Annotated in this window: 57 protein-coding genes and 1 other RNA gene (2 of these 58 only partly in view); 25 read left to right on the top strand and 33 right to left on the bottom strand. The window is 69.2% G+C overall.

The features are described 5' to 3' along the window. Together PK606_RS02780 and PK606_RS02785 are read right to left on the bottom strand one after the other, a co-directional pair. On the bottom strand, window positions 1-1,194 hold the beginning of the coding sequence (locus tag PK606_RS02780) for a glutamate synthase-related protein (protein WP_324560361.1). 3,585 nt of this gene lie to the left of the window's left edge; the window shows 1,194 of its 4,779 coding nt (coding positions 1-1,194); the start codon lies at window positions 1,192-1,194; the stop codon falls past the left edge of the window. Between the two features lie 179 nt (window positions 1,195-1,373). Next, window positions 1,374-2,078, bottom strand: a complete 705-nt coding sequence (locus tag PK606_RS02785; protein ID WP_324560364.1) for a transposase — start codon at window positions 2,076-2,078, stop codon at window positions 1,374-1,376. Between the two features lie 167 nt (window positions 2,079-2,245). Between PK606_RS02785 and PK606_RS02790 the strand changes: the two genes are divergently transcribed. Together PK606_RS02790 and PK606_RS02795 are read left to right on the top strand one after the other, a co-directional pair. Continuing rightward, window positions 2,246-3,064: a mechanosensitive ion channel family protein gene (locus tag PK606_RS02790; protein ID WP_324560366.1), complete on the top strand. Its 819-nt coding sequence runs from the start codon at window positions 2,246-2,248 to the stop codon at window positions 3,062-3,064. Between the two features lie 145 nt (window positions 3,065-3,209). Beyond that, entirely contained in the window at window positions 3,210-4,862 is a 1,653-nt protein-coding gene (locus PK606_RS02795) for an MBL fold metallo-hydrolase (protein ID WP_324560369.1), read from the top strand. Window positions 4,863-4,904: 42 nt separating this feature from the next. On the opposite strand, the gene rnpB is transcribed toward PK606_RS02795, so the two are convergent. Together rnpB and PK606_RS02805 are read right to left on the bottom strand one after the other, a co-directional pair. After that, window positions 4,905-5,241, bottom strand: an RNA gene (gene rnpB, locus PK606_RS02800) — RNase P RNA component class A. 57 nt (window positions 5,242-5,298) lie between these two features. Beyond that, window positions 5,299-5,466 carry a hypothetical protein gene (locus tag PK606_RS02805; RefSeq protein WP_324560372.1) on the bottom strand — a complete coding sequence of 56 codons (168 nt, stop codon included), beginning with the start codon at window positions 5,464-5,466 and terminating at the stop codon, window positions 5,299-5,301. A gap of 171 nt (window positions 5,467-5,637) precedes the next feature. Between PK606_RS02805 and cysK the strand changes: the two genes are divergently transcribed. Continuing rightward, a complete protein-coding gene (cysK, locus tag PK606_RS02810) occupies window positions 5,638-6,552 on the top strand; it encodes a cysteine synthase A (RefSeq protein WP_324560375.1) in 915 nt (304 codons plus the stop codon). A 57-nt stretch (window positions 6,553-6,609) separates the two neighbouring features. Here the strand turns inward: cysK and htpX are convergent, their stop codons facing one another. Continuing rightward, complete coding sequence (htpX, locus tag PK606_RS02815; RefSeq protein ID WP_324560378.1) at window positions 6,610-7,479, bottom strand: protease HtpX; 870 nt, start codon at window positions 7,477-7,479, stop codon at window positions 6,610-6,612. Between the two features lie 162 nt (window positions 7,480-7,641). Here htpX and argE point away from each other — a divergent pair, with 162 nt between their 5' ends. Beyond that, a complete protein-coding gene (gene argE, locus PK606_RS02820; protein ID WP_324560381.1) occupies window positions 7,642-8,793 on the top strand; it encodes an acetylornithine deacetylase in 1,152 nt (383 codons plus the stop codon). Here the strand turns inward: argE and PK606_RS02825 are convergent. From PK606_RS02825 to PK606_RS02835, 3 genes are read right to left on the bottom strand one after another with little or no spacing between them, the layout of a single operon-like run. Then, entirely contained in the window at window positions 8,785-9,546 is a 762-nt protein-coding gene (locus PK606_RS02825; protein WP_324560383.1) for a DUF3025 domain-containing protein, read from the bottom strand. The genes argE and PK606_RS02825 overlap by 9 nt on opposite strands. Next, a complete protein-coding gene (gene alkB, locus PK606_RS02830) occupies window positions 9,543-10,196 on the bottom strand; it encodes a DNA oxidative demethylase AlkB (RefSeq protein ID WP_324560386.1) in 654 nt (217 codons plus the stop codon). Before alkB ends, PK606_RS02825 begins: the two co-directional genes overlap by 4 nt. Beyond that, a complete protein-coding gene (locus tag PK606_RS02835; protein ID WP_324560389.1) occupies window positions 10,193-10,684 on the bottom strand; it encodes a YqaA family protein in 492 nt (163 codons plus the stop codon). The genes alkB and PK606_RS02835 overlap by 4 nt, the downstream gene beginning before the upstream one ends. A 137-nt stretch (window positions 10,685-10,821) precedes the next feature. On the opposite strand from PK606_RS02835, the gene dusB reads away from it, so the two are divergent. The 3 genes from dusB to purH all read left to right on the top strand — a co-directional run bounded on the left by dusB (window position 10,822) and on the right by purH (window position 13,842). Next, window positions 10,822-11,862, top strand: a complete 1,041-nt coding sequence (dusB, locus tag PK606_RS02840) for a tRNA dihydrouridine synthase DusB (RefSeq protein WP_324560392.1) — start codon at window positions 10,822-10,824, stop codon at window positions 11,860-11,862. A gap of 5 nt (window positions 11,863-11,867) precedes the next feature. Continuing rightward, window positions 11,868-12,101, top strand: coding sequence for a Fis family transcriptional regulator (locus tag PK606_RS02845; protein WP_324560395.1), 234 nt, complete (start codon window positions 11,868-11,870; stop codon window positions 12,099-12,101). A gap of 124 nt (window positions 12,102-12,225) precedes the next feature. Beyond that, window positions 12,226-13,842, top strand: coding sequence for a bifunctional phosphoribosylaminoimidazolecarboxamide formyltransferase/IMP cyclohydrolase (gene purH, locus PK606_RS02850; RefSeq protein WP_324560397.1), 1,617 nt, complete (start codon window positions 12,226-12,228; stop codon window positions 13,840-13,842). A 439-nt stretch (window positions 13,843-14,281) separates the two neighbouring features. On the opposite strand, the gene PK606_RS02855 is transcribed toward purH, so the two are convergent. The 5 genes from PK606_RS02855 to PK606_RS02875 form a co-directional block, all read right to left on the bottom strand. After that, window positions 14,282-14,893 (bottom strand): c-type cytochrome, encoded by a 612-nt coding sequence (locus tag PK606_RS02855; RefSeq protein ID WP_324560400.1) that lies wholly within the window; start codon window positions 14,891-14,893, stop codon window positions 14,282-14,284. 92 nt (window positions 14,894-14,985) lie between these two features. Further along, window positions 14,986-16,260 (bottom strand): FCSD flavin-binding domain-containing protein, encoded by a 1,275-nt coding sequence (locus PK606_RS02860; RefSeq protein ID WP_324560403.1) that lies wholly within the window; start codon window positions 16,258-16,260, stop codon window positions 14,986-14,988. 11 nt (window positions 16,261-16,271) lie between these two features. Continuing rightward, complete coding sequence (locus PK606_RS02865; protein WP_324560406.1) at window positions 16,272-16,583, bottom strand: c-type cytochrome; 312 nt, start codon at window positions 16,581-16,583, stop codon at window positions 16,272-16,274. 284 nt (window positions 16,584-16,867) lie between these two features. Next, window positions 16,868-17,215 carry an ArsR/SmtB family transcription factor gene (locus PK606_RS02870; RefSeq protein WP_324560409.1) on the bottom strand — a complete coding sequence of 116 codons (348 nt, stop codon included), beginning with the start codon at window positions 17,213-17,215 and terminating at the stop codon, window positions 16,868-16,870. 69 nt (window positions 17,216-17,284) lie between these two features. Next, on the bottom strand, window positions 17,285-18,919 hold the full coding sequence (locus tag PK606_RS02875) for an ABC transporter permease (protein WP_324560411.1): 1,635 nt from the start codon (window positions 18,917-18,919) through the stop codon (window positions 17,285-17,287). Window positions 18,920-19,038: 119 nt separating this feature from the next. On the opposite strand from PK606_RS02875, the gene PK606_RS02880 reads away from it, so the two are divergent. After that, window positions 19,039-20,151, top strand: coding sequence for an ABC transporter ATP-binding protein (locus PK606_RS02880; protein ID WP_324560414.1), 1,113 nt, complete (start codon window positions 19,039-19,041; stop codon window positions 20,149-20,151). A 4-nt stretch (window positions 20,152-20,155) separates the two neighbouring features. Here the strand turns inward: PK606_RS02880 and PK606_RS02885 are convergent, their stop codons facing one another. From PK606_RS02885 to PK606_RS02915, 7 genes are all read right to left on the bottom strand, one after another. Continuing rightward, entirely contained in the window at window positions 20,156-20,896 is a 741-nt protein-coding gene (locus PK606_RS02885; protein WP_324560417.1) for a lysophospholipid acyltransferase family protein, read from the bottom strand. A gap of 28 nt (window positions 20,897-20,924) precedes the next feature. Then, a complete protein-coding gene (locus tag PK606_RS02890; RefSeq protein WP_324560420.1) occupies window positions 20,925-22,241 on the bottom strand; it encodes a dihydroorotase in 1,317 nt (438 codons plus the stop codon). Between the two features lie 169 nt (window positions 22,242-22,410). Continuing rightward, on the bottom strand, window positions 22,411-23,373 hold the full coding sequence (locus PK606_RS02895; RefSeq protein ID WP_324560423.1) for an aspartate carbamoyltransferase catalytic subunit: 963 nt from the start codon (window positions 23,371-23,373) through the stop codon (window positions 22,411-22,413). 5 nt (window positions 23,374-23,378) lie between these two features. Next, window positions 23,379-23,894 (bottom strand): bifunctional pyr operon transcriptional regulator/uracil phosphoribosyltransferase PyrR, encoded by a 516-nt coding sequence (pyrR, locus tag PK606_RS02900; RefSeq protein WP_324560426.1) that lies wholly within the window; start codon window positions 23,892-23,894, stop codon window positions 23,379-23,381. Beyond that, on the bottom strand, window positions 23,891-24,316 hold the full coding sequence (ruvX, locus tag PK606_RS02905) for a Holliday junction resolvase RuvX (protein WP_324560429.1): 426 nt from the start codon (window positions 24,314-24,316) through the stop codon (window positions 23,891-23,893). The genes pyrR and ruvX overlap by 4 nt, the downstream gene beginning before the upstream one ends. Then, window positions 24,313-24,912: a YqgE/AlgH family protein gene (locus PK606_RS02910; protein WP_324560432.1), complete on the bottom strand. Its 600-nt coding sequence runs from the start codon at window positions 24,910-24,912 to the stop codon at window positions 24,313-24,315. Before PK606_RS02910 ends, ruvX begins: the two co-directional genes overlap by 4 nt. A gap of 22 nt (window positions 24,913-24,934) precedes the next feature. After that, on the bottom strand, window positions 24,935-25,108 hold the full coding sequence (locus tag PK606_RS02915) for a rubredoxin (RefSeq protein WP_324560435.1): 174 nt from the start codon (window positions 25,106-25,108) through the stop codon (window positions 24,935-24,937). 100 nt (window positions 25,109-25,208) lie between these two features. Between PK606_RS02915 and thiD the strand changes: the two genes are divergently transcribed. Further along, window positions 25,209-26,147 (top strand): bifunctional hydroxymethylpyrimidine kinase/phosphomethylpyrimidine kinase, encoded by a 939-nt coding sequence (thiD, locus tag PK606_RS02920; RefSeq protein ID WP_502920776.1) that lies wholly within the window; start codon window positions 25,209-25,211, stop codon window positions 26,145-26,147. Window positions 26,148-26,299: 152 nt separating this feature from the next. Beyond that, complete coding sequence (gene hemL / locus PK606_RS02925) at window positions 26,300-27,604, top strand: glutamate-1-semialdehyde 2,1-aminomutase (protein ID WP_324560441.1); 1,305 nt, start codon at window positions 26,300-26,302, stop codon at window positions 27,602-27,604. 13 nt (window positions 27,605-27,617) lie between these two features. Here hemL and PK606_RS02930 read toward each other — a convergent pair whose 3' ends face one another. Continuing rightward, window positions 27,618-28,727 carry a YeeE/YedE family protein gene (locus PK606_RS02930; RefSeq protein ID WP_324560444.1) on the bottom strand — a complete coding sequence of 370 codons (1,110 nt, stop codon included), beginning with the start codon at window positions 28,725-28,727 and terminating at the stop codon, window positions 27,618-27,620. A gap of 56 nt (window positions 28,728-28,783) precedes the next feature. Between PK606_RS02930 and PK606_RS02935 the strand changes: the two genes are divergently transcribed. The 12 genes from PK606_RS02935 to PK606_RS02990 all read left to right on the top strand — a co-directional run bounded on the left by PK606_RS02935 (window position 28,784) and on the right by PK606_RS02990 (window position 40,451). Further along, on the top strand, window positions 28,784-29,764 hold the full coding sequence (locus tag PK606_RS02935; RefSeq protein WP_502920777.1) for an MBL fold metallo-hydrolase: 981 nt from the start codon (window positions 28,784-28,786) through the stop codon (window positions 29,762-29,764). Next, entirely contained in the window at window positions 29,761-30,264 is a 504-nt protein-coding gene (locus PK606_RS02940; protein ID WP_324560447.1) for a thioredoxin fold domain-containing protein, read from the top strand. The genes PK606_RS02935 and PK606_RS02940 overlap by 4 nt, the downstream gene beginning before the upstream one ends. Before the next feature lie 109 nt (window positions 30,265-30,373). Further along, entirely contained in the window at window positions 30,374-30,709 is a 336-nt protein-coding gene (locus PK606_RS02945; protein WP_324560450.1) for a hypothetical protein, read from the top strand. Window positions 30,710-30,826: 117 nt separating this feature from the next. Then, window positions 30,827-32,206 (top strand): sulfite dehydrogenase, encoded by a 1,380-nt coding sequence (gene soxC / locus PK606_RS02950; RefSeq protein ID WP_324560452.1) that lies wholly within the window; start codon window positions 30,827-30,829, stop codon window positions 32,204-32,206. Continuing rightward, the gene (locus tag PK606_RS02955) at window positions 32,190-33,260 is read left to right on the top strand and encodes a c-type cytochrome (RefSeq protein WP_324560455.1); all 1,071 of its coding nucleotides are present in this window, start codon (window positions 32,190-32,192) and stop codon (window positions 33,258-33,260) included. The genes soxC and PK606_RS02955 overlap by 17 nt, the downstream gene beginning before the upstream one ends. Before the next feature lie 103 nt (window positions 33,261-33,363). Further along, entirely contained in the window at window positions 33,364-33,822 is a 459-nt protein-coding gene (soxY, locus tag PK606_RS02960) for a thiosulfate oxidation carrier protein SoxY (protein WP_324560458.1), read from the top strand. A gap of 147 nt (window positions 33,823-33,969) precedes the next feature. Continuing rightward, window positions 33,970-34,281: a thiosulfate oxidation carrier complex protein SoxZ gene (soxZ, locus tag PK606_RS02965; protein ID WP_324560462.1), complete on the top strand. Its 312-nt coding sequence runs from the start codon at window positions 33,970-33,972 to the stop codon at window positions 34,279-34,281. Between the two features lie 107 nt (window positions 34,282-34,388). Next, window positions 34,389-35,201, top strand: coding sequence for a sulfur oxidation c-type cytochrome SoxA (gene soxA / locus PK606_RS02970; protein WP_324560465.1), 813 nt, complete (start codon window positions 34,389-34,391; stop codon window positions 35,199-35,201). 14 nt (window positions 35,202-35,215) lie between these two features. Next, on the top strand, window positions 35,216-35,899 hold the full coding sequence (gene soxX / locus PK606_RS02975) for a sulfur oxidation c-type cytochrome SoxX (RefSeq protein WP_324560468.1): 684 nt from the start codon (window positions 35,216-35,218) through the stop codon (window positions 35,897-35,899). 61 nt (window positions 35,900-35,960) lie between these two features. Then, window positions 35,961-37,694: a thiosulfohydrolase SoxB gene (soxB, locus tag PK606_RS02980; RefSeq protein ID WP_324560470.1), complete on the top strand. Its 1,734-nt coding sequence runs from the start codon at window positions 35,961-35,963 to the stop codon at window positions 37,692-37,694. A gap of 169 nt (window positions 37,695-37,863) precedes the next feature. Continuing rightward, window positions 37,864-38,352 (top strand): hypothetical protein, encoded by a 489-nt coding sequence (locus PK606_RS02985; RefSeq protein ID WP_324560473.1) that lies wholly within the window; start codon window positions 37,864-37,866, stop codon window positions 38,350-38,352. Between the two features lie 812 nt (window positions 38,353-39,164). Beyond that, window positions 39,165-40,451 carry a cystathionine gamma-synthase family protein gene (locus tag PK606_RS02990; RefSeq protein ID WP_324560476.1) on the top strand — a complete coding sequence of 429 codons (1,287 nt, stop codon included), beginning with the start codon at window positions 39,165-39,167 and terminating at the stop codon, window positions 40,449-40,451. Window positions 40,452-40,464: 13 nt separating this feature from the next. Here PK606_RS02990 and PK606_RS02995 read toward each other — a convergent pair whose 3' ends face one another. The 10 genes from PK606_RS02995 to gspG form a co-directional block, all read right to left on the bottom strand. Beyond that, on the bottom strand, window positions 40,465-41,865 hold the full coding sequence (locus PK606_RS02995; RefSeq protein ID WP_324560479.1) for a GspE/PulE family protein: 1,401 nt from the start codon (window positions 41,863-41,865) through the stop codon (window positions 40,465-40,467). Window positions 41,866-41,881: 16 nt separating this feature from the next. Next, a complete protein-coding gene (gene gspD / locus PK606_RS03000; protein ID WP_324560482.1) occupies window positions 41,882-44,206 on the bottom strand; it encodes a type II secretion system secretin GspD in 2,325 nt (774 codons plus the stop codon). Window positions 44,207-44,377: 171 nt separating this feature from the next. Continuing rightward, on the bottom strand, window positions 44,378-45,208 hold the full coding sequence (gene gspN / locus PK606_RS03005; RefSeq protein WP_324560485.1) for a type II secretion system protein N: 831 nt from the start codon (window positions 45,206-45,208) through the stop codon (window positions 44,378-44,380). Next, window positions 45,205-45,723, bottom strand: coding sequence for a type II secretion system protein M (locus PK606_RS03010; RefSeq protein ID WP_324560488.1), 519 nt, complete (start codon window positions 45,721-45,723; stop codon window positions 45,205-45,207). The genes gspN and PK606_RS03010 overlap by 4 nt, the downstream gene beginning before the upstream one ends. Then, window positions 45,720-46,949, bottom strand: coding sequence for a type II secretion system protein GspL (gene gspL / locus PK606_RS03015; RefSeq protein WP_324560492.1), 1,230 nt, complete (start codon window positions 46,947-46,949; stop codon window positions 45,720-45,722). The genes PK606_RS03010 and gspL overlap by 4 nt, the downstream gene beginning before the upstream one ends. Before the next feature lie 104 nt (window positions 46,950-47,053). Beyond that, window positions 47,054-48,043: a type II secretion system minor pseudopilin GspK gene (gene gspK, locus PK606_RS03020; protein ID WP_324560495.1), complete on the bottom strand. Its 990-nt coding sequence runs from the start codon at window positions 48,041-48,043 to the stop codon at window positions 47,054-47,056. Next, entirely contained in the window at window positions 48,040-48,750 is a 711-nt protein-coding gene (locus PK606_RS03025; RefSeq protein ID WP_324560498.1) for a PulJ/GspJ family protein, read from the bottom strand. The genes gspK and PK606_RS03025 overlap by 4 nt, the downstream gene beginning before the upstream one ends. Beyond that, window positions 48,750-49,109: a type II secretion system minor pseudopilin GspI gene (gspI, locus tag PK606_RS03030; protein ID WP_324560501.1), complete on the bottom strand. Its 360-nt coding sequence runs from the start codon at window positions 49,107-49,109 to the stop codon at window positions 48,750-48,752. Before gspI ends, PK606_RS03025 begins: the two co-directional genes overlap by 1 nt. Beyond that, complete coding sequence (locus PK606_RS03035; RefSeq protein WP_324560504.1) at window positions 49,106-49,603, bottom strand: pilus assembly FimT family protein; 498 nt, start codon at window positions 49,601-49,603, stop codon at window positions 49,106-49,108. Before PK606_RS03035 ends, gspI begins: the two co-directional genes overlap by 4 nt. Before the next feature lie 106 nt (window positions 49,604-49,709). Continuing rightward, the gene (gspG, locus tag PK606_RS03040) at window positions 49,710-50,153 is read right to left on the bottom strand and encodes a type II secretion system major pseudopilin GspG (RefSeq protein ID WP_324560507.1); all 444 of its coding nucleotides are present in this window, start codon (window positions 50,151-50,153) and stop codon (window positions 49,710-49,712) included. Between the two features lie 54 nt (window positions 50,154-50,207). Here gspG and PK606_RS03045 point away from each other — a divergent pair, with 54 nt between their 5' ends. Then, window positions 50,208-50,846, top strand: a complete 639-nt coding sequence (locus tag PK606_RS03045; protein WP_324560509.1) for a hypothetical protein — start codon at window positions 50,208-50,210, stop codon at window positions 50,844-50,846. Between the two features lie 27 nt (window positions 50,847-50,873). Here the strand turns inward: PK606_RS03045 and ilvA are convergent, their stop codons facing one another. Next, window positions 50,874-52,451 carry a threonine ammonia-lyase, biosynthetic gene (ilvA, locus tag PK606_RS03050; RefSeq protein WP_324560512.1) on the bottom strand — a complete coding sequence of 526 codons (1,578 nt, stop codon included), beginning with the start codon at window positions 52,449-52,451 and terminating at the stop codon, window positions 50,874-50,876. Between the two features lie 342 nt (window positions 52,452-52,793). Between ilvA and PK606_RS03055 the strand changes: the two genes are divergently transcribed. After that, window positions 52,794-53,243 carry an OsmC family protein gene (locus PK606_RS03055; RefSeq protein ID WP_324560515.1) on the top strand — a complete coding sequence of 150 codons (450 nt, stop codon included), beginning with the start codon at window positions 52,794-52,796 and terminating at the stop codon, window positions 53,241-53,243. A 125-nt stretch (window positions 53,244-53,368) separates the two neighbouring features. Here PK606_RS03055 and coq7 read toward each other — a convergent pair whose 3' ends face one another. Then, on the bottom strand, window positions 53,369-54,007 hold the full coding sequence (gene coq7, locus PK606_RS03060; RefSeq protein ID WP_324560518.1) for a 2-polyprenyl-3-methyl-6-methoxy-1,4-benzoquinone monooxygenase: 639 nt from the start codon (window positions 54,005-54,007) through the stop codon (window positions 53,369-53,371). A gap of 221 nt (window positions 54,008-54,228) precedes the next feature. Between coq7 and PK606_RS03065 the strand changes: the two genes are divergently transcribed. Continuing rightward, on the top strand, window positions 54,229-55,052 hold the 5' portion of the coding sequence (locus PK606_RS03065) for a porin (protein ID WP_324560521.1). 124 nt of this gene lie beyond the right edge of the window; 824 of the gene's 948 nt are visible here — the first part of the coding sequence; the start codon lies at window positions 54,229-54,231; its stop codon lies off the right edge, out of view.

Genomic DNA, 55,052 nt, shown 5'->3' on the forward strand with positions numbered 1-55,052 from the left:
GGATTCGGAGCCCATCACCACCAGGTCGTCGTCGGTGACGCAGTAGCGCGCCGGACGCAGACCGTTGCGGTCCAGCGTGGCGCCGATCTGGCGGCCGTCGGTGAACACGATCGAGGCCGGGCCATCCCATGGCTCGAGCATGCTGGCGTGGTACTCGTAGAACGCACGCCGACGCTCGTCCATCAGCGTGTGCTGCTCCCACGGCTCGGGGATCATCATCATCACCGCCTGCGCCAGCGGGTAGCCGGCGATCGTCAGCAGCTCCAGACAGTTGTCGAAGGTGGCGGTGTCGGACTGGTCGGGAAAGCTGATCGGATACAGCTTCTTCAGGTCGGCCCCCAGCACCGGCGAACTCATCACGCCCTCGCGCGCGCGCATCCAGTTGTAGTTGCCCTTGACGGTGTTGATCTCGCCGTTGTGGGCGATGTAGCGGTACGGGTGCGCCAGCGGCCACTCGGGGAAGGTGTTGGTGGAGAAGCGCTGGTGCACCAGGCCCAGGGCGGAGACGCAGCGCTCGTCCTGCAGATCCTGGTAGTAGGTGCCCACCTGGTCGGCCAGCAGCAGGCCCTTGTAGATCACGGTGCGCGAGCTCATGCTCGGCACGTAGTACTCCTTGCTGTAGCGCAGCCCCAGCGCCTGGATGTGGGCGCTGGCGGTCTTGCGGATCACGTACAGCTTGCGCTCCAGCGCGTCCTGCACGATCACGTCATGGCCGCGGCCGATGAAGACCTGGCGGATGATCGGCTCCTTGGCGCGTACGGCCGGGCTCATCGGCATCTCGCGGTTGACCGGCACGTCGCGCCAGCCCAGCAGCACCTGGCCTTCCAGCCGGATGGCACGCTCGAGTTCCTCCTCGCAGGCCAGGCGCGAAGCGTGCTCCTTCGGCAGGAAGATCATGCCGACGCCGTATTCGCCCGGCGGCGGCAGCGTGACGCCCTGTTTGGCCATCTCGGCACGGTACAGCGCGTCCGGCATCTGGATCAGGATGCCGGCGCCATCGCCCATCAGCGCGTCGGCGCCGACGGCGCCGCGGTGATCGAGGTTCTCCAGGATCTTGAGCGCGTTGCGGATGATGGCGTGGCTCTTCTCGCCCTTGATGTGCGCCACGAAGCCGACGCCGCACGCATCGTGCTCATGCGCCGGGTCGTACAACCCGTGTTGCTTCAGGTCCTGCTGCTCGGCCGGCATCGTCATCGCGCGCACTCCATCATCCAGATCGAAAGGGAGCGCAAGCATACGGCGCCAGCACATCGACGACAAGCTTTTTATTTAGGGTCAGATCACAATTAATCAGACTTTATATCGAACAATATTAAATTGGGGACATAGCAAAATCAGAGGCATGATGGCCTGCAGATCAGAATGATCAGGCGTCAATCGCAGGCGGCCTGCTCGCGCTTGGGCGGCCGGCCCGCCGCGCCCCTGGCGACGCGCCGCTCGGTTCGCCGTTGCAGTTCAGCAACGAACTCGGCGCTGCCGAGGGCCCAGCCGCTGTGCGCCGCGCGACGCAGCGCGTCCTGCTGCCCAGGGTCCAGACCCGATCGCACCAGGTCCACATAAGCCTGTTCGCGTGCGAACGGCGTGTTGCCCAGCGCCCAATAGAGCGCATGCGGCGTGACCAGCGGATCGCTGCGCAGGCCGGCGTAATGCGAGTGGCTGGACCACCGGTAATCGGCCGGCGCCACCGCGATGCCGGCACGCACCGGATTCAGGTCGATGTAGACCATGCAGGCCAGCAGGTAGCGCTCGCTCTCGATCAGGGTGCTGCGGTAGCGCCCTTCCCACAGCGTGCCGCTGCGACCGTGGCACCGGTTGAACCAGCGCACATAGGCGCGCCCTAGACCCTGCATCATCAGCGGCACGCCCTCGGCGGTCTCCGGCGTGGCAAGCAGGTGCAGGTGGTTGCTCATCAGCACATAGGCGTGCAGCGCCACTTGGTGGCGTTTCGCCTGCTCGTGCAACTCGGCCAGCAGGCGCTCACAGTCCTGCGGGTCGATGAAGATCGGCTGCCGGTTGTTGCCACGCTGGATGATGTGGTGCGGATAACCGGGAACCGTGAGGCGGGGCAGTCGGGCCATCGAAAAATTCTAATCCGACCCCAATAGAAGGCTCCGATGGAAAAGGTGTTCCGCACGTGGCGTGACGAATATCACGAATACGGCGGCCTGCGGCCGCCTGTCATCAGCGGGACGGCTTTCTCATGGCAAAGTCGCTCATCCTGGTCCCAAAAACCATCGACACACCCATGAACACCCAAGACATCTGGAACTTCATCACCACGCAGGGCGTGGACTTCGGCATCAAGCTGCTGACGGCCATCGTCGCCTGGATCATCGGGCGCTGGCTGATCGGCCTGGCCCTGAAGCTGGTCGCCAGGGCCTTCGCGCGCGGCGGCAAGGTCGACGCCACGCTGACCAAGTACCTGACCTCGATCATCAACGTGATCCTGAACATCGTCCTGATCCTGGCGATCCTGGACATCTTCGGCGTGCGCACGACCTCGTTCGCGGCGCTGCTGGCGGGCGCGGGCCTGGCCATCGGCGCCGCCTGGAGCGGCATGCTGGGCAACTTCGCCGCCGGCATGTTCATGCAGGTGCTGCGCCCCTACAAGGTCGGCGACTTCATCCAGGCCGGCGGCGTGATGGGCACGGTGGCCGAGCTGGGCCTGTTCACCACCACCATCGTCACCATGGACAACGTCACCACCATCGTCGGCAACGGCAAGGTGTTCGGTGACAACATCCAGAACTTCAGCGCGCTGCCGGTACGCCGCGTCGATTGCGTGACCAAAGTGGCCAACAGCGTCAACCCGGTGGACGCCATCGCGCACCTCAAGCCGGTGATCGCCGCCATCCCCAACGTGGCGCAGGATCCTGCTCCGGACATCGAGATCCTGGAATTCACGCCCGAGGGACCCAAGCTGTGCGTGCGCCCCTACACCCACACCGACCACTACTGGCAGGTCTATTTCGACACCCACAGGGCGATCGTGGAGACCTTCGCTGCCGCCGGCTACCCGGTGCCCGAGACGCCGGTGGCGCACCGCACCATCGCCGCGGCCTGATCCGCAACCGTTTCCCGGCGCCACGCGGCGCCTGGTGCCATTCGACCGGCACCAGGCGCCGTTTTTCATTCCAGTCTCGACCACCTGCCGGCCCTGGCACCCATCGGACAGCGGCTCCCCGACAGCCGCACTCATAATCCGGAGCATGCCCCGCCCCAGCCAACTCCTGCATCCCCAGCGCGAACCCGCGCCGCTTCGATCCGCCGCCACGGTGCTGCTGTTGCGCGACACGCCGGCCGGCATCGAGGTGCTGATGACGCGCCGCTCGACCACCGCCAGCTTCGCACCCGGCGCCTATGTGTTCCCGGGTGGCGGCATCGATGCCGCCGACGCGGCAGCGCACGCCCAGGCGACGCGGCGACCGACGCAGAGCGATGAACACCTGACCCAGGCCATCGCCGCCATCCGCGAAAGCTTCGAGGAACTCGGCGTGCTGATCGCCCACAGTGCCGACGGCACGCCGGTCGACGCCGCGTCCGTCGCCGCGCTGGACCGCCACGCCCCGCTGCTGCCGCAATGCGCGGCGCGCGGGCTGACGCTGGCGGCGGCCGACGTGTACGTGCTGGCGCACTGGATCACCGACCGCGACCTGCCGCGCCGCTTCGACGTGCCTTTCCTGGTCGCCCGCATGCCCGCAGGCCAGACGCCAGTGGCCGACGAGACCGAGCAGTTCGAGCCGGTCTGGGTACGTCCCGCCGACGCGCTGGCACGCCATGAAGCCGGCGAGTTCTTCATCATCTTCCCGACCATCCGCACGCTGCAGCGCCTCGCCGCCTACACCACGGTCGACGAGGTGCTCGCCGCCTGCGCCGGCGAGCAGCCGCTGTGGGCCAGCTGCCCGCGCGCCGGCCTGCTGGGCGGCAAGGACGCGCGCTACATGGAGCACGAGTCGCCCTTTGGCGAACTCGAACTGGTGACACCCGATGGCCAGCTGCTGCACCCGCTCGACTGGCAGTCGGAGCAGCCGGTGGCGCTGCTGAAGAACCTGCAACGCCTCACGGCGCCCAACCCCGGCTTCATGACCGGCCCCGGCACCAACAGCTACCTGGTGGGCGATCCGCGCACCGGCTACATCGCCATCGACCCCGGTCCGGCCGACCCGATCCACGTCGAGCGCCTGTGGCGCGCCGCCGGCGGGCAGATCCGCTTCATCGTCTGCACCCATTCGCACCCCGACCACTCGCCCGGCGCCCGGCCGCTGCAGGCGCTGTGCGACGAGCGACCGCCGATCCTCGGCCTGCCCTCGCAGCCGACCGCGCGCGCCGCCAGCGAGTTCACGCCCGACCAGCCGCTGCAGGATGGCCAGTTCCTGCGCCTGGCCGCGCCGACACCCGATGGCGGAGAGATCACGCACACGCTGCGCGCCATCCACACGCCCGGCCACGCCGCCAACCACCTGTGCCTGCTGCTGGAGGAGGACGGCCTGCTGTTCTCCGGCGACCACATCCTGAACGGCAGCACCACGGTGGTCGATCCGCCCGATGGCGAGATGACGGCCTACCTGGAATCGCTCGACCGGCTGGACGCCGCCTGCGCGCAGCACGAGGTACGCTTCATCCTGCCGGCGCACGGCTATGTGCTCGGCGATGCGCGCGGCGTGATCGCGCAACTGAAAGCGCACCGCCTGGCGCGCGAGGCCAAGGTGCTGGCGGTGATGCGCGCCGACCCGGACGGCAGCATGGACGACTGGGTCGCCAAGGCCTACGACGATGTGCCACCGCGCGTCTGGCCGGTGGCCAAGCGCTCGCTGCTGGCGCACGTCGAGCGCATCCAGGCCATGCAGCCGGGCAACGACTGACCCTGAAAGCCGCCCCGCCAACCCGGGTGGGCCATGAAAAAAGTGTGAAGTCCGCCGATACGCCGGATTCTGTGCGGCGCGCCGTTCTTGCGAACGCCGCGTCGTGACCGCCATCAATCTGGGCCGGGGGTCGCCCACCCGGCTCGGTGCCACCTACCCGTTGGCTCGGCGGGCCGCCTCGAAGCCAACCTACTTGGTGTTGCTGCGCGCAGAGATTGCCCGTTTCACCCGCGCCGGTTGCCCGGCGCGACTCGTCTCTGTTGCTCTGATCCTCACCTCGCGGTGGAGAGCCGTTAGCTCCTGCGCTGCCCTGTGCAGTCCGGACGTTCCTCCAGTGCGGTGTTTCCACACTTGCACCAGCGGCGGCCTGGCGGGCTTCACGGGCTGGATTATCGGCGCAAACCGCAGTGGGCGCAGGGCGCGGGCAGGCCCTGGCTCAGCCGCCGAGCAGGCTGCGGATGTTGGCGGCGATGACCAGCATCAGGCCGATCAGGCCGGCGATCATCGCCACCCCGCCCCAGCGGCGCTCGCGCGCGCTGAACCCCCCGATCAGCAGGAAGCCACAGACCGACACGACGATCATATTGAAGTACAGCAGGTTCATGGCAAGGGCGTCCGGTCAATGGGTGTTGCGCATCCGGCATGGTAGCGAACGCCACACGGCCTGCCCGCACGCTGCGCGGCTGCGGATGGCGCGCAGCATACCGATATCACGCCACGTCAGAACAACTGCGCCAGAATGGTCGGTTTCGACCCCGACTCCGGAGACCCGCCCATGAAAGCCGACACCATCCTCGCCACCATCGGGCGCACGCCGCACGTGCGCATCAGGCGCCTGTTCGGCGCCGATGCCCAGGTGTGGATCAAGTGCGAGCGCGCCAACCCGGGCGGCTCGATCAAGGACCGCATCGCGCTGGCCATGGTCGAAGCCGCCGAGCAGAGCGGCCAGCTGAAGCCCGGCGGCACCATCATCGAGCCGACCAGCGGCAACACCGGCGTCGGCCTGGCCATGGTGGCTGCCGTCAAGGGCTACCAGCTGATCCTGGTGATGCCCGACAGCATGAGCGTCGAGCGCCGACGCCTGATGCTGGCCTACGGCGCCCGCTTCGACCTGACGCCGCGCGAGCAGGGCATGAAGGGCGCCATCGCGCGCGCCGAGCAACTGGCGGCGCAGACGCCCGGCGCCTGGATTCCACAGCAGTTCGACAACCCGGCCAACGTGAGCGCGCACCTGGTGACGGCGCAGGAGATCCTGGATGATTTCCCCGAGGGTCTGGATGCCCTCATCACCGGCGTCGGCACCGGCGGCCACATCACCGCCTGCGCGCGGCTGTTGAAGCCGAAATGGCCGCAGCTCAAGGTGTTCGCCGTCGAACCTTCGCAGTCGCCGGTGATCAGCGGAGGCCAGCCAGGGCCGCACCCGATCCAGGGCCTGGGCGCCGGCTTCATCCCGGCCAACCTCGACACCAGCCTGCTCGACGGCGTGATCCAGGTCGATGCCGAGGCGGCAGGCGAATACGGCCGCCGCAGCGCGCGCGAGGAAGGCCTGCTGGTCGGCATCAGCTCCGGCGCAACCCTGGCCGCGATCGCGCAGAAGTTGCCCGAACTGCCCACAGGCAGCCGGGTGCTGGGCTTCAACTACGACACCGGCGAGCGCTACCTGTCGGTCGAGGGCTATCTGCCGGCCTGAAAAGGAAAAAACCCGCCTCGCGGCGGGTTTCATGAACCGGGGGCGGACACGCCCGGCTCAGCCCTTCAGCGCCCGCAGCGCCGCGATGCGCTCTTCCATCGGCGGGTGGGTCGAAAACAGCTTGCCGATGTTGCCGGCGATGCCCATAGCAGCCAGGTTCTTCGGCATGTCCGCCCCTTCGGCGTGCATGCCGCCCAGGCGCTGCAGCGCACGCACCATGGATTCGGGTTGCCCCATCAGGCCGGCGGCGCCACGGTCGGCGCGGAACTCGCGCTGGCGCGAGAACCAGGCCACGATGATGCCGGCCAGCACGCCGAACAGGATGTCGAGCACCACGGTGGTCACGTAGTAGCCGATGCCGGGGCCGCTGCTTTCGCTGTCGCGGCGCAGGAAGCCATCGACCAGCGAGCCGATCAGGCGGCTGGCTAACACCACGAAGGTGTTCATCACGCCCTGGATCAGCGCCATGGTCACCATGTCGCCGTTGGCCACGTGCGCCACCTCGTGGCCGATCACGGCCTCGACCTCCTCGCGTGTCATGCCGCGCAGCAGGCCCGTGGACACCGCCACCAGGGCCGAGTTCTTGAACGCGCCGGTGGCGAAGGCATTGGGCTCGCCCTCGTAGATGCCGACCTCGGGCATGCCAATGCCGGACTTGTCGGCGAACTTGCGCACCGTCTCGACGATCCAGGCCTCGTCGGCGTTGCCGGGCTGGTTGATGACCTTCACCCGCATGCTCATCTTGGCCATCGACTTGCTCATCAGCAGCGAGATGATGGCGCCGGAGAAGCCGACCACCAGCGAGAAGATCATCAGCTGGCCGGTGTTGGTGCCGGTCGCTGGGCCCACGCCCAGCAGGCTGGTGACGATGCCGACCACCACCATGACGGCGATGTTGGTCAGGACGAACAGCAGGATTCTTTGCATGGTTTCCTCAAAATAAAGCGCCGGTCGTGAAGGCAGGCGCTGGTTCGGATGGTAGGGCCGATTGGAGCAGATTCAATGCAAAGTGTTCCAAATAATGTCGCGCCGACTGCGATATCGGCGCCGTCCTACACTGCGGGCGATACGCACAAGGATCACCGCACCATGGACACCATCGCCTGGCTCGACCGCCTGGTCGCCTTCGATACCGTCAGCCGCCACAGCAACCTGGGCCTGATCGAGAGCGTGCGCGACGCGCTCAGGAGCCACGGTCTCGAGCCCTGGCTCGACCTCAATGCCGAAGGCAACAAGGCCAACCTGTTCTGCACCCTACCGGCGGCCGATGGCAGCACGCAGGGCGGCATCGCACTGTCGGGCCACACCGACGTGGTGCCGGTAGACGGCCAGGACTGGGCCAGCGACCCGTTCAGGCTGACCGAAAAGGATGGCCGGCTGTACGGCCGCGGCAGCTGCGACATGAAGGGCTTCATCGCCGCCAGCCTGGCGCTGGTGCCCGAGTTCCTGGCCATGCCGCGCCAACAGCCGCTGCACCTGGCGTTCTCGTACGACGAGGAGGTCGCCTGCCTGGGCGCACCCTTGATGCTGGCCGAGCTGCAGCGGCGCGGCATCCGCGTCGACGGCTGCGTGGTCGGCGAGCCGACCTCGATGAAGCCGGTGGTGGCGCACAAGGGGCTCAACGCCTACCGCTGCCGCGTGCACGGCAAGGCCGCGCATTCGTCGCTGACGCCGCAGGGCTGCAACGCCATCGAGCACGCGGCGCGGCTAATCTGCCATATCCGCGAGCTGGCCGAGGCCTGGCGCGCCGAAGGCCCGTTCGACCAGTTCTACGACGTGCCCTACACCACCATCGGCACCAACCTGATCTCGGGCGGCATCGCCATGAACACCATCGCCGATGCCTGCGAGTTCACCTACGAGTTCCGCAACCTGGCCGCCATCACGCCGCAGCAGGTGCAGGCGCGCATCCAGGGCTACGTGCAGGGCGAGCTGCTGCCCCGCATGCGGCGCGAGTTTCCGGGGGCCAGCGTGGAAATCGAGCAACTGGCCGGCGCACCCGGTCTGGAAGCCAGCGAGCAGGCCGCGGTCACGCAGCTGGTGCGCGCGCTGACCCGCGACGACGCCGTGCGCAAGGTCGCCTACGGCACCGAGGCCGGGCTGTTCCAGGGCGCCGGCATCGCCACCGTGGTGTGCGGTCCGGGTTCGATCGTGCAGGCGCACAAGCCGGACGAATACGTGGAGAAGGACCAGCTCGCGCAGTGCGAGCAGTTCCTGCGCCAGCTGGCGCGCTCACTCTGAGCTGCGTGGCCGGCGCGGCGGCCGGAACACCTCGGCGTCGTCATAGAAGCCCGGCGCCTCGTTGCCGGCCCACCAGCCCGGCACGCCCAGCACCGGCAGCGGCGCGAACGGCTTGGCGGCCAGCTTGTCGGGCGTCAGGTCATCCGCCAGCCACACGTCGAGCGCCGACAGCTCGCCCATCGGATCGAAATCCGGCGCCACCCGCCACACGTGCACGGTGATCGACTTGTAGGGCGCAACCAGCTTTTCCAGCGCGGCATGACCGAACAGCAGCAGGCGCGCCTCGCGCCACAGCGGTCGCAGCGGCCCGAACAGCTCGGCCCAGCGCCGCGCCAGCAGTGCCTGCCACAGCGCGTCGGGCACGTGCAGCAGGGCGGCGTTCTCGTCGAACACGGTCAGCGCGTCGCGCAGCGGCCCGCGCTGCCCGTGCACGCCCAGGCGCACGATCTCTGCATGCTGCAGCGCATTCAGGCGCTGCTTGGCCAGCGGCAGCGCGCACCAGATCAGGCCGTTGAAGAAGTCGTGCAGGTTGTCGCGCGTTGGCACCGCGCGCTGCTCGTGGATGAACTGCTCGTAGGCCATGCCCTTGGGCAGCGCATCCTGGCCCACAAAGCGCCGCGGAGCCGCACCGAGCTGCGCCAAGGCCTCGCGCACCGGCGCGCCGGCCTGCCAGGCAGCGGCGGCCGGTTCGCCCCAGCGCCGCAGCGGCGCGCTCCAGGGCTGGGACCAGTCGATGTCCGGCGGTGTGCTCATGCGGCCCGGCGGAAAGTGAAGTTGATGCGCTCATCACTGGTCAGTGCATGCGCGGCGGCGCGCACCGGCGCCACACCATGGAAGCGCAGCCGGTCGACCCCGCCCCACACCAGCACGTCGCCATGAAACAGCGGCACCCGTTCGACGCGGTCTGCGCGGCGCCGGCCGCCCCACAGGAACGTGGCCGGCACGCCGAGCGAGACCGAGACGATCGGCTGCGAGAAGTCGCGCTCGTCGCGGTCCTGATGCAGCGACAACCGTGTGCCCGGCCGGTAGCGGTTGATCAGGCAGGCGTCGGGCACGAAGCCCTCGAAGCCGGCCTCGGCCGCGGCGGTGCGCGCCAGATCGACGAACGCGTGCGGCAGCGCCGGCCAAGCCTGGCCGCTGTCGGGATCGATCGGCGTGTAGCGGTAGCCACGCCCGTCGCTGACCCAGCCGAGTGCGCCGCAGTTGCTGAGCGCCACCGACATGCGCTGCCCGCCGGGCGTCAGCATGTGCCGCGGCGGCGCCTGCGCCAGCACGGCCTGCAGCGCCGGCCACAGGACAGCGACCCGCGGCAGCGCGAAACCGCGCAGCAGCAGGGCCTGCTCGCCCAGCCACGAGCGGGTACCGGCCAGCGGCGTGTCGCCCTCGAACAGACCATGGCTCATGGTCTTGCAGCACCCGCTTGCTCCGGCCACAGCCACAGCAGCGCCGCCGTCATCACCAGGTAGCGCAGGAACTTGCCCAGCGCCATCCAGCCGGCGCAGGGCAGCGGCGGCATGCGCAGCCAGCCCGCGACGGCGCACAACGGATCGCCGATCACCGGCAGGAAGGACAGCGCGCAGGCCTTCGGCCCCAACCGCTGCAGCCACTGCAGCGCCCGCAGGTGGGTGGGTGAATCACGGTACCTGTCGACCACCTTGTGCGCGGCCTGGCCGAGCCACCAGCTGGTTATGCCGCCCAGCGTGTTGCCGACGGTGGCCACCAGGATCGCCGGCCAGAACAAGGACGGATTGAGCTTGACCAGGCCGAACACGACCGGCTCCGAACCCATCGGCAGCAGCGTGGCCGACACGAAGGCCGCCACGAACACCGTGGACAGCCCGTATTCGGGCAAGGCCAGCGCCTGCAGCAGAGATTGAAGCCATCCGTCCATGCAGCGCGAGAGTCTAGGGCGTCTCGCGCAAGTCGTGGTACGCCGTTTCGATTGCTGAAAATTTGAGCAGGTAGAATTTGTTCCTTGCCTCGCGCCCCGCACTCTCAGCGTCGTCCGGCCGAGCCTGTTCGAAGTCCATGCAGATCGGCCCCCACCTGTTGCCCAACCGCCTGTTCGTCGCCCCCATGGCGGGTGTGACCGACCGGCCGTTCCGCCAGTTGTGCCGCGGCTTCGGCGCCGGCTATGCGGTCAGCGAGATGGTGACTTCGCGCCGCGATCTGTGGCACACGCTGAAGACCTCGCGCCGCGCCGACCACCGCGGCGAGCCGGGCCCGATCGCGGTGCAGATCGCCGGCACCGACGCCACCATGATGGCCGAGGCAGCGCGCCACAACATCGACCGCGGCGCGCAGATCATCGACATCAACATGGGCTGCCCGGCCAAGAAGGTCTGCGACAAGTGGGCCGGCAGCGCGCTGATGCAGGACGAGGCACTGGCGCTGCAGATCGTCGAGGCGGTGGTCGCGGCCTGTGCGCCGCGCAGCGTGCCGGTGACGCTGAAAATGCGCAGCGGCTGGTGTGCGCGGGAAAAGAACGCGCTGGCGATCTCCCGCGCCGCCGAGAGCGCCGGCGTGCAGATGGTCACGGTGCACGGCCGCACGCGCGAGCAGGGGTACAAGGGCGCGGCCGAATACGACACCATCGCCGCCGTGAAGGCCGCGCTGAACGTTCCCGTCGTCGCCAACGGGGACATCGATTCACCCGAGAAGGCGCGCGCCGTGCTGCGTGCCACCGGTGCCGACGCGCTGATGATCGGCCGCGCCGCGCAGGGGCGGCCGTGGATCTTCCGCGAGATCGCGCATTTCCTGGCCACCGGCCAGCGGCTGGCGCCACCGCTGGTGCTGGAGGTGCGGCGCGCCCTGCTGGCGCACCTGAACGACCATTACGCCCTGTATGGCGAATACACCGGCGTGCGCTCGGCGCGCAAGCACATCGGCTGGTACGTGCGCGAACTGCCGGGCGGCGAGGCGTTTCGCGCCCGCATGAACCAGGTCGACGCCGCCGCCGTGCAGTGGCAGCTGGTGGCCGACTATTTCGAGGAACTGGCCGAATCGCATGAGCGCCTGCCGCTGGCGCCGGCATTGGCCACGCACGCGGGAATGTTGGAGGCCCGCTGAACACCATGAGCAAAAAGCACATCGAGGACAGCGTCCGTGACAACCTGGAGGCCTACTTCCGCGACCTGCGCGGCACCGAGCCGGATGGCCTGTACGAGATGGTGATCCGCGTGGTCGAGAAGCCGCTGCTCGACGTCGTCATGCAGCACGCCGGCCACAACCAGTCGCGCGCCGCCGAGTGGCTGGGCATGAACCGCAACACGCTGCGCAAGAAGCTCCAGGAGCACAAGCTGCTCTGATGACGGCATGAGTTCGTCGCGCTTCGATGACAGCGGCTGCGCTGTCATGACCGAAGCGCCTTCATTTCGTCATTGACGCCGCACCAGCGGCGAAGTCGTTTCGTCATCTGCCATGAGTCAAGCCATGAATGTTCTGATCTCCGTTTCCGACAAGGCCGGCATCGCCGAATTCGCCGCCGCGCTGGTGGCGCTGGGCTTCAACCTGCTGTCGACCGGCGGCACCGCCAAACTGCTGCAGGACGCCGGCCTGCCGGTGACCGAGGTGGCCGAGCTGACGCAGTTTCCCGAGATGCTCGACGGCCGCGTCAAGACCCTGCACCCCAAGGTGCACGGCGGCCTGCTGGCACGGCGTGATGTGCCGGCGCACATGCAGGCTTTGCAGGAGCACGGCATCGGCACCATCGACATGCTGGTGGTCAACCTGTACCCGTTCGAGGCCACCGTGGCCAAGGCCGGCTGCACGCTCGAGGATGCGATCGAGAACATCGACATCGGCGGCCCGGCCATGGTGCGCAGCGCGGCCAAGAACTGGAAGGACGTTGCCGTGCTGACCGATGCCGCGCAGTACGCGCCGGTGCTAGCCGAGTTGCAGGCCAACCACGGCAAGCATGGCGGCAGGCTGTCGGACAAGACCCGCTTCGGCCTCTCGGTGGCGGCGTTCAACCGCGTCAGCGACTACGACGCGGCCATCAGCGACTACCTGTCGGCCATCGATTTCGATGCCTCGACGGGCGCTGCGGCGCCGGTGCTGACGCAGTTCCCGGCGCACAGCAACGGCCGCTTCATCAAGCTGCAGGACCTGCGCTACGGCGAGAACCCGCACCAGCAGGCGGCCTTCTACCGCGACCTCTACCCTGCCCCGGGTTCGCTGGTCACGGCAGAGCAGTTGCAGGGCAAGGAGCTTTCGTACAACAACATCGCCGACGCCGACGCGGCCTGGGAATGCGCCAAGCAGTGGGATGTACCGGCCTGCGTGATCGTCAAGCACGCCAACCCCTGCGGTGTCGCCGTCGGCGCCAATGCGCTGGAGGCCTACGACAAGGCCTTCAAGACCGACCCCACCAGCGCCTTCGGCGGCATCATCGCCTTCAACGTGCCGGTCGATGGTGCGGCTGCCGAAGCGGTGTCGAAGCAGTTCGTCGAGGTGCTGATGGCGCCCGACTTCACACCCGAGGCGCTGGCCGTGTTCCGGGCCAAGCAGAATGTGCGCGTGCTGCGCATCCCGCTCGACGGCGTGCAGCGCGGCGGCGATACCGACTGGGCTCGTGGCCACAACGCCATGGACATCAAGCGCATCGGTTCGGGCCTGCTGATGCAGAGTTCTGACAACCACGAGCTGAAGCTGTCCGACCTGAAGGTGGTGACGAAAATGGCACCGACCGAGCAGCAATTGCAGGACCTGCTGTTCGCCTGGAAGGTGGCCAAGTTCGTCAAGAGCAACGCCATCGTGTTCTGCGCCGGCGGCATGACCATGGGCGTCGGCGCCGGCCAGATGAGCCGGCTCGACTCGGCGCGCATCGCCAGCATCAAGGCGCAGCACGCCGGCCTGTCGCTGCAAGGATCTGCGGTCGCCAGTGATGCCTTCTTCCCGTTCCGCGACGGCCTCGACGTGGTGATCGACCAGGGCGCCAGCTGCGTGATCCAGCCGGGCGGCTCGATGCGCGACCAGGAAGTGATCGACGCCGCCGACGAACGCGGCGTCGCCATGGTGTTCAGCGGCGTGCGGCATTTCCGTCACTGATCTGGATTGATAGAAACAGCAATCCCCGTCGAAGTCACCCTCACCCCTACCCTCTCCCGCAAGCGGGAGAGGGAGCAAATCCAGGGCCGAGCGCAGCGATGGCCCGTATGGATTTCCACTCCCCCTCTGGCCGTGCCGAGAAGCGCAGGGCGTGGGGCGGGCGCGGCAGCAAAGCATGCCGCGCTTCGTGCTCTGACTCGCTGCGGTTGTCCGAGCGGCGTGAGCGCAGCGAACAAAGCGAGTTCCGCAGCGCCGCCCCATGCTCGAGCATCGCAGGTTGCCCGCAGCGAAGCGGAGGGACACGGCCAGTGGGGCCGCCTTTCTTTTGCCTACTTTTCTTTGGCGGAGCAAAGAAAAGTAGGTGCGCCGCCGGGCGCAATCCCGGCCAGCGACATCACCAACACCATGCGGGGTACCTCCCTACACCGCATGAAGCCGCTCACTTACCGCTCAGATACTCAGACACCGCCGCCATCTCCAGCGCCGTCATCTTCTCCGCAATGCTGAGCATGACGGCGTTGTCGTTGTTGCGCTCGCGCTTGTTGAACTGCTTGAGCTGGTTGTCCAGATAGGCCGCATGCTGCCCGGCCAGGCGCGGCAGCGTGGTGCTGCCGGCGCCCTCGGGCCCGTGGCAGCTGGCGCAGGCGGGCACGCCGCTGAACTTGTTGCCAACGTGGTAGATGTACTGGCCCACCGCCGCCAGCTGCGCGTCCTTGGATGGCTCCTTGTGCGGCTGCCGGCTGGCGTAGAACTGGCCCAGCGCGATCATGTCCTCGGGCGTGAGCTCGGTCACCATGCTGGCCATGGCGCTGCTCTTGCGCTTGCCGCTCTTGAAGTTCTCCAGCTGCTTGGCGATGTACTCGGCGTTCTGGCCGGCCAGGCGCGGGAACACCTCACTGGCCGACTCGCCTTCGGCGCCATGGCACAGGAAGCACGAGCCGCCGATGATCTTCTTGGCGCGCGCCTCGTCGGCCTGCGCCGCTGCCAGGCCGGGCAGGACCAGGGCCGTCAGCGCCACGAAGAACACATTGATAAATCGTTGCATGCGCATGGATAGAACCTCAATGCCGAAAAAAGGGCGCCACGCGCCCCGGAGGAAGTGTGCCGGCGACGCGGCCGATGGCCGCTCCGCCGTGCGTCACATCATGCCAGTGTATCGGCCCAGATGTTGCGCGCCCAGGCCAGCGCGTAGCGGCCTTCAAGCTCGCTCGCCGCGGTGGACACGCCGCCCGAGCCCGGCACCGCCAGCATGGTCTTCTTCTCGGCGTCGTAGCGGTGCACGCTGGCCACGTGCACCACGTCGGAGTCGCTGACGAAGCTGTAGCAGGTGTTGTTGTAGATCGGCAGCGGGTTCGGCTGGCGCCCGGCCAGCAGCGCGACGACGGCGGCGGCCACCGTCTTGCCGTGCTGGTTGGCCATGTGGCCCGACTTGGGCATGGCCGGCGCCGACATGGTGGCGTCGCCCAGGATGTGGATGTTCTTGGCCGCCACCGACTCCAGCGTCAGCCAGTCGACCTCGCACCAGCGCTTGTTGGCGGTGGTCAGGCCGGCGTTGTGCGCGATGTCGCCGGCACGCTGCGGCGGCACCACGTTGAGCACCTGCGCCTTGATGTCGTCGTTGAACTCGAACTTGAGCGTGCCGGTGGCGGCGTCGACGTCGGCCAGCCGGTGCTTGGGCCGGTAGTCGATGATGCCCTTGTAGCGGTCGGCCCAGGCCTTCTTGAACAGCGCGCCCTTGGAGGTGACGTCGTCGTTGGCGTCGAGGATCAGCACCTTCGACTTCGGCTTGGCCTTGGAGAAATAGTGCGCGATCTGGCAGGCACGCTCGTAGGGACCGGGCGGGCAGCGGTACGGCGACAGCGGGATCGCCAGCGCATAGACGCCGCCATCGGGCATGGCCTCGAGCTGCTTGCGCAGCGCCACCGTCTGCGGACCGGCCTTCCAGGCGTGCAGCACGCGCTCCTGCGCCGCCGCCGACTTCAGGCCCGGCAGGCCGTCCCACATGAACTCGATGCCGGGCGACAGCACCAGGCGGTCGTAGCTGAGCGTCTGCCCCCCGGCCAGGCGCACCTGGCGCTTGTCGGCATCGATGGCGGTGGCGCGGTCCTTGACGATCTTCACGCCGTGGCGCTTGGTCAGGTTGTCGTAGGGCGTGGTGATGTCGGCCATCTGCTTGACGCCGCCCAGCACCAGGTTGGAGATCGGGCAGGAGATGAAGGCATCGCTGGGCTCGACCAGGGTGACGTTGACGCGCCCGTCCGACCACATGCGGATGTACTTGGCCGCGGTGGCACCGCCGTAGCCGCCGCCGACGACGACCACGTTGCCGCCCGCGCCACTGCCGGTGGAAGCACAGCCTGCGGTGAGGCCCAGAACCGATGCGGCCGAGCCGGCCTGAATGAATTGACGACGATCCATGGTGTGCCTCCTCACTTCTTCTGCGCGGCGAACCAGGCCGCGATGGCAGCCAGTTGCTCGTCGGTGTAGCCCTTGCTGAGCTGGTGCATCACGGTGGCGGGCTTGGCACCGCTCTTGAAGTCGGCCAGCTTCTTGATCATCTCGTCCTTGGCCATGCCGGCCAGCGGCTCGTTGCCCTTCTCCGCACGGCCGTTGGTGCCGTGGCAGTTGGCGCAGCTGGCAGCCCAGCTGCGCACCTGCAGCGGATCGACCTGGGCCTGGGCCGGGCCGGCGGCTGCCAGCAGGGCGGCTGCGGCCAGTCCCGAAAACAGGAATGCTTTCATGGTGTGATGTCCTCCTATCGACGTGGATGGCGCGCAGGGCAAGAAAATTCGCCGACGCTTATATGCAAACAAATGATAGGCCTCGTGCGCTGGATCGGCAGTGGGGGATTACCCCAGCGCCCTGCACGGATGCTCATACGAGCTTATCCGCACGGCGCAACGAGGCGGCAACGGCCAGTCTAGGTCGCTGGCGGACGCTCACCAACGACCGAATCGTTGGATGCTCATGCGCTCAGGTGATAAGCGGATCAGGGCGAGGCCGCGCGGCGCGGCCGGCCGGGCGTTCAGCGTGCGTCGCCGACGGTCTCGATCGCGACCTGCGTGCACACCGCGCGGCACAGCGCCACCACGCGATCGTTGATGATGCGGTAGTAGATCTGCACGCCGTCACGCCGCTTGCCGAGCACGCCGGCCTTGTACAGGGTGTTCAGGTGCTGGCTCATGTTGGGCTGGGTGGTCGGGATCTCGACCAGCAGCTCGCCGACATTCTTCTCGCCGTTGCACAGCGCGCTGATGATCTTCAGCCGCATCGGCGCCGACATGACGCGGAACACCTCGGCCGCGAGCTCGAACACCTCGTCGGATTCGAGTTCGCTGTCGGTCACGCTGGGCGGCGGGCTTTTCTTCACCATGATGGGCGGCGCCCGGCAGGCGCCCGAGGCAGGGCAGTCATCAAAACGAAACAATGGGTCTACCCGGCACTATAAGCGCAACTCGGCGTCGGCCGGTCCCCGCTTGGCGCGCAGCGTGCGGCTGAGCAGGATCACCGGCACCAGGCCGACCAGCACCAGCGCCAGCGAGGGCAGCGCCGCCTCGCCCAGGCGTTCGTCGCGCGCCAGCTGGTTGGCCACCACCGCCAGCGTGTCGGTGTTGAAGGGGCGCAGCACGATGGTCGCCGGCAGCTCCTTCATGACGTCGACGAACACCAGCAGCGCCGCCGCGAAGCCGGCGCGGCGCAGTAGCGGCCAGTGCACGCGCGCCGCCAGCTCGACGCCGGTGGCGCCGAGCATGCGCGCCGATTCGTCCAGACTGCGCGGCACGCGCGCGTAGCCGGCCTGCATCGACTGCAGCGCCACCGAGACGAAGCGCACCAGGTAGGCCCACACCAGCCCCCACACCGTGACCGTGACCCAGGCGCCGGCGCCGCTCTCGGGCCAGCGCGCCTGCAGCCAGCCGACCGGCAGCAGGATGCCGACCACGATCACCGCGCCGGGCACGGCGTAGCCGAGCGCGATGATCTGCACCGCCCAGCGCCGCAGCAGCGTCGGCGCACGGCGCAGGCTGTAGGCCAGGAACCAGGCCGACAGCACCGCCAGCACCGCCGTCATGGCGCCCAGGCGCACGCTGTTCCAGGTCCACAGCAGGAAGCGGTCCCAGGGCAGCACCGACCAATCGGCCGACAGCGGCCGCAGCATGAAGCCGACCGGCAGCGCGAAACCCATCAGCACCGGCAGCAGGCACAGCACCCAGGCCAGCGCCGCGCGGCGCCCGTGCAGCCGCACCGGACGCGCGTCGCTGGAGCTGGCGCGCGCGGTGGCCGCGCCGACGAAGCGCAGCCGGCGCTGCGCACGCTGCTCCAGCCACAGCAGCAGCACCACCACCGCCAGCAGCACGGTGGCCAGCTGCGCCGCGGCGATGCGGTTGTCCATCGACAGCCAGGCCTTGTAGATGCCGATGGTAAAGGTCTGGATGCCGAAGTAGATCGACACGCCGTAGTCGGCCATCACCTCCATCAGCGCCAGCGCGGTGCCGGCCGCGACCGCCGGGCGCGCCATCGGCAGGGCGATTTCGCGCAGCCGGCGCGACATCGGCGCGCCCAGCAGGCGCGCCGCCTCCATCAGCTGCGGCGCGCGCTCGGCCAGCGCGGTGCGCGCCAGCAGGTAGACGTAGGGGTAGAGCGAGAACGAGAACACCCAGGCGGCGCCCCAGACGCTGCGCACCTCGGGCAGCAGGCGGCCTTCGAGCCCGAAGCTGGCGCGCAACCAGGTCTGCAAGGGCCCGGCGTACTGCAGGAAGTCGGTGTAGGCGTAGGCGGTCACGTAGGCCGGCATCGCCAGCGGCAGCAGCAGCAGCCACTCGAAGCTGCGCCGGCCGGGAAAGTCGAACACCGTCACCAGCAGCGCCGCCGGCACGCCCATGGCGACCACGCCGACACCCACCATCACGATCAGCTGCGCCGTCACCCACAGGTATTCGGGCAGCACGGTGGCCGCCATCTCGCGCAGGATGTCGGCCGAGACCACGTTCCACTGCGCCCAGGTGCTGACCAGCGCCAGTACCGGCAGCGCCAGCACACTGGCGACCAGCAGCAGGATCAGGGTGGGCAGGGCACGCACGACAGGGACCGGACGATGTGGTGGGGCGGCTCACAGGTGCGTGCTGCCGGGGCGCACGACACACCGGACAGCCAGCGGCCGAGAACCAAATGAGAATTGTACGTATCTACAATCTATCCATGTTCCTCCGAATCGACCAGGTTGATGTGCGCTACCCGGGCCAGCCGCGCGCGGCGGTGGAGGGCGCGTCGCTGGGCCTGCGCGCCGGCGACATCGGCGTGCTGATCGGCCCTTCGGGCTGCGGCAAGACCACGCTGCTGCGTGCCGTGGCCGGGCTGGAGCGCGTCAGCGCCGGCGAGATCCGCCTCGGTGACGAACTGGTCAGCAGCACGCACCGGCACGTGGCGCCCGAGGCGCGGCGCATCGGCATGGTGTTCCAGGACTACGCGCTGTTCCCGCACCTGGACGTGGGGCGCAACGTCGGCTTCGGCCTCAGGCAGCTGTCGCCGGCGGCGCGCGAGCAGCGTGTGGCCGAGGTGCTGGCGCTGGTCGACCTGGCCGGCAGCGAGCGGCGCTTTCCGCACGAACTGTCGGGCGGCCAGCAGCAGCGCGTGGCGTTGGCGCGCGCGATGGCGCCGGCGCCGCGTCTGCTGCTGCTGGACGAGCCGTTCTCCAACCTCGATGTCGACCTGCGCGAGCGGCTGGCGCACGAGCTGCGCGGCATCCTGAAGGCGGCCGAGGCCACCGCGCTGTTCGTCACCCACGACCAGCTGGAAGCGTTCGCCATCGGCGATGCCATCGGCGTCATGCACGAGGGCCACCTGCACCAGTGGGACGACGCCTATTCGCTCTACCACCGCCCGGCGACGCGCTTCGTGGCCGACTTCATAGGTCACGGCGTGTTCGTGCCGGCGCACATCGTGGCGCACGACAACGGCGCCCAGGTCGACACGCCGCTGGGCCGGCTGTGCAACCTGACCGACTGCCCGCTGCCCGGCGCCTACCCGCAGGACTGCTGCGAGCTGCTGCTGCGTGCCGACGACATCGTGCACGACGACGAATCGCCGGTGAAGGCGAAGATCGTGCGCAAGGCCTTCCGCGGCTCGGAGTTCCTCTACACCGTGCAGTTGCCCAGCGGCGAGCAGGTGCTGACCTACGTGCCCAGCCACCACAACCACAAGGTCGGCGAGTGGATCGGCATCCGCCCGGCGGTCGACCACGTGGTGACCTTCCCACCGCAATCCGACGCCGCGGCCGCGCCGCTGCCGGCGCCGCGCGGCCGCGGCGCCTGAGCGCTCAGCGCGTCGAGCGCAGCTCGCCCACCGCCGCGCGCAGCTCGGCCGCCCACTGGCGCCGATCGCGCCCATCGGGTGCCTGCAGCGTGCCGTAGCTGACCACCGCGCGCACGCCCGGCGTGGTCAGGGTGCGCCAGAGCGAGCCGATCAGGGTCTGGTCGCCGATGTAGATCGGCGCCAGGCTGGGCGCCCCGGTGCGCGGGTCGATGAACTCCAGCGCCACCGGCAGCGCCGGCGCCTGCGCCGCGATCGCCGCCTGGATCAGGTTGGCGTGAAACGGCAGCAGCGTGCTGCCATCGGTGGTGGTGCCTTCGGGGAACGCCGCCACTACCTCGCCGCGCAGCAGCGCGTCGCGCATGTGGTGCACCACGCGCAGCGCGTCGCGGCGCGATTCGCGCTCGATGTACAGGGTGCCGGCGCCGGTGGCCAGCGGCCCGATCACCGGCCAGCGCTTGACGTCCGACTTGGAGACGAAGCGGCAATAGCCGGCCGCATGCAGCACCAGGATGTCGAGCCAGGAAATGTGGTTGGCCACCAGCAGCACCGGGCCGTCCTGCGGCGGCTGGCCGCGCACGTCGAGCTCGATGCGCCAGATCTGCAGGAAGCGCGCCGCCCATTGCTGCACGCGCAGCTCGCGCTCGGCCTGGCTCAGCTTCGGAAAGCGCGTGCGGATGGTCCACCAGCCGCTGGCCAGGTGGCCGGCGCCGCGCAGCATCAGCCAGCTGGCGGTCAGCGCCCTCATGCGTCCAGCCCCTCGCGCCGCCATGCGCTCAGACCGAATGCGCCAGATGCCCGCCGACCAGGGTGCAGCGCACCCGGCCCGTGAGTACGTGGCCGGCGAACGGCGTGTGCTTGCCCTGGCTGCGCAGCGCCTGCGGCGACACCTGCCAGCGCAGCTCGGGATCGAACACGCACAGGTCGGCCGCGCCGCCCTCCACCAGCCGGCCGCAGCTGGCCTGGAAGGTGCCGAGCGCGCCGCCCAGCACCTGCGCCGGCCCGTGCGTCACCGCCGCCAGCGCCCGCACCGGACCTGGGCCACCGTCTTCCCGGCCCCATTGCAGCGCCAGTGGCAGCAGCAGCTCCAGCCCGGTCGCGCCCGGTTCGGCCTCGGCGAACGGCAACTGCTTGGCGTCGGCTTCCACCGGCGTGTGGTCCGACACCAGCGCGTCGATGGTGCCGTCGGCCAGGCCGGCGCGCAGTGCCGCGCGGTCGCGCTGCTGGCGCAGCGGCGGGTTGAGCCGCGCGCTGCTGTCGAAGTAGCCGATGTCCTGGTCGATCAGGTGCAGCGAGTTGACGCTGACGTCGGCCGTCACCCTGAGGCCGTCGGCCTTGGCCTGGCGCAGCAGCGCAACGCCGGCCGCGCTCGACAGCCGGCACAGGTGCACCCGCGGCCCGCCGCCGGGATCGCTGCCCTGCATCGCGCGCAGCAACTCGAACACGGTGTGCAGTGCGATGGTCTCGCTGGCTGCCGGCACGCCGGCCAGCCCCATGCGCGTGGCCAGCGGCCCGCTGGCGGCGACGCCGCCGCCCAGCCAGGGGTCGATCGGCCGCAGCCAGACCGCGTAGCCGAAACTGCCGGCGTACAGCAGCGCGCGCTGCAGCACCTGGGTGTTGACGATCGGCGCCTCGGCCTGGCCGAAGGCGACGCAGCCGGCATCGGTGAGCTGGCCCATCTCGGTCAGCACCTCGCCCTTGAGTCCGCGCGTCAGCGCGCCCTGCGGGAACACGCGCGCCTGGTGCAGGCGCTCGGCACGGGTCTTCAGCATCTCGACCAGGCCGGACTCGTCGAGCACCGGGTCGGTGTCCGGCGGGCACACCAGGCTGGTGACGCCGCCGGCCACCGCGGCCGCCATCTCGCTCTCGAGCATGCGCGCGTGCTCGTGGCCGGGCTCGCGCAGGCGCGCCGCCAGGTCCACCAGGCCGGGCAGCACCCAGCAGCCGCGCGCGTCGATGGTCCGGTTGGGCGTGAAGTCGGCCGGCGTCTTGCCGATGCCAACGACGCGCCCGGCGGCGATCGCGACGTCGGCGACCTCGTCGCGCCCGCTGGCGGGGTCGATCACGCGGCCGTGCTGGATCAGGATTTTCATGTTCTGGCCGCCTCTCGATGACGGAATGAGCTCGCTGCGCTTCGATGACGGCGGCTGCGCCGCCATGACACCAGGTGGTGGCAACGCTTCGCGTCCAAAGTCATGTCGTCATCGAAGCCGCACAGCGGCGAAGTCATCGAGCACAGCGAGGTCATCGAGCACGGCGAAGTCATGCTTCGTTGCCCGCCACGATGCTCATCACCGCCATGCGCACGGCGATGCCGAAGGTGACCTGCGGCAGGATCACGCTCTGGTCGCCGTCGACCACCTGCGAATCGATCTCGACACCGCGGTTGATCGGGCCCGGGTGCATGACGATGGCGTCCGGCCGGGCCCAGCGCAGCTTCTCGGGCGTGAGGCCGAAGCTCTTGAAGAACTCCTGGCTGGACGGCAGCAGCGCGCCGCTCATGCGCTCGTTCTGCAGCCGCAGCATGATCACCACGTCGGCGTCGCGGATGCCGTCCTCCAGCGTGTGGCAGACGCGCACGCCCATCGGCGCCAGGTCACCGGGCACCAGCGTGCGCGGCCCCACCACGCGCACCTCAGCGGCGCCCAGCGTGGTCAGCGCGTGGATGTTGGAGCGCGCCACGCGCGAATGCAGCACGTCGCCGACGATGGCCACCACCAGCCGCGAGAAATCCTGCTTGTAGTGGCGGATCGTGTACATGTCGAGCAGCGCCTGCGTCGGGTGCGCGTGGCGCCCATCGCCGGCATTGATGACGTGCACGTGCGGCGCCACGTGCTGCGCCAGCAGGTAGGGCGCGCCGCTCTCCGAGTGGCGCACGACGAAGATGTCGGCCGCCATCGCGCTCAGGTTGGCCACGGTGTCGAGCAGCGACTCGCCCTTGGAGGTCGACGAGCGCGCGATGTCGAGCGTGTAGACATCGGCCGACAGCCGCGTGGCGGCGATGTCGAAGGTGGTGCGGGTGCGCGTGGAGTTCTCGAAGAACAGGTTGAACACGCTCTTGCCGCGCAGCAGCGGCACCTTCTTGACCTCGCGCTCGCTGACGCCGACGAACTGCGCCGCCGTGTCGAGAATGTGGACCAGCAACTCGCGCGGCAACCCCTCGGTCGACAGCAGGTGGATCAGCTCGCCGTGCCGGTTGAGTTGCAGGTTGTGCCGGGCCAGCATGCGCTTCATTCCTTCTCGGTGATGCTGAAACTGAAGGCGCCGTCATCGCCGCGCGCCAGCCGCAGCGACTGCGCCTGCGGCAGCGCCACGCGGGCGGCCGCATGTTCGGCCGCCATCGGCAGCTGGCGGCCGCCGCGGTCGACCAGCACCGCCAGCCGCACGCAGGCCGGCCGGCCGTAGTCGAACAGCTCGTTGACCACCGCGCGCAGCGTGCGGCCGGTGTAGAGCACGTCGTCGATCAGCAGGATGTCGGCGCCGTCGACCTCGAACGGCAGCGTGGTCTGGCTGCTGGCGGCCAGGCCGCGCTTGGCGAAATCGTCGCGGTGCATGGCCGACGAGATCGCGCCGGCCGCGCCGGCCAGGCCCAGGTCGGCCTGCAGCCGCTCGGCCAGCCACTGGCCGCCGGTGACGATGCCGACCAGGCGCGTGTCGGCGCCGAGCAGCGGACGCACGCCGCGCAGCAGTTCGGCGTACAGCGCCTCGGCGTCGAGCGCCAGCGTGCTGCCGGGGGTGGAACTCATGCCAGGCTCCTCAGGAACTGCTCCAGGATGACCGCCGCCGCGACGCCGTCGACCTCGGCTGCGCGCGCGCCGGCGGCGTGCGCCTCGGTGCTGCTGTAGCGCTCGTCGACCTCGTACACCGGCAACCCGAAACGCCCGTGCAGCTGGCGCGCGAAGCGGCGGGCGCGCCGGGTGTTCTCGTGCTCGGCGCCATCGGGGTGGAAGGGCACGCCGACCACCAGCGCATCCGGCTGCCATTCGGCGATGCGCGCCGCCACCTGGGCCCAGCGCGCGTCGCCCTCGGCGCGAATGAGTGGCTGCGGCGTGGCGCTGCGGGTGAGCCGGTTGCCGACCGCGACGCCGGTGCGCTTGAGGCCGTAGTCGAAGGCGAGAAAACTGCCGAGGCGAGCCGGAACCTCGTGCACCGGCAGCACCTCGGTCATGCGTGCCCCGCGTCCGGCGCCAGCATCCAGGCCTCCAGGCCGAGCAGGCGCAGAGCCATGTCGTAGCGTTCGGTCACGGGTGCATCGAACACCACGCTGGCATCGGCATCCACGGTGAGCCAGCTGTTGCGCGCGATCTCGGATTCGAGCTGGCCCTCGCCCCAGGACGAGTAGCCCAGCGTCACCAGCACGCGGCGCGGCCCGCCGCCGGACGACAGCGCCTCCAGCACGTCCTTGGAGGTCGTCATCTCCAGCCCGCCGGGCACCGCCAACGTCGAGGCGTAGACCGACTGGTCGGGCTCCAGGCCCTCGGCCAGCACCGGGTCGTGCAGCACGAAGCCGCGCTCGGTCTGCAGCGGACCGCCATGGAACACCGGCTGCACGCTCAGATCCTGGCGCGCCAGCGGCAGATCGACCTTCTGGAACAGGTCGGCCAGGTTGATATCGCCCGGCTTGTTGATGATCAGGCCGAGCGCGCCGCGCTCGCTGTGCTCGCAGACATAGACCACGCTGCGCGCGAAGGTGCCATCCTCCATGCCCGGCATGGCGATGAGAAAGTGGTTCGTCAGGTTGATCGACTGCGCGTCATCGGCCATGGTTCGATTCTATCGAGGCGGCCTAGATCTGCACCATCTCGAAGTCTTCCTTGCGGGCGCCGCATTCCGGGCAGGTCCAGTTCATCGGCACCTGGCTCCAGGGCGTGCCCGGCGCCAGGCCATGGTCCGGCGCACCGGCCGCCTCGTCGTACAGCCAGCCACAAATCAGGCACATCCAGGTTTTCGAGTCCATCACTGCTCAAGGCGCAACTGCTTAGAATGGCCTGCAATTGTATCGACGCGCAGGCACCGCAAGGCCGTCCGGCGCGTACACCCGACGACTCCATGGGCACTCAATGACCCATTCCAGCGCGACGCCCACGTCGCAAGACCACGCACTTTCCGAACCGCTTTCCGGCGACGATTCGCCCCCTGGCGTGCTGAGCTTCAACGCCGTCGACCCGATCGGGGCCGGCGGTCTGGCCAGCGACGCACTGGTGGTCGCCTCGATCGGCGCCCACGCGCTCACCGTGGCCACCGGCATCTACCTGCGCGACACCCGCGACGCGATCGGCCACGCCGTCATCGACGACGCCGTGGTGGCCGAGCAGGCGCAATGGGTAGCCGAGGACGTGCCGGTGCGCACCATCAAGGTCGGTTTCGTCGGCAGCGCCGAAGCCGTCGCCGCCATCGCCGCCTTCACCGCCGACTACCCCGAGGTGCCGGTGATCGCCTACATGCCCGACCTGTCGTGGTGGAGCGAGGACGAGATCGACAGCTACCTGGACGCGTTCCGCGAACTGCTGCTGCCGCAGACCGCGGTGCTGGTCGGCAACAACACCACGCTGCGCCACTGGCTGCTGCCGGAATCGATCACCGACCGCCACGCCCGCACCACCGACCTGGCGCGCGCGGCCGCCGAACTGGGCGTGCCCTACGTGCTGGCGACCGGCATGCCGGATGCGAGCGACAAGTTCAGCAACGTGCTGGCCTCGCCGCAGGCCGAGCTGCTGAGCCAGAGCTTCGACCGCATCGACGCCGCCTTCCTGGGCGCCGGCGACATCCTGTCTGCGGCGCTGGCGGCCCTGCTGGCGACCGGCTCCGAGCTGTCCGAGGCCGCGCTCGAGGCACTACAGTACCTGGATCAGGCGCTCGACCACGGCTTCCGCCCCGGCATGGGTCGGGCCGTGGCCGACCGCCTGTTCTGGGCCGCGTCGGACGACGCCGAGGTCGATACCGACGACGCGCCCGCCCCCATCGATATCCCGCATCCGTTCAATGAAACCAAGCATTGATGGCGCACACCCCACTGAGCGGCTCACGCCGCTTCCCCCCTCTCCTGCGGGAGGGGGGACAACGCCAGTGGCTGGCACAGGTCCAGCCACGGCGTTCGCTGGTTTGGCCTGCTCCGCGGCCACTTGTCACATTGCTTTGCTCTCTCCCATCCATGACCACTGATTTGAATGAAAACCTGATGGAACGTGCGCGCCGGGTCATCCCGGGCGGCGTCAACTCCCCGGTGCGCGCCTTTCGCGCCGTCGGCGGCACACCGCGCTTCGTGCAGCGCGCCAAGGGCGCCTACTTCTGGGACGCCAACGACCAGCGCTACATCGACTACATCGGTTCCTGGGGCCCGATGATCCTGGGCCACGGGCATCCGGCGGTCGAGGAGGCGGTGCGGCAGGCGGCGGCCGACGGCTTCTCGTTCGGTGCCCCGACCGAGCGCGAGATCGAGCTGGCGGAGGAGATCCTGGCGCTGGTGCCTTCGATGGAGATGCTGCGCCTGGTCAACAGCGGCACCGAGGCCGGCATGACCGCGATCCGGTTGGCGCGCGGTGCCACCGGGCGCAACCGGATCATCAAGTTCGAGGGCTGCTACCACGGCCACGCCGACGCGCTGCTGGTCAAGGCCGGCTCGGGCTTGGCGACCTTCGGCAATCCGACCAGCGCCGGCGTGCCGGCCGAGGTGGTGCAGCACACGATGGTGCTGGAATACAACAACATCGCCCAGCTGGAAGAAGCCTTCGCGCTGCACGGCCCCGACATCGCGGGGCTGATCATGGAGCCGATCGCCGGCAACATGAACTTCGTGCGCGCCACGGTCGAGTTCACGCGCCGCTGCCGCGAGCTGTGCACCCAGCACGGCGCGCTGCTGATCTACGACGAGGTGATGACCGGCTGCCGCGTCGCGCTGGGCAGCGCGCAGAGCGTCTACGCCAGGTCGATCCCCGGTTTCGAGCCCGACATCACGGTGATGGGCAAGGTGATCGGCGGCGGCATGCCGCTGGCGGCCTTTGGCGGCAAGCGCTCGGTGATGGAGCAGCTGGCGCCGCTCGGCCCGGTCTACCAGGCCGGCACGCTGAGCGGCAACCCGGTCGCTACCGCCTGCGGTCTGGCGACGCTGCGCCAGATCCGCCAGCCCGGCTTCTTCGAGGCGCTCGGCGCCAAGACCCGGCGCCTGGTCGATGGCCTGAAAGCCGCGGCGGCGGCCGAGGGCGTGCCCTTCTCGGCCGACTGCGAAGGCGGCATGTTCGGCTTCTTCCTGCTGCCGGAGCTGCCGCAGAATTACGCCGAGGTGATGAAGAGCGACGGCGCCCGCTTCAACCAACTGTTCCACGGCCTGCTGGACCGCGGCGTCTACATCGCGCCGGCGCTGTACGAGGCCGGCTTCGTCAGCGCCGCCCACTCGGACGAGGACATCGACGCCACCATCGCCGCTGCGCGCGAGGTGTTCGCCCAGCTGGGCGCCTGAGGCCGGACGCGCCTCAGGGCGCGACCTGGATCACCACCGGCGCCTGCTGCGTCGGCGGCTGGGCGGTCCGTACCGGCTCGTCCAGCAGGCGGTCCATCAGCCCGCCGCCGACGAACATGCCGGCCAGGGTCAGCCAGGCGGTGAGCGCGAAGATGGCGCCGCCGGTCATGCCGGCGCCGACCGCGCAGCCGCCGGCCAGCATGCTGGAAAAGCCCATCAGCATGGCGCCGACGATGTAGCGCGCCATGCTGTAGCCGTCCTTGAAGCCCTCGACCTTGAACTCGCGCCCGACCAGCGCGCCGACGAAGGAGCCGATGAACACGCCCGGCAGCATGCCGGCGTCGAAGCCGAACGGCGGCGCCGGGCTGGCCAGCACGCGCATCAGCCATTCGGCCGAGGGGCCGCTGAAGGTCAGGCCCTGGATCTGCACCGGATCGAAGCTGGTGCGCGAGATACCGTAGCTGAACCACCAGGCCGCCGCCACCGCCAGCCCGGTGCCGATGCCGCCAACCCACATCCACAGCCGGTTGCCGGTGCGCAGCGAGAAGATCACCGCCACCACCAGCCACAGCAGGCCGAACACCAGGCCGTCCATCGGCCCGGCGCCGGCGTATGCCAGCAGGTCGCGCGCGGTACCGCCTTCGACCGTCCACCAGCCCGAGATCTCGCTGCGCAGCGGCGCCAGGCTGCCCGACAACGAGGCCTGGGCGGTGACCGCGAACACCAGCCCCGACAGCAGCGCGCGCAGGTTGCCGTTGGCCGACAGCACCAGCAGGCGGCTGGCGCAGCCGCGCGTCATGATCATGCCGACGCCGAACAGCAGGCCGCCGACCAGCGCGCCCGACAGGCTGCCGCGGTTGGCCAGTTGGCGCGCCCCGCTGACGTCGAGCCAGCCGCTCAGGATCAGCGCCTGTGCCGCCACCACCGCGCTGGCGAAGGCCAGCAGCCAGACCGACAGCTTCTCACCGAACTTGCCGCGCCAGAACTCGATCACCGCCGCGCGCAGGCAGAAGCGCGAGCGCTGGGCAAAGAAGCCGAACAGGCCGCCGATCGCGGCGCCCCCCACCGCCAGCACCGCGGTCGTGCCATGCTGCTCCAGCAAGCTTGCCAGGTCGATCGCCATGATGAATAATTAAATCAGCAATAACTTATGGATATTATGGAGGCATCATGGCAGGCATGATTGACCGACGTCAACTTTTTCAGCGCTGCGCCTGCGTGGCCTTCAGCGGCGGCATAGCGGCCACCTGGGCGCGCTACGCCGAGGCGGCCGACAAGCCGGTTGCGCTGCCCGAGATGCGGGCGCGCGAGGCGGCACCGGGCTGCTGGTACGTCGAGGGCCTGTCGGCGCTCGGCTCGCCGGCCAACCAGAACTTCATCTCCAACGCCGGTTTCATCGTCACCTCGGCCGGCGTGGTGGTGGTCGACGCGCTGGGCTCGCCGGCGCTGGCCGAGCGCCTGCTGGCCGAGATCAGGAAGGTGACGCCGCAGAAGGTGACGCACGTGGTGGTGACGCACTATCACGCCGACCACGTCTACGGCCTGCAGGTGTTCGAGCAGGCGGGCGCGAAGATCATCGCCCACCAGGCCGGGCGCGAATACCTGTTCGCCGACACCGCGCGCCTGCGTCTGCAGGCCTCGCGCGAGGAACTGGCGCCGTGGATCGACGACAAGACGCGCCTGGTGGAGGCCACCGAGTGGATCGACGGCAGGCGCGAGCTGAGGCTGGGCGACACGCAGCTGGTGCTGCAGCCGGTCGGCCCGGCGCACACGCCGGAGGACCTGGCGGTGTACCTGCCCGCCAGGAAGGTGCTGTACGCCGGCGACCTGGTGTTCCGCAGCCGCGTGCCCTTCGTCGGCCAGGCCGACAGCCGCAACTGGATCAAGTCGCTCGACAAGTTGCTCGGCTTCGACACCGAGGTCATCATCCCCGGACACGGGCCGGTCTCGACCGAGGCCCGCAAGGACATGCAGCTGACGCGCGACTACCTGGTCTACCTGCGCAAGACCATGGGCAAGGCGGCGCTGGACATGACGCCCTTCGACGAGGCCTACAAGGCCACCGACTGGAGCCAGTTCGAGCACCTGCCGCTGTTCAATGCCGCCAACCGCATGAACGCTTACAACACCTACCTGCTGATGGAGCACGACCCCGAATGAGCATCCGGCGCCCCCTGGACCACCCACGCCGCCGCAGCCTGAAGGCGCTCGGCCTGCTGGCGCTCGGCGCCGGCGGTGCATTGGCGCAACGCGGCGCGCTGGCACAGGGCCGCACGCTGCCGCTGTCGTCCTCGCTGCAAGACGAACTGGCGCAGGCGCTGAAGGCACGTCAGCCGCTGGTGGTCATGGTCAGCCTGCACCGCTGCCCCTGGTGCGAGGAGGTGCGCAACAACTACCTGGCGCCGATGCAGGCGCAGGAGGGCCTGCCGGTGGTGCAGGTCGACATGCTCAGCCCGGCGGGCACGCGCACGGTGCAGGGCGAGCCGATCACGCACGATGCGCTGGTGCGCGGCTGGAAGATATCGATGGCCCCCACGGTGCTGTTCCTGGGCGCCGGCGGCAAGGAAGTGGCCGAGCGCCTGGTCGGCGGCTCGCCGGATTTCTACGCCGCCTACCTCGACAACCGCCTGGCACAGGCGCGCAAGGCGATCAACGGCTGATGTGCCCGGGAGCGAGGACGCCGGACCACCGAGGATTGACAGACACCCGTCTGATCAGCGAAGGTAGGCCGCGTTGCGAGGCAACCCCACCACAGCACAGGAGACCGACATGCCCTACGCCACCCGAATCCGCGCCCTGCTGGCCTGTGGCCTGCTGGGCTTCAGCCTCGGCGCCATGGCGCAGGTGCCGGCCATCTTCAAGGACGCCGACCTGAAGCTGGGCGAGAAGCTGATCGCCGAGAACAAATGCAACCAGTGCCACGCGCAGAAATGGACCGACGACGGCAAGGCCATCTACCGGCCCAAGGGGCGCATCAACACGCCCGGCCTGCTGCGCGGCATGGTGGAGCAGTGCAGCGTCCAGCTCAACCTGAGCCTGTTCCCCGAAGAAGTGACCGCCATCGCCGCGGTGCTGAACCGCGACCATTACCACTTCAAGCAGTAGCCACCCGCACCAGCCAAGCGCCAGATCGGCTGGCTTCACCCCCGGATAAACCCTAGCTCAATTGGGGTCAAAACGGCTTTAATATCAGCGATTGCGCATATACAAATTTTTAGCTCCATGGCAGACGATCAACTTCAACCCGCACCAGCCAGTCTGGACCGCGGGCGCCTGCGCAAGGCGCCCGAGAGCTTCCTTGACCAGGCTGGTGTCCGCGCCGTGTTCGCCGAAGGCAAGCGCGGCCGGCGTGACTTCATTCGTGGCGCCTTTGCCGCGGCCGTAGCCGGCGGCGCCGCCGCGCACGCGGCCGCGCAGGGCGCGGCACCTGCGGACGGCGATCCGGCGATTCTCAAGCTGCCGGCGCACAGCACCGGCCTCGGCCAGCCGGTGGTGACCGATGGCTACGGCCGCCCGTCCAAGTTCGAGGGCAACGTGCAGCGCCGTCAGAGCCCCGGGCTGACGCAGTCGAACCAGTCCTCGGTGTCGTTCGCGCCGCTGCAGTCGCTGTTCGGCATCGTCACGCCGAGCGGTCTGCACTTCGAGCGCCACCACCAGGGCTGGTGGGACGTCGATCCGGCGCAGCACCGCTTCATGGTCAACGGCATGGTGAAGACACCCAAGGTGTTCACCATGGACGAGCTGATGCGCCTGCCTTCGGTGTCGCGCTTCTATTTCATTGAGTGCGGCGCCAACACCGGCATGGAATGGGGCAACGTGGCCGTGCCGACGGTGCAGTACTCGCACGGCATGCTGTCGTGCAGCGAGTTCACCGGCGTGCCACTGATCACCCTGCTGGAGATGGCCGGCGCCGACCTCAAGGGCGGCAAGTTCGTGCTGGCCGAGGGCGCCGACGGCTCGTCGATGACGCGCACCATCCCGATGAGCCTGGTCACCAGCGGCCAGGTGCTGGTGGCCTACGGCCAGAACGGCGAGATGCTGCGACCCGAGAACGGCTACCCGCTGCGCCTGGTGGTGCCGGGCGTGCAGGGCGTGAGCTGGGTCAAGTACCTGCGCCGCGTCGAAGTGGGCGACAAGCCCTGGGGCGCCAAGGACGAGGCGATCCACTACGTCGACCTGCTGCCCGATGGCACGCACCGCCAGTACACCAGCATCCAGGAATGCAAGAGCGTCATCACCACGCCCTCGGGCGGCCAGGTGCTGCTCGACAAGGGCTTCTACAACCTGAGCGGCCTGGCCTGGTCGGGCCGCGGCAAGGTCAAGAAGGTCGACGTGTCCACCGATGGCGGCCGCAACTGGCGCGCCGCGCGGCTGGAAACGCCGGTCATGGACAAGTGCCTGACGCGCTTCAACATCGACTGGGTCTGGGACGGCAAGCCGGCCATCGTGCAAAGCCGTGCCACCGACGACACCGGCTACGTGCAGCCCAGTTCCAAGCAGCTGCGCGCGGTGCGCGGCACGCGCTCGATCTATCACAACAACGCGATCCAGTCCTGGCTGGTGCAAGAAAACGGCGAGGTGAAGAATGTCCAGCTCTCGTAAAGCGCTCGCCGCGCTGGCATTGGCCGCGTTCGCCCTGCCGTTGCTGGCGCAGGACAGGTTCCCGGGCATCGGCCGTGCCGCGACCCCGAAGGAGGTCGCGGCCTGGGACATCGACGTGCGGCCCGACTTCAAGGGCCTGCCGGCCGGCAGCGGCAGCGTCGCCGCCGGCCAGGACATCTGGGAAGAAAAGTGCGCCACCTGCCACGGCTTCTTCGCCGAATCCAACTCGGTGTTCACGCCGCTGGTCGGCGGCACCACGGCCGAGGACGTCAAGACCGGCCGCGTCGCCAACCTGACGCGCACCGACTACCCCGGCCGCACCAGCCTGATGAAGGTGCCCACGGTGTCGACGCTGTGGGACTACATCAACCGCGCCATGCCCTGGGACCGGCCCAAGTCGCTCAAGCCCGACGAGGTCTACGCGGTCACCGCCTTCCTGCTCAACCTGGCGCACGTGGTGCCGCAGGACTTCACGCTGTCGGACAAGAACATCGCCGAGGTACAGCAGAAGATGCCCAACCGCAACGGCATGACCACCGCGCACGCCATGTGGCCGGGCAAGGAGCTGAATGGCGCCGCCAAGCCCGACGTGGTCGGCACCGCCTGCATGAAGGACTGCGGCCCCGAGCCCAAGATCAGCTCGCGGCTGCCGGAGCACGCCCGCGACGCCCACGGCAACCTGCGCGAGCAGAACCGCACCGTCGGGCCGCAGCGCGGCTCCGACACCAGCAAGCCCGAGGGCAAGCTGGGCGACGCCGCCGGCCCGGTGAAGGTGGTCGGCCCTGTCGGCGGCACGGCCAGCCCCAATGCGGCAGCGATCGCCCTGACGCAGAAGCACGCCTGCACCGCTTGCCATAACATCGACGGCAAGCTGGTCGGCCCGAGTTTCGTCGACATCGCCAAGAAGCACGGCGGCAAGACCGACTACCTGGCGGGCAAGATCAAGAGCGGCGGATCGGGCGTCTGGGGCGACATCCCCATGCCGCCGCAGAGCCTGCCCGACGAAGACACCCAGGCCATGGCGGCCTGGCTGGCAGGCGGCGCGGGCAAGTAGACGCCCAGCCTGCGGCATTGGGGTCGGCACGGATGGGGAATTTCCCCATGGCATGCCGACTCAAACCCATTAGCATCCACTTAACTTTCAGGAGATCCACGCGATGCAGACCCGTCGACAAACCCTCAAGCAAAGCGCCGTCGTGGCTGGCCTGCTGGCCGGCACCGGCCTGTTCCCGCAGTACGCGCTGGCCTTCAACAAGGCCGCGTTCGAGGCCAAGAGCCTGAACGACGCGCTCAAGGCCCTGGGCGCCAGCGGCGCACCGGCCGAAAGCAGCTCGGTCACCCTGACCGCGCCCGACATCGCCGAGAACGGCGCCGTGGTGCCGCTGGCTGTCGCCAGCACCCTGCCGAACGTCAAGCAGCTGGTGCTGCTGGTCGAGAAGAACCCGAACGCGCTGGTGGCGGTGTTCAACGTTTCGCCCGAGGTCGAGGCCAATTTCGCCACCCGCTCCAAGATGGGCGAGTCGTCCGACGTCTACGCGGTGGCCATCACCGCCGACGGCAAGGCGCACTACGCCAAGAAGGAAGTCAAGGTCACCCTGGGTGGCTGCGGCGGGTAATGACTTCCCCCCTTCAGTCGCCTGCGGCGCCTTCCCCCGGGGGACGGCGCCAGTGGCCGGGCCAAGCCCGCTCCACGGCGCCCCCGCCCGGCCTGCTCCGCGGCCACTCGAACGTTTTGATCAGATACTGAATTTAGGAGAAAAGACATGGCAGATCCGATGCGAATCCGCGCCCAGGCCGCTGGCGACAAGGCCACGGTGCGCGTACTCATGAGCCACGAGATGGAATCCGGTCAGCGCAAGGACGCGTCCGGCAAGCTGGTGCCGGCCTGGCACATCCAGGACGTCACCGCCAGCCTGAACGGCAAGCAGGTGTTCTCCTGCGAATGGGGTCCGGCGGTGTCGAAGAACCCGTTCCTGCAGTTCACCGTCAAGGGCGCCAAGGCCGGCGACAAGATCAGCGTGAGCTGGAAGGACAACAAGGGCGAGAGCCGCACCGACGAAGCCACGGTGTCATAAGCAGCGCCCCGCAAGGACTGCCTCGCAGGCGCGAAGGCGGACCGGTCGAACACCGCGTCCGCCTTTTTCTTTTTTCGAAGCATCTCACTCTGAGGAGACAAGCAGCAATGAGACAAACAGGCAAGGCGCAACTGGCGCTGGCGCTGGCGGCGGTGGTCGTCAGCGGTGGCGCGCTGGCGCAGGAAAAGACCTCGATCCAGGCCATCGAGGAATACCGCGAGATGCTTCAGGACGGCAACCCGGCCGAACTGTTCGAAGCCAAGGGCGAGGATCTGTGGAAGAAGGCGCGCGGACCCAAAAACGCGTCGCTGGAGAAATGCGACCTCGGCAAGGGCCCCGGCGTGGTCAAGGGCGCCTTCGTCGAACTGCCGCGCTACTTCAAGGACACCAACAAGGTGCAGGACCTGGAGTCGCGCCTGCTGACCTGCATGCAGACACTGCAGGGCATCGACCCGAAGGAAGTCGTCAAGGGCCAGTGGGGCCGCGGCGAGCGCGCCAACACCACCGCGCTGGCGACCTGGATCGGCGCGCAGTCCAAGGGCATGGCCTTCAACCTGCCGCAATCGCACCCGCAGGAGCGCACCATGTACGAGGTCGGCAAGCGGCTGTTCTTCCAGCGCGGCGGCGCACACGACTTCGCCTGCGCGTCCTGCCACGGCGAGGAAGGCAAGCGCATCCGCCTGCAGGACCTGCCGCAGCTGACCAAGAACCCGGGCGACGGCATCGGCTTCGCCGCCTGGCCGGCCTACCGCGTCTCCAACGGCCAGATGTGGAGCATGCAGCATCGCCTGAACGACTGCTATCGCCAGCAGCGCTTCCCCGAGCCGGACTTCGCCAGCGACGTCACGGTCGCGCTCGGCGTCTACCTGGGCGTGAACGCCAAGGGCGACAAGTCGGCCGTGCCCACCATCAAGCGCTGAAGGAGACCACCGAGATGAAGAAGCATTCCATTACCGTCGCGGCCGCCGCGCTGCTGGGCGCCGCCGCACTGGTGGCCGGCTGTGCCGCCGGCGGCGGCAGCGCCGCCCCGGTCGCCTCCTCGGCCGAACTCGACGCGCTGACGCAGAAGATCGTCAAGGCCGACTTCCACGACAAGGGCATCGTCAAGGTGGCCGAGGCGTTCCGCGACGACGAGACCCTGCGCGCCTGCAACGCCGCCGACGTGGCCGGCAAGCCGCTCGACGAGGCCACCGCCAAGCGCATCGAGGCGCTCAACATGAAGACCATCAAGTGGCCTTCGAACGGCAAGTACCTGGGCGACTGGAAGGAAGGCGAGAAGATCGCCCAGAGCGGCCGCGGCATGACCTGGACCGACAAGGCCGGCAGCGTCAACGGCGGCAACTGCTACAACTGCCACCAGATCGACAAGAAGGAGATCTCCTTCGGCACCATCGGCACCAGCCTGTACAACTACGGCAAGATCCGCGGCGTCACCGACCCCAACAGCCCGGCGGCGCAGGAGATGGTCAAGTACACCTGGGGCAAGATCTGGAACAGCAAGGCCTACAACGCCTGCTCCAACATGCCGCGCGCCGGTCACATGGGTATCCTGACGGAAGACCAGGTGCGCCACCTGGTGGCGCTGCTGCTGGATCCCAAGTCGCCGGTCAACCAGTAAGCCATCCCGCAGCCCGGCCCGGCCGGGCTTTTTTATCCCCTATACATCAGTCACTGCTGATATGAATCTGACCAAACGCGAATTCATGCAAGTCCTGGGCGCCGCCAGCGCCGCCGGCATGGGCCTGGGGCGCTTTGCCGACGCCAGCGCGCAGACCGCGGCCGACGGGCTGTACGACATCCCCAGGTTCGGCAACGTCTCGTTCCTGCACATCACCGACTGCCACGCGCAGCTCAAGCCCATCCACTTCCGCGAGCCCAGCGTCAACCTCGGCGTCGGCGAGATGAAGGGCAGGCTGCCGCACCTGGTCGGTGAAGGGCTGCTCAAGGCCGCCGGCGTCAAGGGCGGCACTGCCGAGGCGCACGCCCTGACCTACCTCGACTTCGAGCAGGCCGCGCAGCGCTACGGCAAGGTCGGCGGCTTCGCGCACCTGGCCACGCTGGTCAAGCGCATCCGGGCCAACCGTCCGGGCGCGCTGCTGCTGGACGGCGGCGACACCTGGCAGGGCAGCGGCACGGCGCTGTGGACCAAGGGCCAGGACATGGTCGATGCCTGCAAGCTGCTCGGCGTCGACGTGATGACCGGCCACTGGGAGTTCACGCTGGGCATGGACCGCGTGAAGGAAATCATCGAGAAGGACTTCGCCGGCAAGCTCGACTTCGTGGCCCAGAACGTCAAGACGCTGGACTTCGGCGACCCGGTGTTCAAGCCCTACGTCATCAAGCAGATGAACGGCGTGCCGGTGGCCATCATCGGCCAGGCCTTCCCCTACACGCCGATCGCCAACCCGCGCTACATGGTCAAGGACTGGGAATTCGGCATCCAGGACGAGAACATGCAGAAGATGGTCGACGAGGCCAGGGCCAAGGGCGCGCAGGTCGTCGTCGTCATCAGCCACAACGGCATGGACACCGACCTGAAAATGGCCAGCCGCGTGCGCGGCATCGACGCCATCCTGGGTGGCCACACGCACGACGGCATGCCGGTCGCCAGCGTGATCAAGAACGCCGGCGGCCAGACGCTGGTGACCAATGCCGGCAGCAACAGCAAGTTCCTCGGCGTGCTCGACTTCGACGTCAAGAACGGCAAGGTGGCCGACTACCGCTACAAGCTGCTGCCGGTGTTCGCCAACATGCTGCCGGCCGACAAGGAGATGGACGCGCTGATCACCAAGATCCGCGCACCCTACGAAGCCAAGCTGAGCGAGCAGCTCGCCGTCACCGAGGGCCTGCTGTACCGCCGCGGCAACTTCAACGGCACTGGCGACCAGCTCATCGTCGACGCGCTGATGGAGGTGCAGGGCGCCGACCTGGCCTTCTCGCCCGGCTTCCGCTGGGGTACCACCCTGCTGCCCGGCCAGCCGATCACGCGCGAATGGCTGCTCGACATGACCGCCACCACCTACAGCTACGCCACCCTGACCGACATGAAGGGCGACATGATCAAGACCGTGCTGGAGGACGTGGCCGACAACCTGTTCAACCCCGACCCCTACTACCAGCAGGGCGGCGACATGGTGCGCGTGGGTGGCCTGACCTACGCCTGCGACCCGACCGCGGAGATGGGCAAGCGCATCAGCGACATGCGCCTGAAGGGCCAGCCGATCGACGCCGGCAAGACCTACAAGGTCGCCGGCTGGGCGCCGGTGGCCGAGGACGCCGCCAAGGCCAGCAACCCGATGGTGTGGGACCTGGTCGAGAAATGGCTGAAGTCCAAGGGCGGCAAGGTATCGCCGCGCCAGCTCAACACGCCGAAGCTCACGGGTGGGCTGCCGAATCCGGGCTACGCAGCCTGATTCGCCTGACCGCTGTTCCCTGAACAGCCAGCCCCGCAGGTTGCGCAAGCACTGCGGGGCTTTTTCATGCCGATTGGAGGTGAGGCATGCCAGGTGGCCTATCCTGACCGGTCGGAACCGATCTGACTTGAGCCGTTCTGACCCGAGTGTTCGCCGCACTGCCCACCTCATGCACGACGCCTTGGATTTCCCAATTCACGCTGCGGGCAGGCTCAGCGACGCCCTGCTTGCCGAGGGCTTCTCCAGCTTCGGCCAGTTGGCTGAACACGTGCGCTCGCTGCCCTATGCGCGAACCGCGTCCAGTACCGACCCACTCGCCGTGCTCAAGCAAGCGCGCGGCACCTGCAGTGCAAAGCACCAATTGCTCGCCGCCGTAGCACACGAATGCGGCCACACGGAGGTCCAGCTCACGGTCGGCATCTACCAGATGTGCGAACAGAACACGCCGGGCGTCGGTCCGGTGCTGCGCGCGGCGTCCCTGCCATGGATCCCCGAGGCGCATTGCTACCTCGCCGTCGATGGCGAACGGTTCGATTTCACGGGACTTGCGCGGGGCAGTTCGTCACCATTCAACGCCTTGCTGAGCGAACATGTCGTGTTACCCGATGAGTTGCCGCAATCCAAGCTGCGCCTGCACATGCAGGCGATAGCCAACTAGGCACCGACGGCCGGCCTTTCAACTGGAAGCGCATGGGCCATGCGGGAGGCCTGCATAGTAGCATTGACGGCCACCAACCATTCGGCTGCGTGACGCGCGCTCCGCACACCATCCTCCATTCCTCCATTTGCCACCAATGGACTCAGGCATCAGGTCCACGGCGCTACAAGATGACGGCCATCCGGCAAAACAAGGGTTACTGGCAAACCGACTACAACTGGTCGCAGCGCGGCGGCAAATGGACCGACCTCACCGACGTGATGCTGGTCGGCACGGCCGACAACCCAGGCTGCGCGCAGGCCTTGGAGGATGGGTCGGCCAGCAGGACAAGGACCAGGCGAAGGTCGACGGGATCGGGCGGGAGATCTTCTACGCCGGCGGCGTACAGGGCTAGCTGGATTGGCCACATGGTCAGGCCGGCGATTCGTGCACCATCTTCCTGCACTCGCACGGGCAGGACGCGTTTGACAGCCGGAGTCACTACCCGCGCGGGGTATTCGACTTCGTGCACGCGCGCGGCTGTACCGGCCTGAGCTGGGCGGAGGCGCGGCATGACCGGCCCGACCATCGGCTCGAATGGCCTTGAGCCCGCTCGATCAAGCAGTTTTTTTGAGCCAGGCGGACTTCGTCGCGTCGAATGCGGCTAAGGAACGGAGGCCATGGTGGCCCGCTGATGCGCGTGCGGCCGACGGCAGTCCCTTGGGCCGCCAAGGCCATCGCCACCGGCGATTGGCCATACTCGGCCGGTAGCCCCATCATGTCGTGCACCGGCCGCGCCGGCCGGCGTTGCGGCGCGATCACCAGAGGAGCCCATGAGCAAGAACAACTACCACCGCAAGCAAATCGCAGGTCGGCCGCTGCACGCCGAGACACAGATGATGTCCTACGGCTTCGATCCCTTCCTGACCGAAGGGTCGGTCAAGCCACCGGTGTTCCTGACCTCGACCTTCGCCTTCCGCTCGGCCGAGGACGGCGCGCGCTTCTTCGACCTGGTGTCGGGACGCGTACCGCTGTCCGAGGGCGAGTCGGCCGGGCTGGTCTACAGCCGCTTCAACAACCCCAACCTGGAGATCGCCGAGGACCGGCTGGCGCTGCTCGACGACTCCGAGGCGGCGCTGGTCACCTCCAGCGGCATGTCGGCCATCAGCGCCGTGCTGCTGACCTTCCTGCGACCGGGCGACCAGGTGGTGCAGTCGGCGCCGCTGTACGGCGGCACCGAAACGCTGATCTCGAAGATCCTGGCCGAATGGGGCATCGGCACCCACGTGATCGCCGACGGCCTGTCGGAACAGGCGATAACCGATGCGCTGCAAGCCGCAGCCAGCCGAGGCCCGGTTCGGCTGGCCTACGTGGAAACGCCGGCCAACCCGACCAACGCGCTGATCGACCTGCAGGCGCTGGCGCGGCAGATCGATGCCTTCGAGGCCCGGCATGGCCAGTGGCCGATTTCGGTGTGCGACAACACCATGCTGGGGCCGATCTTCCAGCAGCCGGGCGCGCACGGGATCGACCTGTCGGTGTATTCGCTGACCAAGTACGTCGGCGGCCACAGCGACCTGGTGGCCGGCGGCGTCACCGGTCGCCGGGCGCTCATCGACAGGGTGCGCGCCACGCGCGGCACCTACGGCTCGCAACTCGACCCGCACTCGGCCTGGATGCTCACGCGCTCGATGGAGACCGTGGTGCTGCGCATGAACCAGGCGGCCCGGACGGCCAGCGCGGTCACCGAGTGGCTGGCCGGCAACCCGCACCGGAAGCTCACCGTCCACCATCCCGAGCAGGTCTCCGACGAGGTCTACCAGGCGGTCTATCGGCGCCAGTGCAGCGCCGCGGGCTCGACCTTCTCGTTCGTTCTCGAAGGCGGCCGCGCGCCGGCGTTTCAGCTCATCAACGCCTTGAGCCTGTTCAAGTCGGCGGTCAGCCTGGGCGGCACTGAGTCGCTGATCTGCCATCCCGCCTCGACCACGCACTCGGGTGTGCCCGCGGCGGCGCGCGAGGCGGCTGGGGTGTCGGAAGGCCTGATCCGCGTCTCGATCGGCCTCGAGCACGCCGAGGACCTGATTGCGGATCTGGATCAGGCCTTGCGCGCGCTCGGCTGATACCCGCTCAGCGTCAGTCCCGCGTCACCCGCAGCACTTCCTCGCGGCTGGTGATGCCGTCCCGGATCAGCCGCTCGCCATCGTCGGGCATCAGCTGCATGCCCCTGGCCAGCGCGGCGGCGCGGATGTCGGCCTCGGGTGCCTGGCCATGTACCTGCGCGCGGATGTCGTCGTCGAGCACCAGCAGTTCGAACACGCCGGTGCGGCCCGCGTAGCCGGTGCCGCCGCAAGCGTCGCAACCCTGACCTCGGCACGCTGTGCAGTACTTGCGCACCAGCCGCTGCGCCAGCACGCCCAGCAGCGAGGATGAGAGCAGGAACGGCTCCACCCCCATGTCGATCAGCCGCGTCACGGCGCTGGCGGCGTCGTTGGTGTGCAGGGTGGCCAGCACCAGGTGGCCGGTGAGCGAGGCCTGGATCGCGATCTGCGCCGTCTCGATGTCGCGGATCTCGCCGATCATCACGATGTCCGGGTCCTGGCGCAGGATGGCGCGCAGCGCACGCGCGAAGTCGAGGTCGATCTTCGGGTTGACCTGGGTCTGGCCGACGCCGGGCAGGTCGTACTCGATCGGGTCCTCCACCGTCATGATGTTGTTGCGGCTGGCGTCCAGGCGCGCCAGCGACGCGTACAGCGTGGTGGTCTTGCCGCTGCCGGTAGGGCCGGTGACCAGGATGATGCCGTGCGGCTGCGCGATCAGGTGCTCGAACTTCCGCAGCACCTCGCCGTGCATGCCGACGGCCTCCAGGCTCAGCTTGCTCTCGCTCTTGTCGAGCAGGCGCAGCACCGCGCGCTCGCCGTGCGCGTTCGGGATGGTCGAGACGCGCACGTCGATGGCGCGCGTGCCCAGCCGCAGGCTGATGCGGCCGTCCTGCGGCAGACGCTTCTCGGCGATGTCCAGATCGGCCATGATCTTCAGGCGGCTGATCAGCGCCGCGTGCAGCGCGCGATTCGGCTGCACCACCTCGCGCAGCGCGCCGTCGACCCGGAAGCGCACGCTGGAATGGCGCTCGTAGGGTTCGATGTGGATGTCGCTGGCACCATCGCGCGCGGCCTGCGTCAGCAGCGCATTCAGCATGCGGATGATGGGCGCGTCATCGGCCGACTCCAGCAGGTCCTCGACCGCCGGCAGTTCCTGCATGATGCGCGACAGGTCGGCGTCGCTCTCGACCTCGCTCACCACCGCGGCGGCGCTGCTCTCGCTCTGCGAGTAGGCGCTGCTGATGCGCAGCGCCAGCGTGGACGGATCGGTCTGCTGCAGCGCCAGCGGCAGTTCGCCACCGCCGTAGCGGCGCATCACCTCGCCGAGCGCCGAGCCGTCGGGCTGGCCGTTGTGCCACAGCGTCAGGCTTTGGTCGTCGTCCTCCAGCAGCAGGCCGGCCGAGCGGGCGAAAGCGTAGGGCAGCGGGTAGCGCATGCGCGTGCGGCCGGCGCTAGTTGCCGCCGCCGTAGTAGTTGCCTTCGCCGGCGGCCGGCATGCTGGTCAGCGGCGGCGGCGGTGCCGGGCGCGTCCAGGCCTCGGGGTTGACCGGCGCCACCGGCGGCAGGACGGGCGCCTGGTTGACCTGCAGTACGCTGCTGGGTTCCGGCTGGTTGCTCTGCTGCGCGGCGCGCATGAGGTCGTAGCGGTCGAGCGAGAAGGATTCGGTGGCGGCGGCGTCGCGCACGATCACCGGGCGCAGGAACACCATCAGGTTGGTCTTGACGTAGCTGCGGCTGCGGCTCTTGAACAGGTTGCCCAGCACCGGCACGTCGCCCAGCACCGGCACCTTGTCTTCGCCGGTGGCGTACTGGTCCTCCAGCAGGCCGCCGAGAACCACGATGGCGCCATCGTCCACCAGCACGCTCGATTCGATGGCGCGCTTGTTCGTGGTCGGGCCGGCGAGGTTGTTCGCCGTCGCCGGGTCGATGCTGGAGACTTCCTGGTACAGCACCATCTTCACGGTGCCGTTCTCGTTGATCTGCGGGCGCACGCGCAGCGTCAGGCCCACGTCCTGGCGTTCGTAGGTCTGGAACGGGTTGACCGTATTGGTGGCGCTGCCGGTGTTGGTGAAGCTGCCGGTGACGAAGGGTACGTTCTTGCCGACCACGATCTTGGCCTCCTCGTTGTCCAGCGTCAGCAGGGTCGGCGTCGACAGCACGTTGCCGGCGCCGGTGCTCTGGATGAAGTTGGCCATGATGCCGAGCGCGCGCGTGCCCAGCATCAGGTTGAAGCCGGTGTTGGGCGCCAGGCTGGGTTTCCAGCCCTTCTCGTCGTAGCCCAGGAACTGCGCCGCGAAGTTGAAGATGTTGGCCGGGGCTGCGCCCGGCGCGGTGGCACGGCCGGTGGAATAGTTGGTGCCGATCACGCCGATGCTGTTGCCGCTCTGGCCGAACAGCTGCCATTGCACGCCGAAGTCGGCTGCGCGGTCGGCGCGGACCTCGGCGATCAGGCTTTCGACGAAGACCTGGGCGCGCCGCTGGTCCAGCTTGTCGATCACCGCGCGCAGTTCGCGGTAGACCGGCTCGGGCGCGCTGATGATGAGCGAGTTGGTGGCCGGATCGGCCTGGATCTGGCCGCCGGTCGACGGCTGGTTGCTGGCCTTGGCATCGATGCTCGGGCCGGTCGCTATGCCGGTCCCGCCGCCCGTGCTGCCGACGCTTGACAGGCCCTGCCCCACCTGGCCGCCACCGAGCCCGCCCGCCGTCATGGCCGGGCCACCGGCACCGCCTGGCTGGTTCGATTGCCCCGGCATCGCCGCCAGCGCGGCGCGCAACGTCACCGCCAGCTTGGCGGCGTCGGCGTTCTTCAGGTAGACCACGTGGATGTTGCCGCTGCCGCCGTCGGCCCGCTCGGCCGGCGCCTGGTCGAGCTGCTGGATCAGCGTCTTGGCCAGCGCCAGCCGGGCCGCGTTGGCGGCGCGGATGATGATCGAATTGCTGCGCGGCTCCGGCACCAGGGTGGTACGGTAGCCGTCGCCGCCGCCACCGGCCACCACCGGCACCGGGGTGCCGGGCTGGCCCGGTGCCGGCGCCGCAACCGAGGCCCCGACCCCGCCGCCCGAATCCACCAGCCGCGCCACCAGCGGCGCCAGGTCGGACGCGACGGCGTGCTGCAGTCGCACCACCTCCATGCCGGTGGCGTTGGAGATGTCGAGCGCGGCGATGATGCGCGCCAGCCGCTGCAGGTTGTCGCCGTAGTCGGTGATCACCAGCGAGTTGTTGCCGGGGTTGGCGTTGATCGTGTTGTTGGGGCTGATCAGGGGGCGCAGGATCGGCACCAGGTTGTTGGCGTTCTCGTGCGTGAGCCGGAAGATCTGGGTCTGGATCTGGCCGCCGCCGGCGGCCGGCCGCGCGCCGGCCGACACCGCGCCGCTCTGCAGCTTGGCCTCGGCTTCCGGCACCACCAGCACCATGCCGGCGTTCTCGACCAGCGCGAAGCCCTGGGTGCGCAGCTGCGCCGAGAACAGCCGCAGCGCCTGCGCCGGCGACACCGGCGTGGTGCTGGTCAGGGTCATGGTGCCCTTGACGCGCGGATCCACCACCACGTTGCGGCCGGTGATGGTGGCCATGGTGCGCGCCACGGCGTCGATCTCGGCGTTGGCGAAATCCAGCGTGACCAAGCCGCCGCGCGCGGCGCCGTCCTGCGCCAGCGCGCTGCCGGGCAGTGACGGCAGCGCCAGCACGCCCGCGGCCGCCAGGGCGACGAGCAGGCCGCGCAGGCGCGCCGGCCGGTGAGCGCGGTGCGTTGGACAGATGAAGAACGTGGTGTGCGGCATGCTGAACGCTCAGAAGGTGTGAATGAATCGGGCGTGGTCGAGCGGGTCGTCAAAACGGTGCCAATCGAGGCGCAAAGCACAGACGTAGCTCGTGCTACGGCGAGCATTTGCAACGACGAGTGGCGCCGTTTTGGCGGCTCGAGCGGCCATGGCGGGTTCGTTCACACCTTCTCAGCCCAGAGTGATCAGAACCCGGTCGCCCTGGCGCCGGCCCAGCAGGTTCAGGAGGTTCGTCAGTTGCGCCTCGCTGCCCGGCGCCGCCGACCCTTCGCCCGAAAAATGCAGGCGCGAGCCGACCCACTGGCCCGAGCCGCTCAGGCGCAGCGCGCCTTCGAGCGTTGTCAGTGTCAGGGTCGGATTGCTGCCGCCGGCAAGCGAGAGTCGATAGCTGCCCATGGGTCGAAGCGTGGCCAGGCGCGACGACAATTCGCGCACCGTGAGTTCCGCCGCGCCATCCAGCGCCATGCGGCCCGCCAGCCATTCTAATGACAGGCCCCGCGTCGTCAGGCTGAGTTCGCCCTCGGGCTGCACGGTGTTGAACGGCGTGCCCAGGCCCGCCAGCAGGCGGGCCGGCCATTGGCTGCGGCCATCGCCGACCGCCACGTGCGCGCCGCCCCAGCGCGGGCTGGCGTACACGCGCAGCGCCTGCTCGGCGGCACAGCAGTCGGCACGCAGTTCGGCCTGCAAGCCCGTCAGGCCGGGGCGGATGCGCCAGTGCAGCCGGCCCGGCAGCGCCACCGCGTCGCGGCTGCCGACGCCGCCGCGCAGCACCAGCCGCGCCGAGCCGCGCCACAGGCTGCCGTCCGGATCGGCGAGGTCGACCACGCCATTGGATGCGCGTGCCAGGCCCAGCGCCAGCCAGCGCGCCGGCGCCGCCACCGTCAGCATGACCAGCAGGCCGATCAGCGCGCCGGCCACGGCCCAGGTCCAGGGCGGGCGCGGCCCTTCGGCACGTGGGGCGCCGCGGCGCGTGCCCGGTTGCTTCAGCGATCGCGCCCTCATTGCGGCGGCAGGCTGAGCGACAGGGTGCCGCTCCACTGCGTGCCGCGGCCCGCGCTGGCGCCCGCCGCGCGCGTCAGGCGCGCCTCCAGCGGCACGGCACGCGCATCCACGCGCGCCTCGGCGAGCCAGGCCGCCAGTTCGGCAGCGGGGGCGTCCTTGAGCGTCAGGTTGGCGCGCTCGCCCACCACCGCGAGCTGGGCGCTGGCACCCAGCCGCTGCTTGACCGAGGCCTCCAGCGCCCGCAGCGCCTCGTCGTGCGCCATGCGCGGGCTGGCCTTGAGCGCTTCGGCCTCGGCCTGCAGCGCCTGCATGCGCTGCCATTGCAGATCCAGCGCCCGGCGCTGCGTCTCGGCCTGGCGCAGCGTGGCCAGCGCCGGCGCCAGCGCCAGCCACCACAGCAGAGCCAGGCCAACCACGGCCAGCGCCAGCAAGGCCAGGCGGCGTTCGCGCGCCGCCAGGCGCGCCCAGGCTGCACCGAGGCCGGCCAGCGGTCGTTCGCCTGCGGCAGGCTTCACGGCTGCACCTCGCGCGCGGCAACCACCAGATCCTCGCCCTCGCTGCGCGCCTGGTAGCCCAGCGCCCCGAGCTTGTCGTTGGCGGTCGCCAGCTGGTCGGCGCTCCAGCGCAGGCCACGCAGCCGCAGCGTGCCGGCGGCGTAGTCGAGCCCCTGCGGCGCGGCCGCGGGATCGATCACGGCGCCCAGTGCGGCCAGCGTCGGCTCCAGGTCGCGCGGCGACGCCGCCCCCGTAGTCTGGCGCAGCAAGGCCACCTCGCGCCCCATCTGCACCGGCGCGTCGATCACCACCTTGACCTGCGGAAAAGTCTGGGTGAGCGTGTCGCGGATCAGCGCCTGGCGCTGCGCCAGGTCGGTGCGCTCGCGCCAGGCGTAGGCGTTCAGGCCGACCAGGTTGACCAGCAGCAGCAGCGCCACGCCCCAGCGCAGCGGACGCCAGGCCGGCGCGTGCAGCAGGTCGCGCCACAGCGTGCCCAGGCGCCGCGCGGTGCGGGCGCGGCTGGAGCGCGCCAGCTCGCCCTGCGCCAGGTCCCAGGCCGAGCGGCTGGCCAGCAGCGCGCGCTGCGCAGCGCTGCGCAGCGTCGGCGGACGCTGCAGCCAGCGCTCGGCCAGTTCGGCCACGGCGGGCTCGGCCAGCACCTCGACCGCTTCCTCACCGGCTTCGGCCTGCGCGGCTGCCGGCAGCAGCGGCAGGCTGGCGGCATTCAGCGGCAGGCTTTGCACGCCGCCCGCCACCCCGTCGCCGGCCAGCAGCAGCAGCGGGTGGTCGGCATCGCCGACGACGTGGATGCGCAGCGGGCCGGCATCCGGCGCCAGCTCCGGCACGATGCGGTGCACCGGGCGCCCGGCGCCGTCCAGCGCCTGCAGGTGGGCGTGCAGCCAGGCGCGCTCGCACACGGCAACCCAGCTTTCACCAGCCCCGCCGGCATCCGGCGCCAGCGCGAAATGCAGGCGCTCGGGCTCGTCCAGCACGCGGTCCTCGAGCAGGCCGGTGAGCACCGCGCGCAGCCGCGGTGAGCCGGCGCCGACGCCCTTGGGCAGTGCCACGCGCTGCCAGGACAGCAGCGCCGCCGGCACCACGCCCACGGTCTCGACGCCGCGGCCGCCGGGCGGCAGCAGGTTGGCCGGACTGGCGCCATAGCGCTCCGGCGTCTGCCCGTCGGCGGACGTCGCGTACGGGTAGTTGCCGGGCGGGCCCGATGGCAGCGTGATGAGGAGCAGGCTCATGAATCAGGCGGGTTCGCAAGGCCAGCACAGCGTGCGCCGGCCCCGGAACGTGCCGGGCATTGTAGGGTGCGGCATAGCACCCGGCCGCCGCGTGGCAGCCGGCTTCAGCGCTGGCCCGGACCGCTGATCGCGTCCGCGGCCAGCGACAGCGGCACGCGCTGGCGCCACAGCACGTCGACCGGCTGGCGCGCGCCGCGGCGCTGCACCCAGGCGACCTCCTCCAGCGCCACATCATCCAGTCGCAGGCGCGCACGCACTTCGAAGAAGCGGCTGTTGACGCTGCACCAGTCGGCGCAGCCGGCCACCGCGTCGGCCGGCGCGCCGACGCGCTGCATGGCATCGCCGACGCTGCTGAAGTACTGCTGCGAGCGCGCCGTGACCAGTTGCTGTGCCTGTGCCAGGCTGAGCGCCGGCACCACCGCGTGGATGACCTGCGCGCTGGCGGTGTTGAGATTCACCGGCGTACGCACCGGCAGCACGGTGACGTAGGGCCCCAGCGCCTGCACCGTGGCCGGCGACAGGCCCAGCCAGACCAGCTGCGACACCCGCTGCGGCATCAGCGGATCGGGCAGCGTGGTGATGCCGGCGGCCTCGGCGTCGAGCGCGCTGCGCAGGTTGTCGACCAGTGCGCCGAGTTCCGAGCGCGGCAGTTGCAGCAGGCTGAACAGGCGCTCGAAGCGCTCCAGGTTGGCGATCAGCTCCTGCTTCTGGCGGCCGACCAGGTTGCGCACGTTCAGGCGCGACTGCAGGTCGACGATCTGCCCCGACAGGAAGGCGTCGCGGTCGGTTTCGGTGTCGGCTTCGCTGGCCGCCAGGAAGGTCGACAGGCGCGCCTCGGCCAGCGGCACGGCCCAGGGCTCGGCCAGGTGATCGACATTGAAGCTGTGGTCGATGCGCAGGATCAGGCGCGCCCAGTCGAGCGCGCCATTGAGCAGCCAGGACGACTGCACCCGTGCGCGCTCGGCCGCCTCGACCTCGACGCCGCGCCACTGCTGCCACAGCGCGGTCGCCGCCAGAGTGGCGACCAGGGTCACGGTGATCATGGCGCTCAGCAGCGCCGCGCCGCGCTGAGTCCGGCCCTGGCGCGGCTTCATGGCGCCCCCGGCCGGTAGGTCGGCTGCAGCCAGTCCACCGTGAGCGGCCCGCCGAGGCCCTGGTCCGGCGCCAGCTCGACCATCAGGCGGATCGCCAGCGGCAGCCGGTTGGCCACCGCGGCGCTTTCCGCGCCGCTGGACAGCGGGTTGGTCCAGGCGTTGTTGCGGAAGTAGTGCAGCTGCCAGCTGCCGATCGCCGCGATGTTCACCGCCTGCGCCTGCGCGCCCGGCGCGGCGCCCTGCCCCCACAGCGCGGCCTGTTCCCAGGCCGCGGTCCAGGCATCGTTGCTGCGCAGCGGCGGCGACTGCCAGCGCGCCCACTGGCCGCTGTCGCTGCGCGCCCAGGCGACCACGCGCAGACCGGCAGAAACATCGGTGCTGTCCTCGCGCGTGATGCGCAGGGTCTGCCCGTTCCAGGACAGGCTGCGCTGCGCGGCGCCGCTGTCGGCCGGCGGGCTGCCCGGCGCCGTGGCCGCCGGCGACCAGTCGCGCATGGCGTCCAGGTCGGCGCGCCACTGCGCCAGCCCGGCTTGCAGCGCCAGCACCTGGTCGGTGTGCTGGCGCGTGAACTGCTGCGCCCGCGACATGCCGTCGATGCCGCGCCAGGTCAGCACCGCCATCACCGCCAGGATGGTCAGCGCCACCATCACCTCGATCAGGGTGAAGCCGGCGGGGCGCCGGCGCCCGGACGTCAGCGGCCGCGCCATCACCAGCGTCCCACGATGGTCGACAGCTGCAGCACCGGCACACCAGCCGCGTGCACGTGGGCGTCGACGCGGCGGAAGTTGGGGTTGGGCGTCGGCTGCACCTGGCGCACCACCTCGAACACCGTGCCGCCCTGCGCGCAGTTCAGCGTGCTGGTGCCGACGCCCGGCAGGGCACCTTCGAGCTTGGTGCGGATCAGCTCGTTCTCGGCGCAGATCTGCGCCAGCAGCACCTGGCCCTGGCGGTCGGCATTGCGCGTCAGCGCCGTGCTGGCCTGCATGCCGGCCATCAGCGCGATGGCGGTGATGGCCAGCGCCACCAGCACCTCGATCAGGGTGAAGCCGGACACGGGCCGCTTCATGGCGCGCCCTGGACGACGGCGAACGGGCGCAGGCCATCGGTGGCCACGCGCAGCGGCGGCGTCTGCTCATCGCGGCGCTGCAGCACCACCGCCTGCGGACCGATCACCGGATCCGGGCCGAGCACCAGCACCGCATTGCCGAGCGCCACCGTCTGCGCGTCGAGCCAATGGCGCGGCAGCGGCGCCGCAGGCGCCAGGCCCTCGAACACGAAGCCGCCGGCCACCGGACGCCAGCGCACCGGCACGCCGGCCGCGCGTGATTGCGCGCGCGCGGTTTCCAGCAGCGCCGCCAGCCGTTCGGCATCGCGCGCCAGTGCGCTGGCCGAACTGTCGCGCAGCGCCAGGCTGGTCAGCGCGGTGCCGATGGCGACGATCGCCAGCACCACCATCAGCTCGATCAGCGTGAATCCCCCCTGAGGCGCTGCGCGCCTGCACCCCGAAGGGGGGACGACGCCGGTGGCCGGTACCAGCCCGTCCACGGCGTTCACTGGCATGGCGCCTGTCGTCGCCGCCGGCATCAAAGGTGAGCGCTGCCCCGTGAGTGACAGCCAGCGTGTCATATCGCGTGAATCCGGCGCGCCGGCATGACGCGGGACGCGCCTACTGCCAGGAACCGATGTCGGCGTTCTTGCCGTCGCCGCCGCTCTGGCCGTCGGCGCCGAAGCTCATGACGTCGATCTCGCCGCGGATGCCCGGGTTCAGGTACTGGTAGGGCTGACCCCAGGGGTCGTTGGGCAGCTTTTCCAGGTAGGGCCGCCAGTTGCCCGGCACCGGCGGCGCGCTGGGCCGGGCGATCAGCGCCTGCAAACCCTGCTCGGCGGTCGGGTAGCGCTGGTTGTCGAGCTTGTAGAGCTTGAGCGCCTGCATCAGGTTGCCGATGTCGGTGCGCGCGGCGGTGGCGCGGGCGTCGTCGGTGCGGTCCAGCACGTTGGGCACGATCAGCGCTGCCAGCACGCCGATGATCACCAGCACCACCATCAGCTCGATCAGGGTGAAGCCGGCGGCGCGGCGCAGGTGGCCGGCAAGGGAGCGTGAATCAGTCATGGCCAGGGCACGAAAGCGAGGTGCCTTCAATGATAATCGTCGGATCATGACACGATGCCCGCCGCCGCGCCCATGAAGCCGCGCCTGTCAGACCGGCTGGCCACGGGCCTGCCGACCCTGCTGGTGTGGGCCCTGGTCGCCGCCAGCGCGCTGTTCTGGTATCTGCGCACCAGCGGCGGAGGCGCGCCGGTGGCGGCGCCGCTGGCCGGCGGCACGGCCGAACGCGCACCGGCGGATGCACGTCAGGTGGCGCGCGCGCTCGGCGTACCCGACAACGCGGCGGCGCCGGCAGCCGTGGCGTCCGAACCGGCGCTGGCCAGCCGCCTGGCCTTGCGCGGCATCGTCACGCACGGCGGGCGTGGCGCGGCCCTGATCGCGGTCGATGGCAAGCCGCCGAAGCCGGTGCGCATCGGCGCCCCGCTGGAAGGCGTGGAAGGCGGCTGGGCCGTGCGCTCGCTGACGCCGCGCGCCGTGGTTCTGGCCGCGGGCGACCAGCAACTGCGGCTCGAGATGCCGGGCCTGGCAGAGCGCTCGAGTGCCGGCGATGCGGTGGCCCCGTCGCGCCTCGGCGCGCCCACCGTGACGCCGCCAGCGCCGCACACCAGGGCGGCGCCGCGACCCGCGATCGTGCCGGGCGCGGCGCCGGTGCCGCAGGTGTTTCCGGCGCAGCCGGCAGGAACCGCCAACGATTGAGGCAGGCGGCCGGCTCCGCCCCGTGATTCAGCCCTGCAGGAACACCTGGTAAACCGGGTTGTCGGTTTCCTCGACCCAGGGGTAGTCGAGCTCCAGCAGGAAGCGCCGGAACGCCGCATCGTCGGCCTTGGGCACCTGCATGCCGACCAGGATGTGACCGTAGTCGGCACCCTCGTGGCGGTAGTTGAACAGGCTGATGTTCCAGCTCGGCCGCATCAGGCTGAGGAACTTCATCAGTGCGCCGGGGCGCTCGGGGAACACGAAGCGCAGCAGGCGCTCGTCCTGCGCCAGCGCCGAGCGGCCGCCGATCATGTAGCGCACATGGCCCTTGGCCAGTTCGTTGTGGGTCAGGTCGATGGTGGCGAAGCCTGCGCGCTCGAAGGCGGCGGCGATGCGCGGCGAATCGCCCTTGCCGTTCGTGGTCAGGCCGACGAACACGTGCGCCTGGCCGTTCCTGGCGGCGTCGCTGATGCGGTAGTTGAACTCGGTCACGTTGCGCGGCCCGCCCGGCAGCTTGCCGATGCCCTCGCAGAAGCGCCTGAAGCTGCCACGCTCCTCGGGAATCGTCACCGCGAAAAGCGCTTCACGCTCCTCGCCGACCTCCGCGCGCTCAGCGACGAAGCGCAGGCGGTCGAAATTCATGTTGGCACCCGACAGGATGGCAACGTAGTTCTCGCCCTTGGTCTTGTGCGTCGCCACGTACTGCTTGATGGCGGCCACCGCCATCGCGCCGGCCGGCTCGACGATGCTGCGGGTATCGATGAACACGTCCTTGATGGCGGCGCAGACGGCGTCGATGTCGACCGTGATGAACTCGTCCACCACCTTCGACGCGACGCGGAAGGTCTCGGCGCCGACCAGCTTGACCGCGGTGCCGTCGGAAAACAGGCCGACATCCGGCAGCTGCACGCGCTTGCCGCTGGCCACCGACTGCGCCATGGCGGCCGAGTCGCGCATCTGCACGCCGATCACCTTGACCTCGGGCCGCACCGCCTTGATGTAGGCGCCGACGCCGCTGATCAGGCCGCCGCCGCCGATGGCCACGAACACCGCATGCAGCGGCCCCTGGTGCTGGCGCAGGATCTCCATGCCGATGGTGCCCTGGCCGGCGATCACCAGGGGGTCGTCGAACGGATGGATGAAGGTCAGGCCCTGCTCGGCCTGCAGCCTGACGGCGTGCTCGTAGGCGTCGGAGTAGCTGTCGCCGGCCAGCACCACCTCGCCACCGAGCGCCTTGACGGCATCGATCTTGACCTGCGGCGTGGTGGTCGGCATGACGATGATGGCGCGGCTGCCCAGGCGGTGCGCGCTCAGCGCCACGCCCTGCGCATGGTTGCCGGCGCTGGCGCAGATCACACCCGCCTTCAGCTGCTCCGGCGTCAGGTGCGCCATCTTGTTGTAGGCCCCGCGCAGCTTGAAGCTGAACACCGGCTGCTGGTCCTCGCGCTTGAGGAACACCTTGTTGTGCAGCCGGCGGCTGAGCGCGCGCGCCGGATCCAGATCGGACTCGACGGCGACGTCGTACACGCGCGCGGTCAGCACCTGCTTGAGGTAGTCGGTGGAGGTCAGCGACCGGGAACGGCTGGCAGCGGGCTTGGTGTTCATCGCGCGGACGGTAGCGGGTGAAAGGAAGGCGGGCAAACTGGCAATCATAAGGAGCCGGCGCATCCATGGCATCGCCATGCGTATGCCGATTTGCTGCGGGGCAGCAAAAAAAAGCCCCGCACCTTCCGGTTCGGGGCTTGAATCCACCTTGTGAAGGGGTGGAGGAGACAACTGTCGCAGGGGCCTGGCCACCTGAATGATCGCTAGTCTACATGAAAAGCACGATCGTTCGATAGGTTTTGTTGCGCCGCAACAACCAAGTCTGGATTTCGTGCGTTTTTCCCGGTTTTCCAGCGCGTGCCGAATCCGTTACGCTCGCGTTCTACTGGAGGGCACAACAGCATGGAATGCACGGTCACTTGGACAGGCGCGGCGGGTACCCGCTCGAAGATGGGTTTCGTGGCCGAGACAGGCTCGGGCCATGTCATCGCCATGGACGGCGCACCCGATGCGGCCAAGCCCGAGAACGGCGGCCAGAACCTGGCGCCGCGGCCGATGGAAACGCTGCTGGCCGGCACCGGCGGCTGCACTGCCTACGACGTGGTGCTGATCCTCAAGCGCGGCCGGCATGATGTGCGCGGCTGTTCGGTCAAGCTGACAAGCGAGCGCGCCGACGAAGACCCCAAGGTGTTCACCAGGATCCACATGCACTTCAGCGTCAGCGGCAGGAACCTGCCCGCCAACGCGGTGGAGCGCGCCATCGCGCTCAGCCACGACAAGTACTGCTCGGCATCCATCATGCTGGGCAAGACGGCCGAGATCACGACCTCGTTCGAGTTGGTCGAGGCTTGATGGCGTGACTGCGCCGCCATGGCGCCTGGGCTTGGCGGCGTTGCACGCACCTCGGGCAAGCCCGTTCCCACAGCGGTGACGTGTCGATAGGCTGGCAAAAGCGTGTCAGCGGTTCAGGGGATGCGTCAGATTCTGTGCGCGGTCGTCGTCATCACCTTGGCCGCCAACCGCATCAGGCCGCGCACCGGCGCCGGCAAGGTCTTGCCGCCAGCCTGCAGGGCGGCGTCGGCGTGGCGCGCTTCGTCTTCCTTCATCTGCGCCACGATGGCGCGCGAGGCCGTGTCGGCGCTCGGCAGGCGGTCCATGTGGCTGGCCAAGTGGGCCTCGACCTGGCGCTCGGTCTCGACCACGAAGCCGAGGCTCAATGCATCACCGCCGATGCGCCCGGCCAGCAGGCCGATGCTGAAAGCCCCTGCATACCACAAGGGATTCAGCCAGGACACCCGATCGCCAAGCTCATCCAGGCGCTCGCGCGTCCAGGCCAGGTGGTCGGTCTCGTCGCGGGCGGCGGCGTCGAGGTGGCGGCGCAGTTCGGGATCGCGGGTGCCCAGCGCCTGGGCGGTGTAGAGGGCCTGCGCGCAGACCTCGCCCACGTGGTTGACACGCATCAGCGCGCCCGACAGGCGCCGCTCGCGCTTGGTCAGCACCGTCCCCGCCTCGGCCTGCCGCGCCGGATTGGGCCGCGCCGCCTGCAGTGCGGCAACCAGGGTGCGCAGGCTGCTGTCGACGGCGGACAGCAGGCGATCGGTCAGGCTGAGGTCCATGCGCCCATGGTACGACAGCGGCGCTGCCACCGTGTGCGCCGGCCCAGAGGACAAGTGTTGCTGCACTGCAACATAAGCCGGCCGATTCACCGGGTGGTCACACCCGCCGGTTGCAATGGATACAGCTTTGAACAGCACCGGAGTCACCAGGCGTCGAGTTGACGCAGTTCCTGCTGCCACGAAGCTCACATCACGTGTCTATCACCTTGGAGAACCTGCAAATGAAAAAATCGCTCATCGCCCTGGCCGTGATGGTCGCTTCCGGCGCTGCCCTGGCCCAGTCCTCGGTCACCCTGTACGGCGTGGCCGACGCCGGCATCGGCAAGATCGAATCCGGTTCGGGCGGCAAGAGCCCGGCCAACGACGCCTCCAACAAGACCGAGTTCCTCAGCGCCAGCAAGATGAACAACGGCGACAGCCGTCTGGGCGTGCGCGGCGTCGAGGACCTGGGTGGCGGCCTGAAGGCCGGCTTCACCTTCGAGACCGGTCTCGATCTGGACAACGGTGCCGCCACCTCGTCGGCATTCTGGTCGCGCGGCGCCAACCTGTGGCTGGGCGGCGGCTGGGGCCGCTTCACCATGGGCCGCGAATACACCACGAGCTACGACGCCGGCCGCGCCTGGGAACTCACTGGCGCCGCCAACTACTCGGTCATCTCCAACACGTACGGCTGGGCCGGCGCCGGCTCGCGCAACAACAGCCAGTTCAAGTACACGAGCCCCAATTTCGGCGGTTTCAGCGCCATGATCGGCTACATGCTCAAGGCCGACAACGGCGACCGCGCCAAGTGGGATCTGGGCCTGAAGTACGCCAACGGCCCGATCGGCGTCGGCCTGGGCGTCAACAAGGTCAAGGACGGCAAGACCAACTACGCGCTGGGCGGCAAGTACAATTTCGGCAGCTTCGCACTGGCGGCTTCCTACAACCAGACTTCGTCCGGTTCACTGCGTCGCCGCGGCTACTCGCTCGGCGGGCAGGCCAAGTTCAACGCCTTCACGGTGACGCTCGACCTGACGCGCGACTCCAAGAACGAAATCGGTGGCAA

Origin of the sequence: Ottowia sp. (assembly GCF_035444425.1) — a bacterium.
GTDB lineage: Bacteria > Pseudomonadota > Gammaproteobacteria > Burkholderiales > Burkholderiaceae_C > Ottowia.

Coding starts and splice junctions, on each gene's coding strand:
- PK606_RS02785 (WP_324560364.1), bottom strand. CDS start 2,078: ATGGCCCGACTGCCCCGCCTCACGGTTCCCGGTTATCCGCACCACATC.
- PK606_RS02790 (WP_324560366.1), top strand. CDS start 2,246: ATGAACACCCAAGACATCTGGAACTTCATCACCACGCAGGGCGTGGAC.
- PK606_RS02795 (WP_324560369.1), top strand. CDS start 3,210: ATGCCCCGCCCCAGCCAACTCCTGCATCCCCAGCGCGAACCCGCGCCG.
- PK606_RS02805 (WP_324560372.1), bottom strand. CDS start 5,466: ATGAACCTGCTGTACTTCAATATGATCGTCGTGTCGGTCTGTGGCTTC.
- cysK (WP_324560375.1), top strand. CDS start 5,638: ATGAAAGCCGACACCATCCTCGCCACCATCGGGCGCACGCCGCACGTG.
- htpX (WP_324560378.1), bottom strand. CDS start 7,479: ATGCAAAGAATCCTGCTGTTCGTCCTGACCAACATCGCCGTCATGGTG.
- argE (WP_324560381.1), top strand. CDS start 7,642: ATGGACACCATCGCCTGGCTCGACCGCCTGGTCGCCTTCGATACCGTC.
- PK606_RS02825 (WP_324560383.1), bottom strand. CDS start 9,546: ATGAGCACACCGCCGGACATCGACTGGTCCCAGCCCTGGAGCGCGCCG.
- alkB (WP_324560386.1), bottom strand. CDS start 10,196: ATGAGCCATGGTCTGTTCGAGGGCGACACGCCGCTGGCCGGTACCCGC.
- PK606_RS02835 (WP_324560389.1), bottom strand. CDS start 10,684: ATGGACGGATGGCTTCAATCTCTGCTGCAGGCGCTGGCCTTGCCCGAA.
- dusB (WP_324560392.1), top strand. CDS start 10,822: ATGCAGATCGGCCCCCACCTGTTGCCCAACCGCCTGTTCGTCGCCCCC.
- PK606_RS02845 (WP_324560395.1), top strand. CDS start 11,868: ATGAGCAAAAAGCACATCGAGGACAGCGTCCGTGACAACCTGGAGGCC.
- purH (WP_324560397.1), top strand. CDS start 12,226: ATGAATGTTCTGATCTCCGTTTCCGACAAGGCCGGCATCGCCGAATTC.
- PK606_RS02855 (WP_324560400.1), bottom strand. CDS start 14,893: ATGCGCATGCAACGATTTATCAATGTGTTCTTCGTGGCGCTGACGGCC.
- PK606_RS02860 (WP_324560403.1), bottom strand. CDS start 16,260: ATGGATCGTCGTCAATTCATTCAGGCCGGCTCGGCCGCATCGGTTCTG.
- PK606_RS02865 (WP_324560406.1), bottom strand. CDS start 16,583: ATGAAAGCATTCCTGTTTTCGGGACTGGCCGCAGCCGCCCTGCTGGCA.
- PK606_RS02870 (WP_324560409.1), bottom strand. CDS start 17,215: ATGGTGAAGAAAAGCCCGCCGCCCAGCGTGACCGACAGCGAACTCGAA.
- PK606_RS02880 (WP_324560414.1), top strand. CDS start 19,039: ATGTTCCTCCGAATCGACCAGGTTGATGTGCGCTACCCGGGCCAGCCG.
- PK606_RS02885 (WP_324560417.1), bottom strand. CDS start 20,896: ATGAGGGCGCTGACCGCCAGCTGGCTGATGCTGCGCGGCGCCGGCCAC.
- PK606_RS02890 (WP_324560420.1), bottom strand. CDS start 22,241: ATGAAAATCCTGATCCAGCACGGCCGCGTGATCGACCCCGCCAGCGGG.
- PK606_RS02895 (WP_324560423.1), bottom strand. CDS start 23,373: ATGCTGGCCCGGCACAACCTGCAACTCAACCGGCACGGCGAGCTGATC.
- pyrR (WP_324560426.1), bottom strand. CDS start 23,894: ATGAGTTCCACCCCCGGCAGCACGCTGGCGCTCGACGCCGAGGCGCTG.
- ruvX (WP_324560429.1), bottom strand. CDS start 24,316: ATGACCGAGGTGCTGCCGGTGCACGAGGTTCCGGCTCGCCTCGGCAGT.
- PK606_RS02910 (WP_324560432.1), bottom strand. CDS start 24,912: ATGGCCGATGACGCGCAGTCGATCAACCTGACGAACCACTTTCTCATC.
- thiD (WP_502920776.1), top strand. CDS start 25,209: ATGACCCATTCCAGCGCGACGCCCACGTCGCAAGACCACGCACTTTCC.
- hemL (WP_324560441.1), top strand. CDS start 26,300: ATGACCACTGATTTGAATGAAAACCTGATGGAACGTGCGCGCCGGGTC.
- PK606_RS02930 (WP_324560444.1), bottom strand. CDS start 28,727: ATGGCGATCGACCTGGCAAGCTTGCTGGAGCAGCATGGCACGACCGCG.
- PK606_RS02935 (WP_502920777.1), top strand. CDS start 28,784: ATGATTGACCGACGTCAACTTTTTCAGCGCTGCGCCTGCGTGGCCTTC.
- PK606_RS02940 (WP_324560447.1), top strand. CDS start 29,761: ATGAGCATCCGGCGCCCCCTGGACCACCCACGCCGCCGCAGCCTGAAG.
- PK606_RS02945 (WP_324560450.1), top strand. CDS start 30,374: ATGCCCTACGCCACCCGAATCCGCGCCCTGCTGGCCTGTGGCCTGCTG.
- soxC (WP_324560452.1), top strand. CDS start 30,827: ATGGCAGACGATCAACTTCAACCCGCACCAGCCAGTCTGGACCGCGGG.
- PK606_RS02955 (WP_324560455.1), top strand. CDS start 32,190: ATGTCCAGCTCTCGTAAAGCGCTCGCCGCGCTGGCATTGGCCGCGTTC.
- soxY (WP_324560458.1), top strand. CDS start 33,364: ATGCAGACCCGTCGACAAACCCTCAAGCAAAGCGCCGTCGTGGCTGGC.
- soxZ (WP_324560462.1), top strand. CDS start 33,970: ATGGCAGATCCGATGCGAATCCGCGCCCAGGCCGCTGGCGACAAGGCC.
- soxA (WP_324560465.1), top strand. CDS start 34,389: ATGAGACAAACAGGCAAGGCGCAACTGGCGCTGGCGCTGGCGGCGGTG.
- soxX (WP_324560468.1), top strand. CDS start 35,216: ATGAAGAAGCATTCCATTACCGTCGCGGCCGCCGCGCTGCTGGGCGCC.
- soxB (WP_324560470.1), top strand. CDS start 35,961: ATGAATCTGACCAAACGCGAATTCATGCAAGTCCTGGGCGCCGCCAGC.
- PK606_RS02985 (WP_324560473.1), top strand. CDS start 37,864: ATGCACGACGCCTTGGATTTCCCAATTCACGCTGCGGGCAGGCTCAGC.
- PK606_RS02990 (WP_324560476.1), top strand. CDS start 39,165: ATGAGCAAGAACAACTACCACCGCAAGCAAATCGCAGGTCGGCCGCTG.
- PK606_RS02995 (WP_324560479.1), bottom strand. CDS start 41,865: ATGCGCTACCCGCTGCCCTACGCTTTCGCCCGCTCGGCCGGCCTGCTG.
- gspD (WP_324560482.1), bottom strand. CDS start 44,206: ATGCCGCACACCACGTTCTTCATCTGTCCAACGCACCGCGCTCACCGG.
- gspN (WP_324560485.1), bottom strand. CDS start 45,208: ATGAGGGCGCGATCGCTGAAGCAACCGGGCACGCGCCGCGGCGCCCCA.
- gspL (WP_324560492.1), bottom strand. CDS start 46,949: ATGAGCCTGCTCCTCATCACGCTGCCATCGGGCCCGCCCGGCAACTAC.
- gspK (WP_324560495.1), bottom strand. CDS start 48,043: ATGAAGCCGCGCCAGGGCCGGACTCAGCGCGGCGCGGCGCTGCTGAGC.
- PK606_RS03025 (WP_324560498.1), bottom strand. CDS start 48,750: ATGGCGCGGCCGCTGACGTCCGGGCGCCGGCGCCCCGCCGGCTTCACC.
- gspI (WP_324560501.1), bottom strand. CDS start 49,109: ATGAAGCGGCCCGTGTCCGGCTTCACCCTGATCGAGGTGCTGGTGGCG.
- PK606_RS03035 (WP_324560504.1), bottom strand. CDS start 49,603: ATGCCAGTGAACGCCGTGGACGGGCTGGTACCGGCCACCGGCGTCGTC.
- gspG (WP_324560507.1), bottom strand. CDS start 50,153: ATGACTGATTCACGCTCCCTTGCCGGCCACCTGCGCCGCGCCGCCGGC.
- PK606_RS03045 (WP_324560509.1), top strand. CDS start 50,208: ATGCCCGCCGCCGCGCCCATGAAGCCGCGCCTGTCAGACCGGCTGGCC.
- ilvA (WP_324560512.1), bottom strand. CDS start 52,451: ATGAACACCAAGCCCGCTGCCAGCCGTTCCCGGTCGCTGACCTCCACC.
- PK606_RS03055 (WP_324560515.1), top strand. CDS start 52,794: ATGGAATGCACGGTCACTTGGACAGGCGCGGCGGGTACCCGCTCGAAG.
- coq7 (WP_324560518.1), bottom strand. CDS start 54,007: ATGGACCTCAGCCTGACCGATCGCCTGCTGTCCGCCGTCGACAGCAGC.